The sequence below is a fragment of the Collinsella aerofaciens genome, from assembly GCF_039062315.1.
Lineage (GTDB): Bacteria > Actinomycetota > Coriobacteriia > Coriobacteriales > Coriobacteriaceae > Collinsella > Collinsella aerofaciens_BG.
The window spans coordinates 1-57,518 of sequence record NZ_JBCJBG010000005.1 but is presented as its reverse complement, the minus strand read 5'-3'; the positions used below and the strand labels follow the sequence as shown (position 1 = coordinate 57,518).

The 57,518-nt window shown below is 60.4% G+C and carries 53 protein-coding genes, 4 tRNA genes and 1 pseudogene (1 of these 58 running past the window's edge); 5 read left to right on the top strand and 53 right to left on the bottom strand.

Annotated features, from left to right (window positions below):
• From ABCP74_RS03905 to ABCP74_RS03890, 4 genes are all read right to left on the bottom strand, one after another.
• On the bottom strand, window positions 1–442 hold the 5' portion of the coding sequence (locus ABCP74_RS03905; RefSeq protein WP_006233969.1) for a 1-phosphofructokinase family hexose kinase. 491 nt of this gene lie to the left of the window's left edge; 442 of the gene's 933 nt are visible here — the first part of the coding sequence; its start codon is at window positions 440–442; the stop codon falls past the left edge of the window.
• 74 nt (window positions 443–516) lie between these two features.
• Window positions 517–2,220, bottom strand: a complete 1,704-nt coding sequence (gene ptsP / locus ABCP74_RS03900; RefSeq protein ID WP_035138206.1) for a phosphoenolpyruvate--protein phosphotransferase — start codon at window positions 2,218–2,220, stop codon at window positions 517–519.
• Window positions 2,221–2,353: 133 nt separating this feature from the next.
• A complete protein-coding gene (locus ABCP74_RS03895) occupies window positions 2,354–2,617 on the bottom strand; it encodes an HPr family phosphocarrier protein (RefSeq protein ID WP_022094575.1) in 264 nt (87 codons plus the stop codon).
• A gap of 443 nt (window positions 2,618–3,060) precedes the next feature.
• Complete coding sequence (locus tag ABCP74_RS03890) at window positions 3,061–5,004, bottom strand: fructose-specific PTS transporter subunit EIIC (protein WP_343102192.1); 1,944 nt, start codon at window positions 5,002–5,004, stop codon at window positions 3,061–3,063.
• A gap of 330 nt (window positions 5,005–5,334) precedes the next feature.
• Here ABCP74_RS03890 and ABCP74_RS03885 point away from each other — a divergent pair, with 330 nt between their 5' ends.
• Window positions 5,335–6,192, top strand: a complete 858-nt coding sequence (locus ABCP74_RS03885) for a MurR/RpiR family transcriptional regulator (RefSeq protein ID WP_226790721.1) — start codon at window positions 5,335–5,337, stop codon at window positions 6,190–6,192.
• 59 nt (window positions 6,193–6,251) lie between these two features.
• On the opposite strand, the gene recN is transcribed toward ABCP74_RS03885, so the two are convergent.
• The 14 genes from recN to alaS form a co-directional block, all read right to left on the bottom strand.
• Entirely contained in the window at window positions 6,252–7,880 is a 1,629-nt protein-coding gene (gene recN, locus ABCP74_RS03880) for a DNA repair protein RecN (protein ID WP_343000841.1), read from the bottom strand.
• Window positions 7,870–8,730 (bottom strand): NAD(+)/NADH kinase, encoded by an 861-nt coding sequence (locus tag ABCP74_RS03875; RefSeq protein ID WP_271748241.1) that lies wholly within the window; start codon window positions 8,728–8,730, stop codon window positions 7,870–7,872. Before ABCP74_RS03875 ends, recN begins: the two co-directional genes overlap by 11 nt.
• Window positions 8,727–9,530, bottom strand: coding sequence for a TlyA family RNA methyltransferase (locus ABCP74_RS03870; protein ID WP_343000873.1), 804 nt, complete (start codon window positions 9,528–9,530; stop codon window positions 8,727–8,729). Before ABCP74_RS03870 ends, ABCP74_RS03875 begins: the two co-directional genes overlap by 4 nt.
• A 35-nt stretch (window positions 9,531–9,565) precedes the next feature.
• The gene (locus tag ABCP74_RS03865) at window positions 9,566–9,805 is read right to left on the bottom strand and encodes an exodeoxyribonuclease VII small subunit (protein ID WP_343000842.1); all 240 of its coding nucleotides are present in this window, start codon (window positions 9,803–9,805) and stop codon (window positions 9,566–9,568) included.
• Between the two features lie 2 nt (window positions 9,806–9,807).
• The gene (gene nusB, locus ABCP74_RS03860; protein WP_117757239.1) at window positions 9,808–10,395 is read right to left on the bottom strand and encodes a transcription antitermination factor NusB; all 588 of its coding nucleotides are present in this window, start codon (window positions 10,393–10,395) and stop codon (window positions 9,808–9,810) included.
• Between the two features lie 3 nt (window positions 10,396–10,398).
• Window positions 10,399–10,761 (bottom strand): Asp23/Gls24 family envelope stress response protein, encoded by a 363-nt coding sequence (locus ABCP74_RS03855; protein WP_006233982.1) that lies wholly within the window; start codon window positions 10,759–10,761, stop codon window positions 10,399–10,401.
• A 24-nt stretch (window positions 10,762–10,785) separates the two neighbouring features.
• Window positions 10,786–11,349 carry an elongation factor P gene (gene efp / locus ABCP74_RS03850; protein WP_117799248.1) on the bottom strand — a complete coding sequence of 188 codons (564 nt, stop codon included), beginning with the start codon at window positions 11,347–11,349 and terminating at the stop codon, window positions 10,786–10,788.
• A 160-nt stretch (window positions 11,350–11,509) separates the two neighbouring features.
• Window positions 11,510–12,640 (bottom strand): M24 family metallopeptidase, encoded by a 1,131-nt coding sequence (locus ABCP74_RS03845; RefSeq protein WP_343000843.1) that lies wholly within the window; start codon window positions 12,638–12,640, stop codon window positions 11,510–11,512.
• 132 nt (window positions 12,641–12,772) lie between these two features.
• The gene (locus ABCP74_RS03840) at window positions 12,773–13,882 is read right to left on the bottom strand and encodes a hypothetical protein (RefSeq protein WP_343000844.1); all 1,110 of its coding nucleotides are present in this window, start codon (window positions 13,880–13,882) and stop codon (window positions 12,773–12,775) included.
• A complete protein-coding gene (locus ABCP74_RS03835) occupies window positions 13,879–14,412 on the bottom strand; it encodes a shikimate kinase (protein WP_035138190.1) in 534 nt (177 codons plus the stop codon). The genes ABCP74_RS03840 and ABCP74_RS03835 overlap by 4 nt, the downstream gene beginning before the upstream one ends.
• 8 nt (window positions 14,413–14,420) lie before the next feature.
• Window positions 14,421–14,918 carry a YqeG family HAD IIIA-type phosphatase gene (locus tag ABCP74_RS03830; protein WP_117646451.1) on the bottom strand — a complete coding sequence of 166 codons (498 nt, stop codon included), beginning with the start codon at window positions 14,916–14,918 and terminating at the stop codon, window positions 14,421–14,423.
• A gap of 1 nt (window position 14,919) precedes the next feature.
• Window positions 14,920–16,353: an endolytic transglycosylase MltG gene (mltG, locus tag ABCP74_RS03825; RefSeq protein WP_343000845.1), complete on the bottom strand. Its 1,434-nt coding sequence runs from the start codon at window positions 16,351–16,353 to the stop codon at window positions 14,920–14,922.
• The gene (gene ruvX / locus ABCP74_RS03820; RefSeq protein ID WP_343000846.1) at window positions 16,346–16,774 is read right to left on the bottom strand and encodes a Holliday junction resolvase RuvX; all 429 of its coding nucleotides are present in this window, start codon (window positions 16,772–16,774) and stop codon (window positions 16,346–16,348) included. The genes mltG and ruvX overlap by 8 nt, the downstream gene beginning before the upstream one ends.
• Window positions 16,775–16,791: 17 nt before the next feature.
• Window positions 16,792–19,449, bottom strand: coding sequence for an alanine--tRNA ligase (gene alaS / locus ABCP74_RS03815; RefSeq protein WP_343000847.1), 2,658 nt, complete (start codon window positions 19,447–19,449; stop codon window positions 16,792–16,794).
• Between the two features lie 194 nt (window positions 19,450–19,643).
• Between alaS and ABCP74_RS03810 the strand changes: the two genes are divergently transcribed.
• Window positions 19,644–19,883, top strand: coding sequence for a hypothetical protein (locus ABCP74_RS03810; RefSeq protein WP_343000848.1), 240 nt, complete (start codon window positions 19,644–19,646; stop codon window positions 19,881–19,883).
• Window positions 19,884–19,889: 6 nt separating this feature from the next.
• Here ABCP74_RS03810 and ABCP74_RS03805 read toward each other — a convergent pair.
• From ABCP74_RS03805 to ileS, 11 genes and pseudogenes are all read right to left on the bottom strand, one after another.
• A pseudogene (locus ABCP74_RS03805) lies at window positions 19,890–21,302 on the bottom strand (AI-2E family transporter).
• Entirely contained in the window at window positions 21,299–22,090 is a 792-nt protein-coding gene (locus ABCP74_RS03800; RefSeq protein ID WP_117564127.1) for an RNA polymerase sigma factor SigF, read from the bottom strand. Before ABCP74_RS03800 ends, ABCP74_RS03805 begins: the two are co-directional and overlap by 4 nt.
• Before the next feature lies 1 nt (window position 22,091).
• On the bottom strand, window positions 22,092–22,469 hold the full coding sequence (locus tag ABCP74_RS03795) for an ATP-binding protein (RefSeq protein WP_271737801.1): 378 nt from the start codon (window positions 22,467–22,469) through the stop codon (window positions 22,092–22,094).
• Entirely contained in the window at window positions 22,462–23,049 is a 588-nt protein-coding gene (locus ABCP74_RS03790; RefSeq protein WP_343000850.1) for a hypothetical protein, read from the bottom strand. The genes ABCP74_RS03795 and ABCP74_RS03790 overlap by 8 nt, the downstream gene beginning before the upstream one ends.
• A gap of 100 nt (window positions 23,050–23,149) precedes the next feature.
• A complete protein-coding gene (locus tag ABCP74_RS03785) occupies window positions 23,150–24,499 on the bottom strand; it encodes a replication-associated recombination protein A (protein ID WP_271737803.1) in 1,350 nt (449 codons plus the stop codon).
• Between the two features lie 61 nt (window positions 24,500–24,560).
• Window positions 24,561–25,808, bottom strand: coding sequence for a deoxyguanosinetriphosphate triphosphohydrolase family protein (locus ABCP74_RS03780; RefSeq protein ID WP_271737804.1), 1,248 nt, complete (start codon window positions 25,806–25,808; stop codon window positions 24,561–24,563).
• 31 nt (window positions 25,809–25,839) lie between these two features.
• Window positions 25,840–26,262, bottom strand: coding sequence for a prepilin peptidase (locus tag ABCP74_RS03775; RefSeq protein ID WP_138341178.1), 423 nt, complete (start codon window positions 26,260–26,262; stop codon window positions 25,840–25,842).
• Between the two features lie 81 nt (window positions 26,263–26,343).
• Window positions 26,344–27,639, bottom strand: a complete 1,296-nt coding sequence (locus ABCP74_RS03770; RefSeq protein WP_195234985.1) for a glycosyltransferase family 2 protein — start codon at window positions 27,637–27,639, stop codon at window positions 26,344–26,346.
• Between the two features lie 82 nt (window positions 27,640–27,721).
• On the bottom strand, window positions 27,722–28,735 hold the full coding sequence (locus tag ABCP74_RS03765) for an RluA family pseudouridine synthase (RefSeq protein WP_271737805.1): 1,014 nt from the start codon (window positions 28,733–28,735) through the stop codon (window positions 27,722–27,724).
• Window positions 28,735–29,274: a signal peptidase II gene (lspA, locus tag ABCP74_RS03760; RefSeq protein ID WP_343000851.1), complete on the bottom strand. Its 540-nt coding sequence runs from the start codon at window positions 29,272–29,274 to the stop codon at window positions 28,735–28,737. The genes ABCP74_RS03765 and lspA overlap by 1 nt, the downstream gene beginning before the upstream one ends.
• A gap of 324 nt (window positions 29,275–29,598) precedes the next feature.
• Window positions 29,599–32,376: an isoleucine--tRNA ligase gene (gene ileS, locus ABCP74_RS03755; protein ID WP_425458538.1), complete on the bottom strand. Its 2,778-nt coding sequence runs from the start codon at window positions 32,374–32,376 to the stop codon at window positions 29,599–29,601.
• A 510-nt stretch (window positions 32,377–32,886) separates the two neighbouring features.
• On the opposite strand from ileS, the gene ABCP74_RS03750 reads away from it, so the two are divergent.
• Entirely contained in the window at window positions 32,887–33,969 is a 1,083-nt protein-coding gene (locus tag ABCP74_RS03750) for an iron-containing alcohol dehydrogenase family protein (protein WP_343000853.1), read from the top strand.
• A 50-nt stretch (window positions 33,970–34,019) separates the two neighbouring features.
• Here the strand turns inward: ABCP74_RS03750 and ABCP74_RS03745 are convergent, their stop codons facing one another.
• Together ABCP74_RS03745 and ftsH are read right to left on the bottom strand one after the other, a co-directional pair.
• On the bottom strand, window positions 34,020–34,475 hold the full coding sequence (locus ABCP74_RS03745) for a 2-thiouracil desulfurase family protein (protein ID WP_343000854.1): 456 nt from the start codon (window positions 34,473–34,475) through the stop codon (window positions 34,020–34,022).
• Window positions 34,476–34,551: 76 nt separating this feature from the next.
• Window positions 34,552–36,444 (bottom strand): ATP-dependent zinc metalloprotease FtsH, encoded by a 1,893-nt coding sequence (ftsH, locus tag ABCP74_RS03740; RefSeq protein WP_195520463.1) that lies wholly within the window; start codon window positions 36,442–36,444, stop codon window positions 34,552–34,554.
• Window positions 36,445–36,536: 92 nt separating this feature from the next.
• Here ftsH and ABCP74_RS03735 point away from each other — a divergent pair, with 92 nt between their 5' ends.
• Window positions 36,537–37,022 (top strand): cob(I)yrinic acid a,c-diamide adenosyltransferase, encoded by a 486-nt coding sequence (locus ABCP74_RS03735; protein ID WP_343000855.1) that lies wholly within the window; start codon window positions 36,537–36,539, stop codon window positions 37,020–37,022.
• 81 nt (window positions 37,023–37,103) lie between these two features.
• Here ABCP74_RS03735 and ABCP74_RS03730 read toward each other — a convergent pair whose 3' ends face one another.
• From ABCP74_RS03730 to thyA, 4 genes are all read right to left on the bottom strand, one after another.
• Window positions 37,104–38,456, bottom strand: coding sequence for an MATE family efflux transporter (locus ABCP74_RS03730; RefSeq protein ID WP_343000856.1), 1,353 nt, complete (start codon window positions 38,454–38,456; stop codon window positions 37,104–37,106).
• Window positions 38,457–38,581: 125 nt separating this feature from the next.
• Window positions 38,582–39,496: a TrmH family RNA methyltransferase gene (locus ABCP74_RS03725; RefSeq protein WP_343000857.1), complete on the bottom strand. Its 915-nt coding sequence runs from the start codon at window positions 39,494–39,496 to the stop codon at window positions 38,582–38,584.
• A gap of 109 nt (window positions 39,497–39,605) precedes the next feature.
• A complete protein-coding gene (locus ABCP74_RS03720) occupies window positions 39,606–40,124 on the bottom strand; it encodes a dihydrofolate reductase (protein WP_343000858.1) in 519 nt (172 codons plus the stop codon).
• A gap of 9 nt (window positions 40,125–40,133) precedes the next feature.
• Window positions 40,134–40,982, bottom strand: coding sequence for a thymidylate synthase (gene thyA, locus ABCP74_RS03715; RefSeq protein WP_343000859.1), 849 nt, complete (start codon window positions 40,980–40,982; stop codon window positions 40,134–40,136).
• A gap of 166 nt (window positions 40,983–41,148) precedes the next feature.
• Between thyA and ABCP74_RS03710 the strand changes: the two genes are divergently transcribed.
• Window positions 41,149–41,913 (top strand): DUF134 domain-containing protein, encoded by a 765-nt coding sequence (locus ABCP74_RS03710; RefSeq protein WP_343000860.1) that lies wholly within the window; start codon window positions 41,149–41,151, stop codon window positions 41,911–41,913.
• 112 nt (window positions 41,914–42,025) lie between these two features.
• Here ABCP74_RS03710 and ffh read toward each other — a convergent pair whose 3' ends face one another.
• The 18 genes from ffh to ABCP74_RS03620 form a co-directional block, all read right to left on the bottom strand.
• A complete protein-coding gene (gene ffh / locus ABCP74_RS03705; RefSeq protein WP_343000861.1) occupies window positions 42,026–43,510 on the bottom strand; it encodes a signal recognition particle protein in 1,485 nt (494 codons plus the stop codon).
• 10 nt (window positions 43,511–43,520) lie between these two features.
• Complete coding sequence (ftsY, locus tag ABCP74_RS03700) at window positions 43,521–44,438, bottom strand: signal recognition particle-docking protein FtsY (protein WP_343000862.1); 918 nt, start codon at window positions 44,436–44,438, stop codon at window positions 43,521–43,523.
• Window positions 44,438–47,974: a chromosome segregation protein SMC gene (gene smc / locus ABCP74_RS03695; protein ID WP_343000863.1), complete on the bottom strand. Its 3,537-nt coding sequence runs from the start codon at window positions 47,972–47,974 to the stop codon at window positions 44,438–44,440. Before smc ends, ftsY begins: the two co-directional genes overlap by 1 nt.
• 10 nt (window positions 47,975–47,984) lie before the next feature.
• Window positions 47,985–48,710: a ribonuclease III gene (gene rnc / locus ABCP74_RS03690; RefSeq protein WP_343000864.1), complete on the bottom strand. Its 726-nt coding sequence runs from the start codon at window positions 48,708–48,710 to the stop codon at window positions 47,985–47,987.
• Window positions 48,711–48,713: 3 nt separating this feature from the next.
• Window positions 48,714–48,956: an acyl carrier protein gene (locus ABCP74_RS03685; RefSeq protein WP_055309519.1), complete on the bottom strand. Its 243-nt coding sequence runs from the start codon at window positions 48,954–48,956 to the stop codon at window positions 48,714–48,716.
• A 114-nt stretch (window positions 48,957–49,070) separates the two neighbouring features.
• Complete coding sequence (gene plsX / locus ABCP74_RS03680) at window positions 49,071–50,090, bottom strand: phosphate acyltransferase PlsX (protein WP_118205593.1); 1,020 nt, start codon at window positions 50,088–50,090, stop codon at window positions 49,071–49,073.
• Window positions 50,091–50,177: 87 nt separating this feature from the next.
• A complete protein-coding gene (gene rpmF, locus ABCP74_RS03675) occupies window positions 50,178–50,357 on the bottom strand; it encodes a 50S ribosomal protein L32 (RefSeq protein ID WP_022094017.1) in 180 nt (59 codons plus the stop codon).
• A gap of 64 nt (window positions 50,358–50,421) precedes the next feature.
• Window positions 50,422–50,976 carry a YceD family protein gene (locus ABCP74_RS03670; RefSeq protein ID WP_343000865.1) on the bottom strand — a complete coding sequence of 185 codons (555 nt, stop codon included), beginning with the start codon at window positions 50,974–50,976 and terminating at the stop codon, window positions 50,422–50,424.
• Window positions 50,976–51,473 carry an ATP synthase subunit B family protein gene (locus ABCP74_RS03665; protein WP_040358176.1) on the bottom strand — a complete coding sequence of 166 codons (498 nt, stop codon included), beginning with the start codon at window positions 51,471–51,473 and terminating at the stop codon, window positions 50,976–50,978. Before ABCP74_RS03665 ends, ABCP74_RS03670 begins: the two co-directional genes overlap by 1 nt.
• A 68-nt stretch (window positions 51,474–51,541) precedes the next feature.
• Window positions 51,542–52,039 (bottom strand): pantetheine-phosphate adenylyltransferase, encoded by a 498-nt coding sequence (gene coaD / locus ABCP74_RS03660; RefSeq protein ID WP_343000866.1) that lies wholly within the window; start codon window positions 52,037–52,039, stop codon window positions 51,542–51,544.
• Window positions 52,032–52,688, bottom strand: a complete 657-nt coding sequence (rsmD, locus tag ABCP74_RS03655) for a 16S rRNA (guanine(966)-N(2))-methyltransferase RsmD (RefSeq protein WP_343000867.1) — start codon at window positions 52,686–52,688, stop codon at window positions 52,032–52,034. Before rsmD ends, coaD begins: the two co-directional genes overlap by 8 nt.
• Entirely contained in the window at window positions 52,685–54,862 is a 2,178-nt protein-coding gene (recG, locus tag ABCP74_RS03650) for an ATP-dependent DNA helicase RecG (protein ID WP_343000868.1), read from the bottom strand. Before recG ends, rsmD begins: the two co-directional genes overlap by 4 nt.
• Before the next feature lie 10 nt (window positions 54,863–54,872).
• Window positions 54,873–56,534, bottom strand: a complete 1,662-nt coding sequence (locus tag ABCP74_RS03645) for a DAK2 domain-containing protein (protein ID WP_343000869.1) — start codon at window positions 56,532–56,534, stop codon at window positions 54,873–54,875.
• A 27-nt stretch (window positions 56,535–56,561) separates the two neighbouring features.
• Window positions 56,562–56,951: an Asp23/Gls24 family envelope stress response protein gene (locus tag ABCP74_RS03640; protein WP_187361832.1), complete on the bottom strand. Its 390-nt coding sequence runs from the start codon at window positions 56,949–56,951 to the stop codon at window positions 56,562–56,564.
• A gap of 161 nt (window positions 56,952–57,112) precedes the next feature.
• Window positions 57,113–57,187: transfer RNA gene (locus tag ABCP74_RS03635), tRNA-Asn, on the bottom strand.
• Between the two features lie 35 nt (window positions 57,188–57,222).
• Window positions 57,223–57,297, bottom strand: a tRNA-Asn gene (locus tag ABCP74_RS03630).
• A gap of 35 nt (window positions 57,298–57,332) precedes the next feature.
• Window positions 57,333–57,407 (bottom strand) — tRNA-Asn (locus ABCP74_RS03625).
• Window positions 57,408–57,442: 35 nt separating this feature from the next.
• Window positions 57,443–57,517 (bottom strand) — tRNA-Asn (locus ABCP74_RS03620).
• Window position 57,518: the final 1 nt, after the last annotated feature.

Below are 57,518 nucleotides of genomic sequence, written 5' to 3'. Positions count from 1 at the left end.
CCTGAGCCAGGAAGTCGGGCGTAGCTTTGGGAGGCACGGAGCCGGAGACGATCAGGCACTCGAGATCGCCCGCGGTGTCCAGGATGTTGTAGAGCTCCTCCTGGTGCTGCGGCGTGATCGGAGCACCCGGGTTCAGGATGCCGTACTCGTGCTGGCCATCGTTGACGTAGGTGTTAATGCGCGTGATACCGTCGGTCCAGACCGGGCGGCAGAGGCAACCCAGGTTCATGACCTCCTCGACGATGAACTTGCCCGTGAAGCCGGCGAAGAAGCCGAGCGCGACGGTGTCGACGCCCATCTTCTTAAAGGCGAAGGACACGTCGAGGCCCTTGCCGTTAGCCGTGTAGCTGGCCGAGCCGGTGCGGACGTTCTCGTCGGGCTCGAGCGGAGAGCTCGAAACCGTCATGTCGACAGCCGGGTTAGCGGTTAGCGTGTAGAACATTTACAGTACCCCCTGTATATGTGAGGGCCGCGTGGCCGGCCCATTCCAACCACGCGGTTACCTCTGATACCAAATTAGCGAGCTGCGGACTCGAGCAGTGCCTTGACCTCGGCGGCGGTGTTGCAGGCGAGTGCCTTCTCGGCGAGCTCGTCGCACTCGGCCTTGGTCCACTGGCTGATGGTCTTGCGGGCGCGCAGGATCGACGGAGCGCTCATCGAGAACTCCTCCAGGCCCCAGCTGATCAGCAGCGGCTCGAGTAGCGGATCGGCAGCGGCCTCGCCGCACATACCGACCATGATGCCGGCCTTCACGCCGCTCTCGATGATGTTCTTGAGCGAGCGGAGCACGGCGGGATAGTAAACCTGGTACAGGTTGGAGATGGTGTCGTTACCACGGTCGGCGCACATGGTGTAGCCGATCAGGTCGTTGGTGCCGATGGAGAAGAAGTCGGCGACCTCGGCCAGACGGTCTGCGAGCAGCGAAGCGGCGGGCGTCTCGACCATGATGCCGACCTCGATGTTCTCGTTGAACTTGCGGCCCTCTTCGGTCAGCTCGGCCTTGCACTGCTCGACGAGCTCCTTGACAGCCAAGACCTCCTCGACGCAGGTGACGAGCGGGATCATGATCTTGACGTCACCGAAGGCGCTAGCGCGCAGCAGAGCGCGGAGCTGGACCTTGTACTGGTCGGGATTGGCCAGGCAGTAACGCACGGCGCGGAAGCCCATGAAGGGGTTGTCTTCCTTGACCATATGCAGATACGGAATCTCCTTGTCGCCACCCACATCGAGCGTGCGGATGATGACCGGAGCACCCTTGAGCGCGCTGGCGACCTTACGGTAGGCGTTGAACTGCTCCTCCTCGGAAGGAAGCTCAGCAGAGTCCATGAACAGGAACTCGGAGCGGAACAGACCGATGGCCTCGGCGTCGTGATCGAGCGCGTTGGGCACGTCATCGGGGTTACCGATGTTGCAGGCGATGATCTTCTTGATGCCATCGGCAGTCACGGACGGCTTGCCACGGAAGGCCTCGAGGGCTGCCTTCTCGGCAGCGAAGGCCTCGGCCTTGGCGGTGTAGGCAGCGAGCGTCTCCTCGTCGGGATCGGCCTCAACGATACCCTTGCCGCCGTCGACGACAACGGTCATACCGTTGCGCAGCGCGGTGCAGCTGTTGGAAACCGAAAGGACAGCCGGGATCTCGAGGGCGCGCGCAATGATCGCGGAGTGCGACGTGCGGCCGCCGGTCTCGGTGACGATACCGGCAACGTGGGCCTTATCGATCGTGGCGGTCATGGACGGCGTGAGGTCGTGCACGACAACGACAGTATTCTCGGGCAGGACGGAGAGGTCGACGACCTCCTTGCCCAGCAGCTCGGCCAGAATACCGGTGCGGATGTCGGCGATGTCGGCCGCGCGCAGACGGAACATCTCGTCGTCCATGGACAGGAACATGTTCTCGAACATGGTCGAGGTGTCCATGAGCGCCTGCTCGGCGCAGGTGCCGCCGTCAATGGCGGCGTTGATGGCGTCGGTCATGCCCGGGTCCTGAGCTAGGACAATGTGTCCGCTCATGATCTCGGCCTCGGCCTCGCCCACCGTCTCCTTCATGTGGTCGGCCTGAGCCTGGGTCTTCTCGCAGAAGACCGAAAGAGCGGACTGATAGCGCTCCTTCTCTGCTGCCGAATCAGCAACCTCGTGCGGCTCAAACGTCAAGTCGGGATCGACGGCGACCATGACGGTGCCGATACCGATGCCCTCGGAAGCGTTGACTCCCTGATACATTCCCATTCCTCTCTCCGTGTCATGTGATAAAGCGTTTTGCCATATCCATGACAAAAGAGCGCAGCTACCTTACAACAGGTCACTGCGCCCCCAAATATGAACTTAGTTGTTCAACATGCGACCCGTTTGAGTTCTACTCGCCAAGACCGCTCTTGATGAGCTCGATGGCAGCAGCCAGAGCCTCGGCCTCGTCAGCGCCGTCGCACTTGACCTCGACCTCGGTGCCGCAGGGGATACCAGCAGCCATGAGGGCCATCGGGGACTTGCCGTTGACCTCCTTCTCGGGGGTAACGACCGTCACGTCACAGGCGTACTTGCCCATGGTGGAGGCGAACAGACCAGCCGGACGCATGTGCAGACCCTGAGGATTAACGAGGGTAGCCTTCTCAGAAACCATAATTGACTCCTTTTTGTGTTTAACCCCTGTCATGCATGTGGCAGGAGTCAGATTCACGACGTTGTTTATATTAACTCACATCAAACGGTTTTTCATTGTGTTTCAGACGAATTATTGGACAGATGTGTTTATCGTCCGCTTGCTCGCCCACAGGGGCCCGTGCGCGGCCTGTGAGATTTCCTGCTCTACAGTCCTGCTCGCACGAAGAGCACATTAAGTGCTCTTCGGCTCGTGCGGAACTCGCGATAAATCTCACAGGCCGCGCACGGGCCCCTGTGGGCGAGCAAGCTGCGGAAACTCGGTCGGTCCAGAGTAATGTCGGCTGAAAGGAATTCTGGCTGATGGGACCAACCGGTGCGTTCTCTGTTTTCGAAAAAGGCAGAGGCCCTGGTGAGGGTCTCCGCCTTTGTTACAGGGGGCGATGTTATTCGCGTGCCGTGGAATTAGACCAGGCGGGCGTTGATCGTCTTGGCGATCTCGGCGGCGTCGGTGGAACCCTTGACGGTGGCACGGAAGTCCTCGTCCATGAGCGCCTCGGCGACCTTGGACAGGATCTTGAGGTGCGTGGTGCCGGCCTGGGCACCGGGGATGAGCAGGGCGATAGCCACGTTGACGGGAGCGCCGTCCATGGTGTCCCAACCGGTCACGCCGGACTCGTCCTTGACGACGATGACGGCAGCCTCGGTAATGGCGTCGGACTTGGCATGCGGGATGGCGAAGCCCTCCATCATGCCCGTGGTGCCCTCTGCCTCGCGGGCCAGGAAGGCGTTCATCACGGCGTCGGCGTCGCTGGCGATACCGGCCTTGACGGCCTGGTTGGAAACGAAGCTCAGAGCCTCGTCACGAGAAGCGAAGTCCTCGGCGACAAAGACATTCTCGACCTTCACGAAGTCGGCAGCCTCGGCCTTGGGGGCCTCGACGGCAGCGGCCTTGGGGGCCTCAACCGGATTGGCTGCAGGAGCGGCCTTCTGGTTCTTCTCGAAGTCGTACTTCTTGAAGGCCACGAACAGGATGCCACCGACCACGGCGCCGATGAGGATCGCGAGGACCCAAAGCGGACCGTTCTCGACAACGGGCAGGACCAGGAAGCCACCGTGAGGCGCCGGATCGTGGACGTTGAACATAATGGTCAGGATCGAAGCGATAGAGGAACCGAGCATCATGATGGGCATGACGGGCCAGATGTTCTTGGTCATGAACGGAATGGCGCCCTCGGTGATGTGGGTGCAACCAAGGATGAGGTTGACGACACCGGCGTCGTGATCCTCCTGGCTGAAGTACTTCTTGCCGACGACGACGGCAAAGGTGGTGATCAGCGGCGGAACGATGCAGGCGGCGGAGACGGCAGCCATGAAGTTGGTGCCGAAGTTGTAGGTATCGGTGCCAACGCCAGCAGCCAGTGCCTCGGTGAGCATAGCGGTACCGGTGACGTAAGCAGCCTTGTTGACCGGGCCGCCCATGTCAAAGGCGCACATGCAGCCGATGGCAAGACCCAGGACAACGGCGCCAGAGGCGGACAGGCCCTTGAGGAAGTCCATCATGGCGGTGTTGATGGCAGCCATGGGGCCGGAGATGCCGAGCATGACCAGACCGACGATGGCGGTCGAGAACAGCGGGTACAGGAAGATAGCCTTGAGGCCGTCCAGGTTCTTGGGCAGACCGGCAAAGACCTTCTCGAGCAGCAGGATGACATAACCGGCGAGGAAGCCGCCGACGATGCCGCCCAGGAAGCCGAAGCCCACGCCGGCGCCACCGGCGTCGATCATGCCGGTCTCGGCGTTAACAGGCAGGCCCTGGATGGCGATCATACCGGCAACAAAGCCGGGGACGAGCGCCGGGCGCTTGCCGATGGATTCGGCGATGTAGGCGGAAAGCACCGGAACCATGAGGTTCATGGCGATGCCGCCGATGATCTTGAGCATCGCAGCAAAGCTGTTGTAGTCAGACGCCGTCGAATCGAAGGACGTAATGCCCCACAGGAACGAGACGGCGGTCAGGACACCACCGGCAACGACGAAGACCAGCATATGGCTGACGCCGTTCATGAGGTGCTTGTAGATGACGTGGCCGATGGACTCCTTCTCCTCGACCTCGTCCTCGATATCGGCAGCAGCCGCAACCGTGTCGTCACCCTTGGCGGCGAGTGCGCGGTCGATCAGCTTGCCGGCGGCCTCAACGGACAGGGCCTTGGAAACACCAACGGAAACCATGGGCTTGCCGGCGAAACGCTCAGCCTGGACATCCTTATCGGCTGCGACGACGACGGCCTTGGCGCCAGCGATCTCGCTCTTGGTGAGCTCGTTCTCGACACCGACCTGGCCATGAGTCTCGACCTTAATGGTCAGACCGCGCTCGGCAGCTGCCTTCTCCAGCGCTTCCTTCGCCATGAAGGTGTGCGATGCCGGTCGGGCAACCGGTGGCGGCGATGATGTCAAACTTAGCCATGTGTCCCTCCTTCTTGAGTACAGCGCCCGCGGGCGCTCCCCTACACGCGCTTCGATGCGCGTTTTTCCACAACTGAAAGATACCAACCTACCGTCCGCGTGAGAAGAGACAAGGTGCAATTCTCCGGTGAAAGGTTCTTTCATAACCGTAAACGGTAGGTGAAAGTTTACCATCAACACTTGAAACGGCAAGGTGTATCTTGTAATTGGAAATGCCCGTATACTATGGCATTGCAAATCAAATTAGATTTTCATGCCAACCAGGAGCCATCCATGACCGATAGTAGCAAGAGCGCACTTTCCCTCATAAGCACCCATCAGGGATACAGCGAGTCCGAGCAGCGCATTGTCGACTATATATTGGAGCACCAGTCCGAGGCGCCGCGCCTCACGGCCGCTCAGCTCTCACGCGCCGCCGCCACGTCCGAGGCGACCGTTTCGCGCTTCTGCCGCAAGCTTGGCTTTGGCAGCTTCCGCAGTTTTCAGTTTTCGTTGGCGAGGGATTTAGAAAGCCAGCGCAACGAGGGCCTGACTGACGAGGTCTCGCTCGACAATATGGAGCAGAGCCTCAAGAACATCCTGGCTGCCAAGGTGAGCGAGCTTAATGCGACCATCGACGGGATCGACCACGATACGCTGGCGGCTGTTGTGCATGCCCTTAAGCATGCAGGGGTTATTGAGTTTGCAGCTGTGGGCAATACGAACGCGGTCGCGCTCGATGCGACGTTTAAGTTTTCGCAGCTGGGCCTGCGCTGCATGGCGAGCACCATTAGCGAGACATCAATCGGCTTTGCGCTCACGTTGCGCCCGGGTGACGTTATCGTGCTCATCTCAAACTCCGGCAAATCGCGCCGACTGAATCGCATGGCAAAAGCGGCTCGCAACTGCGGCGCAACCGTAGTCGTCATCAGCAGCGACAGCAAATCCCCGCTCGCGCGTCTGGCAGACTACACTTTTAATACCGTCAACCACGAAGCGCTGCTGACGACAGGCGACTTTGCGTTCTCTAAGATCAGCGCCACGATGATCATCGAAGTCATCTACAACTTCCTGCTGCCCGAGATTGAAGACGCTCGCGAACATATCAGCTACTACGAGGAGCTCATCCAGCCGGACAAGGTCGTTGAGTAAAACACGTAGTGGGACAAAAATTTCAGTCTATTTTGTCCCACCAACGCCGCTGATACGACCTAGCCTCGAGCTTCTTCGAGCATCTGCTTGGCGTGGGCCAAGCTTGCCTCGGACTGATCGCCGCTCAACATGCGGGCGATCTCGGCGGTACGCGCTTCGCCGGTTACCTCGTCCAAATGCGTCTGGGGAACATCGCCCGGTTCCTTGCTGACGACATAATGCTTGTCAGCCATGACGGCGACCTGCGCCAAGTGGGTTACGACAATCACCTGATGCGTAGCGGCGAGATCTGCCAGCACGCCCGCGAGCGCACGCGCCGTGGAGCCACCGACACCAGCATCGACCTCGTCAAACACGAGCGTATCGACACCGTCCGCGTTACCGAGGACAACCTTGCTTGCCAGCATGACACGGCTGAGCTCGCCGCCCGACGCAATGCGGCGCAGGGGACGCGGCGTCAAGCCGGCACCGCTGCGGTATAGCAGCTCGTAGCTCGAAGGACCAACGGGCGTCCACTCAGCACGGGGAAGATCGCGCGACTCCCAGACGAGCTCGGCACTACCCATCTCCAAGCGCGCCATCTGGCGGCCGACCTCGTGGCAGAAGCGCGGGGCTGCCGTATTGCGAGCGCGCTTAAGTGCCTTGGCAGCGGCAAACAACTCGCGCTCGGCGCTCCCGAGTGCCTCACGCGCCTTTTTGATCTGCTCATCGCCATCATCAACCAGGGACAGCAGTTCTTGCGAGCGATCGCGCATGGCGAAAACATCGTCCATAGTGGGACCCCACTGACGCAACAGGCCCTTGAGGTCAGAATACCGCTCACGCATGCGAGCGAGCTCGCGCGGGTCGAAGGCGACGCCATCGCGATAGGAACGAAGCTCGTTCGCGCAATCCTCAAGGGAGATACAGGCATCCGAAAGCGCATCGGCAATGTCGCCCAGTTTGCGATCGACGGTAGCCATTCGGGAAAGCTCTGCCACAGCACTGTTCACGGCATCGAGCGCTCCCCCTTCAGAGGCAAGCGATGCATGGGCATCGTTAGCGGTGGCAACCAGTACCTCGGCATGTTCGGAGCGCGGCAGCAGTTCCTCGAGTTCCTCATACTCGCCCGGCTTAGGGTCGACCTCGCCGATGCGCTCGAGGGCAAAGCGCGCCTTCTCGACGCGGCTCCCCTGCGCACGCGAGGCCTCTTCGACGCGACGGACCTCCTTAGCGGCCTCGCGCGAGGCTTTAAAGCAAGCACGGTAGTGCTCGAGCGCCTCGAGTGCAGGGCGCCCTGCCCAGGCATCGACCATGGCAACATGATGCGCCGGATCGAGCAGGCGCTGGTGCTCGTGCTGGCCGCAAAGATCCATCATCACGCCAACGCGCTCCGAAAGCTCGCGCACACTGGCGATGCGGCCGTCAATCTTCACGCGGCTGCGGCCCTCGGCAGAAAGGCTGCGCTGGACCGTGAAGCCCTCCGTGTCGTGCGGGCCGTCAAACAGGCGTGCCTCGACACTCGCCAGCGCCTCGCCCTCGCGCACCGTCGACGAATCCGCGCGCTCGCCCAAAATAAGCTTGAGGGCCGAGAGCAGCGCGGTCTTGCCGGCGCCGGTCTCGCCAGTCAGGACAGTCAGGCCGGCACTCGGCACCAGCGTCGCCTCGCGAATGAGTGCAATGTTAGAAACCTGCAGCTCATCGATCATGACGGACTCCATAGAATACGCGGCTCACCGAGTTATAGAAGCTCTCGGGGCCGTAATCGAGCAGCAGCACATCTCCGGGCCCGCGGCGCACCGCCACGCTCTCAACGGTGCCATCGCAGGTAATAAACTGTCCATCGATAGCGATCGCCGGAACGCTCGGGCGATCATCGGACATAAAGATTTCGACGACATCACTCGGCGAAGTCAAGAAGGCACGGGCCTGAATGGTGTGCGGCGCAATGGGTACGCAGACCATGCCCGTATAGTCGGGGCTCACGATGGGGCCACCGGCACTGAGTGCGTAACCCGTAGAACCGGTCGCCGTGGACACGACCACGCCGTCGCCACGCAGTCGATCGATATGGTGGCCCGACACCGTGATGTCGAACTCGACCATATCGGACAGCGGACCGCGGGTAAGCGCCATGTCGTTGAGGGCGAAGGTGCGCACGACATCCTTCGTACCGTCTTCGCGCACGGACACGATATCCGCAGCGATGGTGGCGCGACGGCTCACGTGCAGCTCGCCGGAAAGGGCGTCGCTCACGACCTTAAGAATGTCGCGCTCCTCGGGGCTCGCAGCAGTTAAAAAGCCCAGGTGACCATAGGAAAGACCGAGGATAGGAATCTCGCGATGGTTGAGGATGCGGGCAGCGCGCAGCAGCGTGCCGTCGCCGCCGAGCGTAATGACCAGATCGGAGCCGTCAATATCAGGCGTACTTTGAATCTTCGATCGCTGGTCGGCAGCCCATGCGACCTCATAGCCCTGGCGCGTCAGCCAAAGCTCGAGCATCAGGCCGCTCTCGACCGCCTCTTGCTTATAGTAATTGGGAACCAGAAAGACCTTCATAGCGTTGCAGCTTTCTCGCTCAAAACCGATACCTGGGATTGCAGCTCATCGTCGGCACGTTCACCGGGGGCAAATCTCGTGCCGTACAGGAAAAACTCAACGTTGCCCTTGGCACCATGAATGGGCGACACGCACACATCGACCGGGAACAGCCCCTTGGAGGCAAAGAGTTCAACTGCCGAAACGAGTGTATCGCGGCGCACGGCGGGATCGGTCACAATGCCGCCCTCGCCCACGAGCGCCGCCGGAGCCTCAAACTGCGGCTTTACGAGCGTGCAAAACGAACCCGAAGGCTTCAGGCACGCCAGCACGGCGTAGATGATATTCGCGATACTCGTAAACGACACATCGCACACGGCCAAATCGATAGCACCGCCGTAGCCGAGCTCGGGCAACTGCGTCACATTTGTGCGCTCGTGAAGCGTCACACGATCGTCTTGGCGCAGCGACCAGTCGAACTGGGCACGGCCCACGTCGACCGAGATAACGGTCGCAGCTCCGCGCTTGAGCAGGCAATCGGTGAAGCCGCCCGTGGAGCAGCCCACATCGAGGCAAGCAAGGTCCGTCGGATCAATCCCAAACGCGTCGAGTGCACCCTCAAGCTTAAGGCCGCCGCGCCCAACGTACGGAATGCGCCCCTTCACGTGCAACGGCAGGCCCGGGGTCACCTTAAGGCCCGGCGAAGTCAAGCGCTCGCCGCCACTCGAGACCAAGCCAGCCATAAGAGTGCGAAGGGCATCCGCGCGATCGGCGCAGATGCCCTGTGAAATCAGTTCGTCATCAAGACGCACGCGTTTCATGAATGCCATCAACCATTCGTATCCGGAGATGCGGCCTAGCTATCTTGGGATTCGTTTGCCGCATCCTCATCGTATTCCTGCTCGAGCTTGTCGGCCTCACGCGGCGTCAGCTCAAACTTATCGACCATGTCGACCGCACGGGAGCCCAGCTCAATCGCCTCGTCAAACAGATCGAGCGAACGCTCCAAGGACGTATCCTTAGAGCGAACGGTAGCTATGATCTGGTCTAAGCGGTCCGATACCTCGTCGAAGTTGCGGACGGAACCCTCTGGCATGACTACTCCTCGACGGAGTCGGCCTCGACGGCCTCAGCAGCGTCCGCGTCCTCGGCCAGCACGCCAGCCTCGGCCTGGGCAGCCGCAACCTTTGCGGCAGCCTCGGCAGCCTGTGCCTCCTCGCGAGCGCGATCTTCGGCCAGCAGCTCCTGGTACAGGTCCTCGCCCGGCAGCTCCTCGCTGCGAGCGATCTTACCCAGCACGCCGTTGACGAACGACGCGGACTGGTCGGTGCCATAGGCCTTGGCAAGCTCGACGGCCTCGTTGATAACGATGGCGTCCGAGACCTCCTCGTCGGTGAGGAAACGCATCTCGTAAACGGCGATACGCAGCAGGTTGCGGTCGGCGCCGGGCATGCGCATAAGATCCCAGTTCTTGGCAACGGAACGCAGGGCGCAGTCGATGCGGTCGATATGCTCGTAGGCACCGCGGCACAGCTCCAGCGCATAGGGATCGAGGGGACCCTTCGAGATCAGGAAATCACCCTCGAGGACGCGCTCGAGCGGGCTGTCCGTGGCCTCGGCCTGGAACAGCAGCTGCAGCGCCTGACTGCGGGCAAGCGTACGCCCGCGATAAACCTTAAGGCTCAAAGGTTACTCCTTGGGGAAAACGAGGCCGTCGATGCAAACGTCAACGCGCTCGACCTCAACGCCAACCTGGGCATCAATGGCGGCAACCACTGCGGCGCGAACGGCCTCGGCGAGTTTCTTGAACGGATAGCCAAAGAACACCACGACACGCACGGTGAGTGCGAGCTTGTCGCCGACGACCTCGGCCTCGACCGCCGGCTCGGAAGCCGGGGCCTTGGACGAGAGCATCATGGAGACAAGGTTGGTGGCAAGGTCCTTGACGCCAACGGAGGCGATGCCCTCGACATCGGACACGGCGCGCGAGACGATGGCGGTCAGAACATCGGGCGAAATGCCGATGCCGTCAATCTTGATTTCCTGGGGCATGAGTCCTCCTAGAAGAGTTGGTTGCTAGACGCGGGAGACGAACTTGCCGTCGCGGGTGTCAACTTTGATGACCTCGCCCTCGTTGAGGTACATGGGGACCTGGATGACAGCGCCGGTATCGATCGTGGCCGGCTTGGTGGAACCCTGGACGGTGTCGCCCTTAAAGCCCGGGTCGGTCTGGACGATGGTGGTCTCGATGAACATCGGCGGGGTCACGCCCATGAGCTCATCGTCGGCGAAGAGCAGCTGGCAGACGTCGTTCTCGCGCAGCCACTTGGAGTTCTCGCCCACCATGTCCTCGGGAACGGGAACCTGCTCATAGGACTCGTTGTCCATGAAGATGTAGTCGGTGCCATCGTTGTAGAGGTACTGGAACTCACGGGTGGTGAGCATGACGCTCTCGAACTTGGTGCCGGCGTTGCAGGTGTTCTCGACGACGCGGCCGCTCTTGATGTCGCGGGTCTTGTAGCGCACAAACGCGCCGCCCTTGCCCGGCTTGACATGCTGGAACTCGACAATGGTGTAGACCTTGTCCTTGATGCGGAGACCGAGGCCGTTCTTGAAGTCGGCGGTAGAAATGGTAGGCATAGCGACCTTTCTTGTTACGGGCAGAACGCACAAGCGTCCAAATTACATACGATGGAAATTATACACTTGCAGACGGCGCCTGCAGCGAGCGCATAAAAAGAGAACGCGGGACGTCCGAATCGATCCGAACGCCCCGCCCCAAACTATCTACCGAAGTAGACTAGCAATCGATAACGTGCAGGTCATGCGGGGTCTTAGTGAAGGGCTCGTAGCCGTTCTCGGTGACCACGCCGTAGTCCTCCAGGCGCACGCCGCCCACGCCGGGCAGGTAGACGCCGGGCTCCATGGTGATAACCGAGCCGACCTCGATGGTGTTCTTGCTGCGGTTGAAGTTGGGCAGCTCGTGGATGTCGATACCGACGCCGTGGCCCAAGCCATGGTTATAGTAATCGCCATAGCCGGCATCGCCGATGATCTTCTTGGAGAGCTTAAAGATGTCGTTGCCCTCGACGCCCGGATGGATGGCGGCGACGCATTCCTCGTGCGTGCGGCGCACGAGTGCGTACAGGTCGACTTGCTCCTGCGTGGGCTCGCCCATCACGACGGTGCGTGTCATGTCGGAGCGGTAATCACAGTAGCCCGCGCCGTAATCCATAAGAACGAAATCGCCCTTCTCGATCACGCGGTCGCTCGGCACGGCATGCGGGTTGGCGGTGTTGGGACCGCTCGCCACGATGGAGCCGAAGGCAAGGCTATCGGCGCCGTTGGCGAACATAAAGTTCTCGAGCTCGTTGCGAACCTGCTTCTCGGTCATACCAGGCTTAATAAAGCCGAGCATGTGCTGGAAGGCGGCGTCGGTGATCGACTGCGCATGGCGCATGAGCTCGATCTCCTCAGCGTCCTTAATGGCGCGCATCTTGCGAATGTCGGCATGCATCAGCGGCAGCATGCAGGCGACGGAACGATCCTCCAGACCACGCTGAATACCCTGATAGAAGTTGATCTGCATGTCGTCCTCGACAGCGCAGACGCGGCACTTGTTGGCCGCGATTTTGCCGGCGACCCAACCGGGGATGGTGCCCTCGTCCATGTCGTAGACCCAAGGGCTGCCGGCGGGCGTGTTCTCCTCAAAGCTGTTGAGGTAGCGCGAGTCGGTGTGGAACAGGCACTGGTCGGCCGTAATAAACGCAGCGTGCGGAAACTCGAAGGTGTAGTCGAAGACGCCTTTCACGCCCGTAAGCCAACGAAGGTTGGCCTCGTCGCGTACCACGATGGCGTCGTAGCCACGCTCGGCCATAAGGGCACGGACACGCTCGATACGACCGGCGGGACCGGCAGCAAACTCAGACATGCAGATTCCTTTCTTGTTGTCTCTAAAAAGACGGGACGGGTCTCAACCGAACGACGGAATCGCATGCGATCCGCAACCGATTGGAAACCCGCCCCTCAACATGATACGAAAGACGATGGATGTCAATAAAACTTAGAGAAGTTCTTTGCGAGAAGCCAAGTAGGCGTGAGCATGGCGCTCAAGAACCTCGTCCTCAACGTTCGTTAGGCGAATGGCGCCGAGTGCCGCGGGCAGCGGCAGCATGCTGCGGTTTGAGCGCGCGAACTGCTGCCTGCGGAACTCCTCGATATATGCGGCAGGCTCCAGATCGAAGGCAAGTTCCTCGATACCAAAGTCCTCCAGGCAGTCATCGACCTCAAAGACGTAATCGATATCGAAATCGCAGGCATCATGTGCTAGGCGCGCCTCAAAGCGCATGCCCTCGGATAACAGCTGATAGGCAGGGACCTGCGAAGCGGCATCGCCCAAGCAAGCGCGCAGGGTGCGCTCCCCCGTCTTGCCAAAATCGAGCGCATGGCGAGCGCTCGGGTTCGTGGCCGTCAGCACGTCCTTGCGGGCAGTCTGAGACCATTGGACGGCATTGACGAGTGCGACCTCCTCGCCCGCGAGAATCTCGGGGACGGTCTCAATAAACTGATTCCAGCGGGACTTGCTGCTCGAAAGCATGGTGCCAACAAGTACCACAAAGCCGAGCTTGAGGTCCTCGGGGTCCGTCTCGCGAACAAGGTCGAGGTCACACACGACCAAGCCCGGTTCGGGACGAAACGCGATAGCGGGAAGCGCATTGGCCGACGAGGCGACGAGCGGCTTCATGGTCGTCGCGACCGTGAGCATGGCGTCGAACGTCGTCGGCAGCAGCGCGCACTCGGTGCGACCGCACCACTGGTTGGCGCACCAGCTAACAACCGAGCAGGTTGAGGCATCGCCAACGGCGACAACCAAATCGTCGCAGGTAATGCCGTTAGCCGACAGGGCGCCAAAGACGGTATCGGCATCGGCCAGCGTAGCGCCGGCAGGCGAAACCTCGAAGACGAGCAGCGACACGGCAAAGCCGGCGTCGGCCAGCGCATGCTCGACGACCTCGCCAAAACGCTCGGATGTGGCGTCGTTCCAAACCACCATCGCGCGCTTAGGCTTGCCCACGGCCGAGGCAAACATGCGCGAAAGCTCATCGAACGCACCCAATCCGACACGGACATCGACGCTGCGGTTTTGGAAATTGATCAGTTGACGGCGAATCATAGCAGTCCACGCTCCAAAAGCATCTCGGCACAAAGGTAGGAAACGTCCTCGAAGGACTTGTTGCGAATATCAAGGGTAAGGTCGGCGGCCTGTCGATACAGCGGACGGCGATGCTCAAACAGGCGCGCGGCATGCTCGGGCGAGCGGAAATCGGGGCGCGTGTCGGACCGACGAATCTGGCGAATCGAATCCTCGAAGTCGCCCTCGAGGTACACACACGTACCCATTTCGTGCATCAACTCAATATTCACCGGCGTCTCGACGATACCGCCCCCGCACGAAACCAACAGGCTGCGCTCGCTTTGGAGCGAACGGAGCGCCGAGGTCTCGAGCTCGCGAAAACGATCCTCGCCCTCGGTCTCAAAAATCTCGGTTACCGACTTGCCGCAACGGCGCACGACCAGGCGGTCGGTATCGATAAAACGCCGCTTGAACATAGTGCCGACGTTGCGCGCGAGTGTCGATTTGCCCGCGCCCAAAAAGCCGATAAAGAAGATATGGTCGCAGCCGTGTTTGATGTGCTGAGACATGGCGAAACCTATTCCTCGCAGGGAAGGTCGCGCAGGGCCCGGCGCTCAAAGATACGGAAGATCTGCGTGTACCACAGGTCCTGGGTTGCCTGCGGCTTAACCAGGATAGTATCGACGCCGGCAAAATTGCCGCTCCACACATCAGTGTAGAGCTGATCACCGATCAGCACCGCCTCGTCGGCTGTGGCGCCGAGGCGCTTAAGACCCGCCTTGAGGGCAAACGGCGCCGGCTTCATGGCGTGGCTGATGGCCTCGAGTCCCAGCTCGCGTGCAGAGCTCATGACCTGGTCGCGATGCCAGTTGTTGGACACCATGCACAGCTTAAAGCCTTTGGCGCGGGCGGCATCGAGCCAAGCGGAAACCGCGGCGGGAACCTGCTCGGTGTCGCGCGGCACCAGGGTGTTATCGCGATCGAGCAGAATGGCGCGTTTGCCGTCGGCCCACAGGGTATCAAGGTCGATGCGATCGACCGAGGCAACGTATCGTTTGGGGCTAAAAATCCTCATGCTAATTCCAAGACTGTTGATGCTCTTCGTAGGTTTGCGAGAAGTACTCCTCGTCCTGCGTAATGTAGAAATACAGGTCATCGGAGTCGGTCGGCTCAAGCGTGGCCTTAAGCGCCTCGAGCGACGGAGAGCAGATGGGCGTGGGCGGCAGGCCCTCGTGCTTATAGGTGTTATACGGACTATCGCTCTGCAGGTCGTCGGCGGTAACCTCGCCACCGGTGACATACATCATGGTCGCATCGCTGTTGAGATAGCGCAGACCGTCGAGCTTGCCGGCAAGGCGGTTGTAGAAGACCGAGGCCACGTGCGCACGTTGATCGGCGTTGAGGCCCTCGCGCTCAACGATAGAGGCCAAGTTGACGATGTCGTAGTCGGACATCTCCACACCATAGCGCTCCTTGATCTTGGCTTCGCAGCTCGCAAAGTCAAGCGACTTGTACTCGGTCTTAAACTGATCGAGCATAGCACGAATCACGTCATCGGCCGTCGGCGAATCGCCCAACGAATAAGTCTTGGGGAACAAGAAACCCTCAAGCGAGTCGTTGGCGGCGCCCTTAAGAAAGCTATAGTCGTCCACGTAGTTGGAGGCCTTGGCCTGGTTGAGGAAGTCTTCCTTAGAGATGCCGTCGTAGGCCTGGGCCACACGGTCGGCGACTTGATCGACCGTTAGGCCCTCAGGGATAGTCAGCGCATTGGAGCCCGCGTTGGGACCTTCCATGAGCTGCTGAACAACCTTGGTCGCATCCATGAGCGTGGTAAACGAATAGGTGCCAGGCTTGAGCGACATATCGGCGTTGAGCTTTTTCACCGCCGCATAGTAATCCTTGGGATTTTCGACGATATGGTTCTCGGAGAGAATCGAGGCGATAGTATCGCCCGAAGCACCGTCGGGAATGGTCACCGTAACCTGCTGACCAGCCGTGACCTTGGTATCCCCACCGGCGAAGAAGCCCTTGACGGCCGGCACGACAAAGAAAGCGATCGCAGCAAGCGCAAGCACCGCCACCACAACGCCGATGATCATGGGAACCGGAGCACTCTTCTTTTGAGCACCGCGACGAGCATGCGTGTTGTAGCTCGAGCGGGTCGCCGGAGCAACGCCATGCGAACCGCGAGTGTGATGCGAATGCGATTGAGGGGCCTGAGTTCGCTGGGTAGGTGCCTGCTGCTTAAAGCGGGTACCGCCTGCAGGCTGGGCCGTACGAGCAGTGGGCTGCTGAGCCGCGTGAGAAGCCGAATGCTGAACAGAACGAGCAGAAGGCTGCTGACCCGTCCGTTGAACAGGTTGGGCCGAATGAGAGAAGGACTGCACCGAGCGCGCGGCAGGCTGAGCTGCGCGCTGCGTCGGCTGTGCCGGACGCTGGCCAGGCTGAGCAGGGCGCGACGCCGGCTGCCGTGTACGATTCTGCTGGCGCGGATCGGAAGCGCTAGGCATGCGAAACCTCCTCGTTTTTACGATCGAGCCACGTCTGCAAAAACAGGCTGGCGGCAATCATGTCGATCTTGCCCCTCATCTGCTTTTCGTTGAGGCCCTGCTCGCGCAGGATACGCTTGGCCTCTTGCGAAGACAGACGTTCGTCCTCAAACTCCAGTGGAAGATCGAGCTTGTCGGCAATCTTTTGCGCCACGGCGGCAACGCGCTCGGCCTGGGGGCCGGGCTCACCGGCCATGGTCAAGGGACGTCCGCTAACCAGGATGTCGGGCTCATAGTCCTCGACCAGGTAGCGGAACGTCTTGGCCATACCGGTGACCTCGGCGGCCGGGAGCACCTTGACGGGCATCGCCATCATGCCATCACGGCTCGAGACGGCGATGCCGATCCTGGTCTCCCCTATGTCCAGCGCAAGCGCGACCACAGCGACTACCTAGATTCTTAGGCGCCGAGCGCGGTCTTGGCGGCCGCGAGGGCATCGGCGATGCCGGCGGCATTCTTGCCACCGGCCTGGGCCATGTTGGGACGGCCACCACCGCGACCGTCGACCAGACCCGCGATCTGCTTGATCACGTTACCGGCGTGGAACCCGGCCTTCACGGCGTCATCGGAGCCGGCAGCGAGCAGGGCCGGAGTGCCCTTCTCAGTCACGCTTGCGACGACACAAGCGACAGGGCCGGCGACCTTCTGGTGCACGGTATCCCATACGTTGCGCAGGTCGGCAGCTTCAAGGCCCTGGAGCTCAGCAACGACGAGCTTGTAGCCACCGAGCTCGACAGCACCCTCGATGGCGCTGGAGATCGCATCGGAAGAGCCACCGGTGAGCGCCTTCTTGAGTTTATTGGACGTCTCGCGCAGCTCGACCTGCAGGTTCTCCACACGGGCGGGAACCTCGTCGACGCGGCACTTGAGCGCAGCGGCGGCGGCGTCAACGAGTGCCAGGCGGTCGGCCATATAGTCGAGAGCACCCTTGGAGGTCACGGCTTCGATACGGCGGACATTGGAGCCCGTGGAGGACTCGGAAATGATCTTGAACAGGCCAATCTCGGCGGTATTGGCGGCATGGGTGCCACCACAGAGCTCGCGGGAGAACGGCTGGTCCTCGGCGCCCACGGAGACGACGCGGACGACATCGCCGTACTTCTCTCCAAACAGAGCGACAGCGCCGGCAGCCTTAGCCTCGTCGATGCCCATAACACGGGTCACAACCGGCTTGGAGGCGAAGATCTGCTGGTTGACCAGGTCCTCTACAGCCTTGAGCTGCTCGGAGGAAAGGGCCTCGAAGTGCGTGAAGTCAAAGCGAAGGTGCTCGGGCGTCACCAGCGAGCCGGCCTGGGAGACGTGCTCGCCCAGGACCTGCTTAAGGGCAGCGTCGAGCAGGTGCGTGGCGGTGTGGTTGCGGCGCAGGAAGCCACGGCGCTCGGCGTCGAGCGCGGCGGTAACAGCGGCACCGACAGTCAGCGTGCCATCGGCAACGTGCGCGACGTGGGCATACAGGCCGTTGTGGTTCTTGGTGTCGGCAACGGTCAGAACAACGCCCTCAGCGGAAAGCTTGCCGGCGTCGCCCTGCTGGCCGCCCATCTCGGCATAGAACGGGGTGCGGTCGAGCACGACCTCGACGTCCTCGCCGGCGGCAGCGGAATCGACGGACTCGCCGTTGCGCACGATGGCGACAACCTTGGCGCCCTCGATCACATCGTTGTCATAGCCGTCGAACTCGGTCGCAGCGACCTTGTCGGAAAGCTCGACCCACACATCGTTGAAGCTGCCCCAGGCATCGCCCTTGGCGTTAGCGCGGGCGCGGGCCTTCTGGTCCTCCATGCAGGCAGTAAAGCCGTCCATGTCGACGTCGTGACCGGCGGTGCCGGCGATCTCGACGGTCAGGTCGATGGGGAAACCAAAGGTATCGTGCAGCTTAAAGGCGACATCGCCCGGAAGCACAGCGCCCTCGGCAAGCGCTGCCAGAGCCTCGTCCAGGTAAACGCGGCCGTTGTCGAGCGTCGTGGAGAAGCGCTCCTCCTCGGAGGCAACGATACCCTTGACGAGCGCGACGTTCTTGAGCAATTCGGGATAGGCCTCGCCCATCTGAGCGTTGACCTCGTCGATAAACTTGGTCAGGAAGGCACCCTCGATGCCCAACAGGCGACCGTGGAACACGGCGCGGCGGAGCAGGCGGCGAAGGACGTACTCACGACCCTCGTTACCGGGAAGGATGCCGTCCGAGATCATAAAGTCGACAGCACGGGAGTGGTCGGCGATGATGCGCAGGGAGCGGCTGGCACCGGAGTAATCGTCGGCGTCATAGGTCTTGCCGCTGATCTCCTCGCCCAGCTTGATGAGATGCTGCATCAAATCGCCGTCGTAATTGGCGGTCTTGTGCTGCATGATGGCGGCCATGCGCTCCAGGCCCATGCCCGTATCGAGGTTGCGGTGCGGCAGCTCCGGCATGGAGCCGTCCTCCTGACGGTCGTACTGGGTAAACACGAGGTTCCAGAACTCAAGGAAGCGGTCGCAGTCGCAGCCAGGCTTGCAGTCGGGGCTGCCGCAGCCGACCTCCTCGCCCATGTCAAAGTAGATCTCGGAGCACGGACCGCAGGGGCCGGTGGGGCCAGCGGCCCAGAAGTTGTCGTCCTCGCCCAAGCGGGAGATGTGGTCCTCGGCAACGCCCAGAGAACGCCACACGTCGTGGGTCTCGTCGTCCTCGGTAAAGACGGTGAAGTACAGGCGGTCGAGCGGCAGCTTGAACTCCTTGGTGATGAGCTCAAAGGCCCAGGCGCAAGCCTGCTCCTTGGAGACGCCGCCAAAAGAGAAATCGCCGAGCATCTCGAAGAACGACAAGTGACGGCCGTCCTCGCCGATGCAATCGATGTCATTGGTGCGGACGCACTTCTGGCAGGAGATCGCGCCGATCTCCTTCATGGTCTTCTTGCCCTGGTAGTACTCCTTAAACTGGTTCATGCCGGCATTGGCAAGCAGCAGCGAAGGATCGTCGGGGACGAGGGACGAAGAAGGATAGAGCTTAAGACCGCGCTCCTCAAAGAAGTTGAGGAACTTGGAGCGAATCTCGGCCGTAGTCATTGACGGGTAGTCAGCACTCATAGAGGGAATCTCCTCGGTTTCACATCGAAACAGTTCAAACGTAACGATATTACCATCCCGCCGCGCAAGTGCAAAAAAGAGGGCCGCCAAACAGCGACCCTCCAGCGAAAGTGCATGTAATTTAGGACTAAGCAATCCTTTAAAAAATAGTTTTAGTAAAATACCATATAAGAATCATCCGGAAGGAGCGAACGATGAATACCAAACGATTTGTCCTGAATGCACTTCTGGTAGTAGCACTTTTAGCGCTCTTGGCCTTCTCCTGCTGGTACGCAAACCAACCAGCATTTGGCTACGTATTGTATGCAGTAATGTCAGGCGATAAGGCTTATTACACTCTACGCACAATTGACGTTCTCTTTTTCTACGTAGCCGGCCCCTTATCAATCGCTTTGCTCGCGTTTCTTGTCATTTGCAACTTCAAGAAACGCTAACGGGGCTTATTTAGAATCCGAATCGTCCATGGAGCCGTCGATGCCGGTTTTGGTATCGTCGTCCGAGTTGGAGTCATCGTCCTTGGCGAAGGGATTCTTGAAGAAGCCCGTGGCATCGGGTTGCAAACCCGAGAGCTTGATCCAGGGATTATCGAACTCGGGCTTAGGCATCGCCTTGGCCTCGGGCGCAGTCTCGTTGCCGATGAGCTCGGACTCGTAGATGAAGGTGTCGTCGCCGAGCGCGTCGTAGGCGGCGACCGGGTTGCCATCGGCATCGCGGTACGGCGTGCCCTTAAACACGGCGCCGTCATAGGCCACAAGCTGACGGCCGGTCTCATTCTCGAAGTAGTACACGAAGATACCCTTAAGGGCCGCACAAAGCGGGATGGCAATAATCATGCCGATGGGGCCCATGAGTGCCGAGCCGATAACGAGCGCCGTGAGGCTCATGATGGGATGCACCTGCACCGAGCTCTGCATAACCTTAGGGGAAATCACGTTATCGGTGACGTTTTGCGCGACCATCGTCACGATGAGCGTCCATAACGCCAGCATGGGGCTGAACATGAAACCGAGCACTGTGGCGATTGCTGCGCTCACCCAAGGACCGACGACCGGAACCAAATGCATGATGCCGGTAAAGATAGCCATGAGCGCCGCATACGGATGGCCGATGATCATAAAACCGATAAAGGCGAGGAAACCACCGCAGATGGACGTCACGACCATACCGCGCATATAGCCGCCGACAGAGCGAGAAAGGATGGCGACCATAAAGCGGTACGAGGTCTCCTTCTCCTGACCGATGATGGTGCAAATCTCGTGGTGCATGCGAGGTTAGTCGCAGGCCATCCAGTATGCAAGCACCAGACCAAGGAAGATCACGAACAACTGCGAGGCCGTATTGGTGATGAGCGGGAACACGCCGCGGCCAAGCTCGGCAGCGATCTGAGACACATACTTCGATGCCACGGCAACCAGGGACGAAAGATTATCGTCCAAATACTCCTTGAGCGGCGTGTTGTTGAGCGTCTTGGCATGCGAGATCATCTCATTGAGATCGCCACCCGCAACACGAAGCTGCTCGGGCAGGCGGCTCAGGACTTCCATGATCTGACCAAAGAGAATCGGCGACAAGATGCAAACGACACCGACGAGCACGGCAACAACAACAATAAGCGCGATAAGCGAACCGATGCCGCGATTCACGCCATGGTGCTCGAGCCAGTTGGTGATCGGGGACATCACAAAAGCAATGATGGAGCCGACGGCAAGAAACTCAATAACCGGTGCCAGGATGCCCATAAGGTTAAAGATGACAGCAGCAATAACAATGCAGCCGACAACAGCCCAAATGCGCAGCGTCAGAATGCGGGTGTCGCGCAGCACGCGATCGGTTTGTTGAGGGTGCTCACTCATGAACGAACCATCACTCCGTCGGGGTCGATCTTGTCCTGAATCTTCTTAAGCGTGCGGCGCAGCAGACGCGAAACCTGCACCTGAGAAATACCCAGCTTCTTGGCGATCTCGATCTGGGTCATGCCCTTCACGAAGCGCAGCTCGATAACCTCGCGCTCGCGCGGCGAAAAATCGCGGATGGCTTCCTCGATCACCAGGCGGTCATCGGTAAAGTCGAGCTCGTTGTCATCGTCGGCGTAACGGTCGAGAATCGAGGGCGCATCGTCGGAATCGGACGCACCAGGAGCCTCGATGGGCACCGAGGTATAGGCCGAAGACGATTCCATAGCCTCGAGGACCTCATCGACAGTCACATCTAGATACTCAGCGATCTCCTCAACCTTGGGCGAACGCTGTAGCTCGTTGGTAAGTTTGTCAGTAGCCTGGTTGACCTTGGCCGAGAGCTCCTGCAGACGACGCGGTACGCGCACACTCCAGCCCTTATCGCGGAAATGGCGTTTGATCTCGCCCAGGATAGTGGGTGTCGCAAACGTCGTGAACTCGAGTCCGCGCTCGGGGTCAAAACGGTCGATAGCCTTGAGCAGACCCAGATAGCCAACCTGCATCAGGTCGTCGAGCGGCTCGCCGCGATTCTTAAATTTATTGGCAAGAAACCTTACCAGGTTCATATGGGACATGACGAGCTGCTCGCGGGCGTCCGGATCACCAGTCTCCTTGTAGCGACGAAACAGCTCGCGGGTTTTCTCCTTGTCCCAAGCGGTCTTGCCGCTCCGGGAACGTTCGGTCATATTAGATATCCGCCTTGAGGTCGAGGGAAAGCGTCAGGGGCGCCGCAGTCTTTTCGTAGGAGTCGCACACGCTCGCCAAAATAAGCTCGGCATAAACAGTAGCCTGGTCATCCTCGTCGACGGTGGCCTGATCGCCAAAGGTAAAGGTCATGCCAACGTGAGATTCATCGACATCGAATTTGATTGAGATGTCGTCGGAATCAACAGCCGTGCAGCCAAAGATAAAGGCTTCCTCGGCAGCCATGCGGATGTCCTCGATGCGATCGACAGACATGGAACACAGGGCACCAACGTTGGCTGCCGTCATGCGCACAAGGCGAGCGAGACGCGGGTCGCCGGCAACGGTCAGCGTGATGGGGCAGGTTGCTTCGCTACTCATCGCAGGACTCCTCAGAGGTCTCGGAGGGCATGTAGGTGTAATACTGGGCCGCTTTAACAGCTGGATTCTGGCCATCATCGTCACCAGCAGCGTCATCGTCCTCGTCAATTAGGACGCGCTCGGTAGGCCGCTCTGCCTCCGCAGCAGCAGCGGCGAGCTTGCGCTCGGTGTCAGCTGCAGGAGCCTTCACCTTGTTAAAGAGTTTCTGCACGGCACCTGCCGCAGAATCAGTCACGCTCGACACAGCATTGCTGGCCTCGGCCATACTGCCCGTAACCTCGGAGATGTCGCGAACGACGGCCTCAACCTCAACGAGGTTGGACGTCAGAGCGTCAACGGCGGTCTTGCTCGACTTGAGCAGCGGCTCCACCTGGGCAAGTGCCGGCGTGAGTTCGTCAACAGCACCATCGAGCTTTGCCACCACGGGCTGTGCCTCAGCAATCGTATTGTTGAGGTCGGTCACCGTCTTGTCGAGCGAATCGACAACGGTGCGGGTTTTGCGCAGGGTGAGCGCGAGCTCAACGATGGCCCACACGCCGGCAACGGCGAGTAGCAGCAGGGCGATTTGAATGGGACTCATACAAGCCTCCCGGAAGAATCGAAATACAGACGTTTTCCATGGTACCCCAAAGGGGACCGAACATGCTAAGAGCAGCAACGTGGGACAAAATTATCAGCAGCTACTTCGGTGCATTCCCGCTGCGGTCGCGTTCGCTTTGCTCTACGCGCCATTCTTCCCAACCACGGCCGGCAGGCTGCCAAAATGCACCGCGTTCTAAGCCTTCGGGTAAATAGCGCTGGTCGACCCAGCCTTCGGGATAATCGTGCGGATACTTATACACACCGTATTCATCGCTGCCCGGGCGATGGCGATCGCGCAGATAACTCGGCACCTCGCGAAGCCCACTAGAGTGGATATCGGCCAGTGCCGCATCGATCGAAGCCTCACACGCGTTGGATTTAGGCGCCAAGCACACATAGAGTGCAGCCTGAGCCAGGTTAATGCGGCACTCGGGATAGCCAATGACCTCGGCAGACTTAAACGCGGCATGTGCCACCAAAAGCGCCTGCGGGTCGGCGTTGCCGACGTCCTCAGAAGCATGAATCATAATGCGACGGGCGATAAACTTAGGATCCTCCCCTGCATCGATCATGCGCGCAAGCCAGTAGACCGTGGCATCGGGGTCGCTACCGCGCATGGACTTAATGAACGCACTGATGATGTCGTAGTGCATGTCGCCGTTTTTGTCATACGTAAAACCGCGACGCGGGTTGGCAATCTTTACGTCATCCACGGTGATGGGATAACGCTCCCCCGCCGCCGGCGCTGGCGTCCCTTCGGTATCGGGACGCGTGACGGCAATCTCGCTCGCCAGCTCAAGTGTCGTCAGGGCCGAGCGTGCATCACCCGCTGCCAGCGTGCAAATGGTCTTGACCGTATCATCATCGGCCGAGAATTTGCCGTTCAGGCCCTGAGGTGCCTCGAGCGCACGCTCGATAAGCATGGCGATATCCTCGTCCTTTAAATGCTCAAGCTCCACGACTCGACCACGTGAGAGCAGCGCCGAGTTGACCTCGAAGTACGGATTCTCCGTCGTAGCGCCAATCATAATGACGGTACGGTTCTCAACTGCATGTAGCAGGGCATCCTGCTGCGACTTAGAAAAGCGGTGAATCTCATCGATGAATAGAATGGTACGGCGGTCGTACGTATTCAGGCGCGTCTTGGCCTCGTCAATCACGCGACGCAAGTCCTTTACGGTGCCCGTCACGGCGCTGACCTCGACAAACTCGCTCTTTGTATGGTTGGCGATAATGTGGGCCAGCGTCGTCTTACCCGTACCGGCTGGCCCGTACAGAATCACGCTCGAAAGCACGTCGTGCTCGATCGCGGCACGCAACCATGAGCCCTTACCGACGGCCTTTTGCTGGCCCACGTACTCGTCGAGCGAATTGGGTCGCATGCGCACCGCGAGCGGCGCATTTTTAAAGGAACGCTCGCGCGTCGAGGCAGAAAAAAGGTCGTCCATAGCCATCCCGTGCATCAATCAAAAACGTTTTCAACTAACCAGTATACCGAAAGGATACGAACTACCGTTCGTTAATATAGGTACGATGCGGAAACTTTAGACCCGGGAACAGCTTGCTCGTCAGTTCGCAGAAATAACCGTCCGTCATGCTCGCAATGTAATCCACGACCGCCTGGTCCTTATCGTTCTGCCAGGCATAGGCGCGATCGTAGTAGGAAAGCTGCTGCTCGATGCGAGAAATGTGGTGTTTAAAGATATACGAGGACTCGTCACCTTCGTTTATATCCTGCAGGCAACGGTCGTAAAGCTTTTCGAAGGCTTCGCGCAGCTCCGCCTCGGAGTCGCCTTCGATACCGCCCTTGCTATAGATCTTCTCGTAGTTCTCGCGCTTGGCACGGCGGATCTCCTCAAACAGGTCCTCGCTCATCTCGATGCGCGGCTTACCATAGCTATGCTCAACGATATCGATGGAGGCATGCGTGAGGATCCAACTATTGTAGGCACCGCCCCGGCCATCATCAAAAGCGTCGGGCGAAAGCAGGCCCGCCGCGATCGCATCCTGACGGTCACGACCGACGTAGGCAAGGATATCCGAGATGCGGACCACACAGCCTTCGAGCGTCATGGGACGCAGGTGCTCAATAGCGCCATAGCCCGTGGCGATACAGTCCTCAACCGTCTGATCGAACTGGTCAAAGGAGCCCATGTCCGAGAGCTCAAACACACGCTGCTCGTACTCGCCGTTATGGCATAGCACGCCGTCGAGCGTCTGGAGCGACACGTTGCGGCCGTACAGCGCGTCGAGCACGCGGACCGACTGCACGTTATGGAAAAAATAACGCCCCGTACGCTCATGATAGATATCGTTGAGGAAGCGCTCGCCCGCATGGCCAAAAGGCGTGTGTCCCAAGTCGTGGCCCAGGCCAATCGCCTCGATCAAATCGCAGTTGAGCCCCAGGGCGCGACCGATATCGCGTGCAATGCGCGAGACAAGCTGCACATGCAGACCGCGGCGCGACAGGTCATCGTTACTGCGAAAGCTAAAGACCTGCGTTTTGCCTGCATAACGCGTGTACGCCGGAAGATGAAGAATCTTTTCGGTGTCGCGCATAAACGCCGGACGCATAAGCGTGCCTTTGTCGGCGGCGCGATCAATACGACGAATGACCTGGTAGCCGTTACAACGATACGGGTTGACATAGCCCGAAGCGCGATCGGCGGCAATGCGCTCGACAAGTTCGGGCGACAACGCCGAGGGAATACGGTCCATGCGCGCCTTAATGACGGCCGTTTCTTGATTAGTTGCCATGGCATGCTCCTTAAGAAGGATGCGCAATCGGTTACAAAGTGCAGCCCACAACCTCGATTATGGCAAAAATCGGCACCAAAAACGGGAGCAATGGCAGGGAGCGCGATTTTGTGATGACGCAGGAGAGGGCAAGGACCAGGAGCGCGACGGCAAATGCCACGATGCCACCCATAGGGTCGAGCGTGCAAAGCGCGAAGAGTGCTTTGGCGTCCCCCATGCCAATGCCCGAGGTTTGGCGAAAACGACGCCAGAGGGACTCAGTCAGAACAAGGGCAAGGTAGACGATGACCGCAAGACCGGCATGGTCAAGCGCCGTGTTAACGCCTTTGTCGAGCCAAACGCCCACTAACGCCGTCACCGCACACGCACCGGCAAGCTCATTGGGAAAACGTCGCTGACGGGCATCAATCGCCGCGCCGGCAAAGATGCAAATCCAAAACGGGATATAAAACATCGAGTACCTCCTCGAGCTGCATAGCAAAAGCAAAAACCACCACAAAGGTGCCTGTCCCCTTTGCGGTGGTTTTGGTGGTGGTTATTTGGCGCCTTGCATGACCTCGTCGAGGGTGACGTTTACGGCATGCTGGGTAGGAACCCAGTCGACCTTCAGGAACAGCGCGGCCACCGTGATGGGGATATAGCTGAACATAAAGATCGGGAAAGTAAACAGGTTAGTCACCAGACGCCACTTTTGCGCGCAGTGAATGTGCTTGTACTCAAAGATAGTCGTGAGCAGCGCCAGGATAAAGAAGGTCTGATACATCATGGCGAAGGTCATAATGAGCGAAGCGGCGCACGCCTGCATCTCGACTTCGGTAGCCAAGAAACCATGCGAAAGGCCACCCACAATCAAGAACGTCGCATTAGCGAGCATCGAGATCAGCGATAGCAGCATACCCGGGGCGATCGTCATGAACATGTCGTAGGCGGCAAAGCGATGATAGCGGAACGTCGACTTGACCAGATGCTTGCCGTAGGTAAAGAACACCTGGTAAAAGCCCTTGGTCCAGCGCATACGCTGCTTCCAGGATGCCTTGAACGTCACGGGTTGCTCGTCAAAGAACTCCGCCGGCGCATAGCCAATGCGAATACCGTGAATAGCGCAGAACGTAGTGAACTGAATGTCCTCGGTCAGCGTGTGGAACTGCCAGCCGTGCATGCCCTCAATAACACTGGCGGAGATGAGGTAGCCCGAACCCGAGACGGCGCAAGACGTCTTACAGATATTACGCGCGTTGTTGAGAAAGCGCGCCTCGCGCAGGTACCAAGTAGCATTAGCTGCCGAGATCCACGAGCTGCCAAAATTCTTGGAGTTGCGATAGCTCGTGACCACATGGAATCCCTGGTCAAAGGCATCGTTCATCTTGGACACGTAATCGCGGGAGATAACGTTATCGGCATCGAAGATAAAGTAGCCTTCAAACGTGTCGGGATACTCGTTAAGGATGCGGTCGAAGCCAAAGTCCATGACCCAGCTCTTACCCTTACGGGCAAGATCATTGCGCTCGTAAACAATGGCACCTGCCTCGCGCGCGAGCTGTGCGGTGTTGTCGGTGCAGGCGTCGGCAACCACGAAGACCTCGATAAGCTCGGACGGATAATCCTGGTCCTTGATGGAGCGAACAAGGTTGGCGATCACGGCCTCCTCGTTATGCGCCGCGATAAAGAAAGCATAACGATGGAGTTTTTTGGCCTTGGGAGGCGCGACCTCGCCACGAAGAGCGCCAATGACAAAGAAGACCACCTGGTACAGAAAGCAGACCGTGAGCAGCGTGACGACAATCTGGTTGAAGACCACGATGGGTGTGTTGGTTTGTAAAAAGGCGAGCATGCAGGCTCCCGAGAACGCGTTACGTAAACAACCGTATATCTTACCGCAGGCTTACCGAGTTCAAGAAACCACCTAATACTGGCTAGGCTTCGAGCAGACCGAGCTGAGAGACGATTTCGTCACCGGCGGCAGTGCGACCGAGCGAGCGCGGAGCCAGATCGTCAAGAACCGCAGCGAGATCCCAGGGCAACTCGTCGCGGCACTCAATGCGCTCCCCCGTCACGGGATGGTCGAACGCCACGCGCCAGGAATGAAGGAACTGCCTGGTCAGACCCTGATCGGCACGCGCATCGCACTTGCCGTAGAGCGGATCGCCCACGCAGGCGTGGTTGATATGGCGCATGTGCACACGAATCTGGTGCGTTCTGCCGGTAAACAGGTGGCACTCGACAAGCGTGTAGCCGTCGTCGAAACGCGTGGAATCAAAGCGCTCGAGCACCTTGAAGGTCGTAATGGCCTGACGGGCAAAGGGGTCGTCCGAAACCGCCATCTTGACGCGGTCGCGCGTGGAACGGGCAATACCGGTATTGATGGTGCCCTCGTCCATGGCGATGTGCCCGTGGACAAGCGTGATATAGCGACGATCGAGCGTGCGCGTGCGGATAAGATTTTGAAGCGCGCGCTGGGTGTCGTCGTCTTTTGCCGCGAGCATAAGGCCCGAGGTATCGCGATCCAGGCGATGCACGATGCCGGGTCGGTCCTCACCCTGCACGGTGCCCAGATGGTCGATACCGCAGTGATAGACCAGGGCATTCGCGAGCGTACCGCTCTCATGACCATGCGCAGGATGGCACACCAGGCCGCGCTGCTTGGAGAGCACAATGAGATAATCGTCCTCATAGCGAATGTCGAGCGGGATGGCCTCGGGAATCACATCGGTGGGATCGTGCGGCTCGGGCAAATCGACCGAAATACGGTCGCCGGCTCGCACGGCGTACTTTTTGGACAGGCAGGTCTCGCCATTGACAGCGACGGCGCCGCCCTCGATCAGATGCGCGCAGGCAGAGCGCGTGGGGCAGCCGTCGTTGGCACCCAGAAAGGCGTCAAGACGCTGACCAGTGCAATCGTCGGCAACGAGAATATGGATGTCGGCCATTAGCGCTCATTCCTTTCGCGAATCTTGCGGGCACGTTCCCCACGCTGCTTGGCTTTGCGTTTTGCGCGGGCCTCGTCACGAGCGTTGAGCTCGGCGGTCGCATCGACCTCGCGAGCGGCGGGGCTCAAGAACATATAACCGATGAGCGCCAGCACGACACCTACGGTGATGCCGATATCGGCCACGTTAAAGACGGGGAAGTCGATGAAGGTGGTGGCAATAAAATCGGTCACGAAGCCAAAGACAAGGCGATCGATCGCGTTGCCGATAGCGCCGCCCGCGACCATAGCCATGCCCACAACCTCAAGATGGGCGAGCTGGGATGCACGAACGAGGTACACGGCGATAGCGATAATAACCGCCAACGCCAGCACGGCAAACGCGATGCCATGCCCCTCGCCCATGCTAAAGGCAGCACCGATATTGCGGACAAAAATAAAGTCGATGACACCGGGGATGACGGTCACATGTAAAGCGTCGCCCACGGCACGAACCGCAAGCTTGGTCAGCTGGTCAACGAGCAGCACAACCAGTGCCACACCACCAGCAACACCCAACCGCCAACGCAAAGGCGGCGTCATACCCCCAGCACGACCCAAATCAATCCCCTACCCTCAGATAATCAAATGCCGTTTAACGCAGTAGATAATCATACATTGCCGCAAGCAAGAAGCGACAAATCTCCCAAGAACGGAAACACCGCAGGTAGAGCATAAATGAGCGAGCGGGTCGCATTTGAGACAAGGTGACGTGAAATGAAAGGGCGCTGACCTTTCGGTCGCGCCCTTGAAATTGAACGTCAGATTGTCCAAATGCGGCCCGCGCAGCGTCGGCAGGTCCGCCGTTCGGAAGAACGGCGGAACCTACAGGGCATTCGCGCAGCGCTTGCAGATATGCGCGTGGCCGTTGTACTCGCCGACGGTGGTGCGGTAGTTCCAGCAACGGTCGCAGCACTCGCCCTCGGCTGCCTCGATGGCAACGGAGAGTTCCTCGCCCGGGGTCAGCTCAACATCGGAGACGATGTAGAACTCAGCCAGGTCGACGGCCTTGTCGCCGGTCAGCAGCGCGTACATCTCGGCAGGAACGACCGCCTTGACGCGGACCTGCTGGCTCTTAGTGAAGGTGCCGGCAGAACGGGCATCCTCAAGGGCCTTGGTCACGGCGCTACGGAGCTCGAGCGAAGCCTCGAGCACGCCCCCGAACTCATTGGCCTCGTCGACCGTGATGGGCGACTTGTACCAATCGAGTAGCGCGGCGTACTTCTGGTGATCGACGCAGCCGGCGGGCGCATAGGCCATGGCCTCGTCGACCGTGTAGGACAGGATCGGCTGCAGGTCGCGCACGAGCATCGAGAAGAGCTCGGCCAGCACGGTCTGGGCGCTGCGGCGCTCGAGCGAGCCGGGCTTGTCGCAGTACAGACGGTCCTTCAGGGCGTCGAGGTACACGTTGGAGAGCTCAGTAACCACGAAGTCGTAGAGCGCACGGTAGGCGCGCGGGAACTCGTAGCTGGCGTAAGCATCGTCGACCTCGGCCTGGACCTGAGTCAGGCGGGCAACCATGAGCTTGTCGAGCGGCAGCAAGTCGGCAAAGGCGACGCCGTCGGTCTCGGGCTCAAACTGACCCTCGAGCTCAGAGAGCAGGAAGCGCAGCGTGTTGCGGAAACGACGGTAGGCATCGGACGTACGAGCGAGAATCTCATGGTCGATGGAGACGTCGGAGCTGGTGTCGACGGAGGCAACCCACAGACGGATGATGTCAGCGCCCATCTCGTCGCAGACCTTGTTGGGGTCGATGACGTTGCCGAGCGACTTGGACATCTTGCGGCCCTGGCCATCGAGCGTGAAGCCCTGCGAGACGACCGCCTTGTACGGAGCATGGCCGTTGGCACCCACCGAGGTGAGCAGCGAGCTCTGGAACCAACCGCGATGCTGGTCGGAGCCCTCGAGATACACGTCAGCCGGGTACTCAAGCTCGGGTCGATACTCGCAGACGGCCTTCCAGGACACGCCGGAGTCCCACCACACGTCGAGAATGTCCTTATCAGCCTTGAGGTGATGGCCGCCACACTTGGGGCAAACGCAAGCCTCGCCCAGGTAACTCTCGGGAGCGTCGGTGAACCAGGCGTCGGAGCCCTTCTCGTGGAAGAGCTTGATGACGGCGTCGAGCGTGGCGTCGTTCATGACCTTCTCGCCGCAGTCGGCGCAAGTGTAGCTGGGGATAGGCACGCCCCAGTTGCGCTGACGGCTGATGCACCAGTCGGGACGCTGCTCGACCATGGCGCCGATGCGGTTGGCGGCGTGAGCCGGATACCACTTGACGTTCTCGCGGACCTCTTTGCCAGCCTGCTCGCGCAGACCGGTCTTGTCCATCGAGACGAACCACTGGTCGGTAGCACGGAAGAGCACCGGGTGCTTGCAGCGCCAGCAGTGCGGATAGCTGTGCGTGATCTTCTTCTCGAGAACCAGGGTGCCGCGCTCGCGCAGGAACTCGATAATGTGCGGGTTAGCCTCATCGGTATCCATACCGCTGAAAGGACCACCGGTGCCAAACTCCTCGCCGGTGTAGAACTTGCCGTCGTCATCGACCGGCATGCAGATGTCGGTGATGCCCTCCTTGAGGCAGGCAAAGTAGTCGTCGACGCCGTGGCCGGGCGAGTTGTGGACGATACCGGTACCGTCGTCGACACCGACGTAATCGGCCAGCAGCGCCACGCCCTCGACACCGTCAAAGATCGGCTGCTTGTAGTGGATGTGATGGAAGGTCTCGGCGGGAACCACATAGGGCTTGCCGTCGACCATAACCGGGGTGTACTCCCAGCCAAACTCCTCGCAGCACTTGGGAGCCAGGTCCTCGAGCATGACCTCGGCACGGCCATCGTGCTCAACGGCAACATAGGCGGCGCCGGGCTTAAGGGAAACGGCCTGGTCAGAGGGGATGGTCCACGGCGTGGTCGTCCAGATGATAAAATCGACCGGGCCGTCGAAGTTCTCGAGGCCGGCGGGCTTGGAGGTCATCTCAAAGCGCACGAAGATGGAGGGGCTCGTCTCGTCGGAGTACTCAATCTCGGCCTCGGCCAGCGCGGTGTGGCAGTGCTTGCACCAGTGAACCGGCTTGTGGCCGCGATAGATCATGCCCTTATCGAACATGGCCTTGAAGACCTCGATGTCGGCGGCATCATGCTGGTGATAGAGCGTCAGATAGGGGTTGTCCCAGTCGCCGAGCACGCCCAGACGACGGAAGCCGGCCTTCTGCAGCTCGATGTTCTCGACAGCGAACTCGTTGCAGAGCTCACGAATCTTGGCCGTGGGGGTCTGGTTGAACTTCTCAGTGCCGAGCTTCTCCTCGACCTTGTGCTCGATCGGCTGACCATGGCAGTCCCAACCGGGGACATAGGGAACCTCATAGCCCTGCATCATCCAGTAGCGGTTGATCATGTCCTTGGAGATCTTGTTCATGGCGTGGCCGATGTGGATCGGGCCGTTGGCGTACGGAGGACCGTCGTGCAGCACGAACTTCTTGTGACCCTCGTTCTTCTTCAGAATCTGCTCGTAGACCTTGTTGTCCTGCCAGTCCTTGAGTCGCTTGGGCTCGGACTTGGAAAGACCGGCACGCATGGGAAAACCGGTCTTGGGCAGATTCATCGTCTGCTTGTACTCGTTTGCCACGGTACCCCTTTCATGTCGTGGGCGCGCACGCCCGTTGGGCACCAAAAAAGCGCCCGTCCCTACAAGCTGGGACGAAGCGCCACGAAACGGGCTATGCGCCCGCAAAAGCTCTTCGCTTAACCACCCAGCTTAGATGCCCTCGCCCGCGTAATCGCGCGCTCGCATCCGTTACTCGGCTGGCCTGTATCGACGACCATCTCGGCGATGTCTACTAAGACGTGCCTATGCGGCTCGTCCGTTGGGACCGCAGCTCCGGGGTGATTTTCATCGGTCGCATGCACGGGCTCTCAGCGCTCCCCGCTCTCTGTAGCATGCGGACGGCCGACTACTCGTCCCCATCAACGCTTATGCGGTGTATGCTAGCACGTTCCGCGCCGGCGAAAAACCCTCAACACTGGTTTTATACGTTCGAAATTTCTCGCTATTACAGCCCTGCTCTAGGAGCAAAATACCTGAAAGCACTCTATCGAACGAAAGAAGGTTGCTATGCGCACGATTGGAATGAGCGACTACACCGTTGGCGAGGATTGCTTTGACGAGCTGCCCGCCGCACTGGCGGAGTACGGCGCGACAAAGGTCGCGATCATCGGTGGCAAGCGGGCACTGGCCGCAGCACTTCCCGGTATCGAAGCTGCGCTGGCAGGTACCGACGTCGAGATTCTGGAGACGCGCGTCTACGGTACCAACAGTACGCGTGCCAATATCGCCAAGGTCGTGAACTCCCCTGCCTGCCAGGAAGCCGACGTGCTCATTGCCTGTGGCGGCGGCAAGGCGCTCGATACCGTGAAGACGGCGGCCATCGAGCTCAAGAAGATCGTCTTCACGGTCCCGACGATCTGTTCCAACTGCTCGGCCGCAACCGCCATTGCCGTCGTATACAACGACGACGGCTCGCTCGAGGGCTATTCGTACCCCAACCGACCGGCGCACATCTTCATCAACCCCAAGATCATCGCCGAAGCTCCGGCAGAGTACTTCTGGGCCGGCGTGGGCGATGCCCTGTCTAAGCAGCCCGAGGTCGAGTACGCCACGAGCGCCGGCAATTTGGAACACACGGCAGGCCTTGGCTTGGCACTCGCCCACACCTGTTCCGAGCCGCTGTTTACCTATGGCGTCCAGGGTCTTGAGGACGTGCGCCAGGACCTGTCGAGCGAGGCTGTCAAGCAGATCGCGCTCGACATCGTGGTCAACACGGGCTATGTCTCGAACCTGACCAACCAGAACGATTACTACTACAACTCGAGCGTGGCGCACGCGTTCTACAACGCCACTTGCAGCATTCCGCGTGAGGGCACCTACCTGCACGGCGAGGTCGTGAGCCTGGGCGTGCTCGTGTTGTTCGCCTACACGGGCGACACCGAGAGCCTTAAGCGCTACGCTGCCTTTAACAAGCAGATGGGGCTGCCCGTGACGCTTGAGCAGGTCGGGCTTTCCGATTCCGATATCCCGGCCCTGTGCGAGTACGCGCACGCCACCAACGAGTGGAAGCAGGGAAACCCCGAGCCCTTCACGGACGAAAATTTCGCCGCCGCCATCAAAGCCGCCAACGCGTACGGCCAGACCCTCTAGGACTGGCCCAAAACCACCACAAAGGGGACAGTCACCTTTGTGGTGGTTTTTTATTGCTCAAGTATTTTTGGATCGAACTCGCTAGCCGGAATCACGCGGTAACCGTGGCGGAGTAGAAGGTCGACGAAAACACCGTTGCCCGCAGTGAGCGTGCCACTAAAGGTGCCGTCGTAGATACGGCCCGCCCCGCACGAGGGGCTGCGGTCCTGCAGGATGCACGCGGCGATCTCTTCCGGGCCGCCCGCCTGCTCGCACATATCAAGCGCGCGCTGAGCACCCTGGCGAAACTCGCGATCGACTGAGGTACCCTCGCAGGTACGGACCTCGCCGTTCACAATCTCGGACGGGTCGCGCGGCGTGGGCAGGCCGCCAAAGACCTCAGGGCACACCAAGAGGACCTCGGTCCCCGTACGCTCGCAAGCCTCGGCCAACGCGCGGTGGTAATTATCGAGGCCGTTATACTTGCAGCTCTCGCCCATCAAACAGGCACTCACCACGATCTTCATATACAACTCTCCCTACGCAAAACGCCCCATTTGAGATGGACACTCAAATGGGGCGATTGAGACTGCGCAACTAGTATTACTGCTGCTTAGGCATCAGCGGATTCTCGCGCGTGAGGAGATTCATAAACTCCTCGCCCGTGATCGTCTCCTTCTTGTACAGATAACGAGCCAGCTCATGGAGCTTAAACTTGTTCTCCTTCAGGATCTGCAGGGCGCGGTCGTGCGCATCCTCGATCAGCTTGGCGACAATTGCGTCCACGCGCTCGGCCGTACCGGGGGCGCAGGTGAGCGACGTATCCTGGTTGAGGTAGGCGTTTTGGACAGTACCGAGTGCCATCATGCCAAACTCATCGGACATACCAAAGCGCGTCACCATGTTGCGGGCGAGCTTGGTTGCTTGCTCGATATCGTTGGCTGCGCCGGTCGTCATCTCGCCAAAGATGAGCTCCTCGGCGGCACGTCCGCCGCAGTAGACAGCGAGCTTGTCCAGCACCTCCTGGCGCGTGGTCAGGAAGCGCTCATCCTCCTCGACCTGCATGGTGTAGCCCAGAGCACCGCTCGTGCGCGGCACGATGGTGATCTTGGTGACCGGCGCAGAGCCCTTCTGGCGGGCTGCGACGATAGCATGGCCGATCTCGTGGTAGGAAACGACCTGCTTCTCGTGGTCGGACAGCACCGTGGACTTACGCTGCTGACCAGCAATGACGACCTCCACCGACTCCTCAAAGTCGTCCTGGGTCGCTCGCTTGCGACCTTCGCGGACCGCGCGCAGGGCGCCCTCATTGATGATGTTGGCCAGGTCGGCACCCGAGGCGCCGGGCGTGGCGCGGGCAATCGCGGTCAGGTCAATCGGCGGCTCCGTCTTCACGCTCTTGGCATGCAGCTCAAGGATGTTCTTGCGGCCGGTCAGGTCGGGCAGCTCAACGGGGATGCGACGGTCAAAACGACCGGGGCGCAGCAGGGCCGGGTCAAGGCTGTCGGGACGGTTGGTAGCAGCGAGGACGACGATACCCTTGTGGTTATCGAAGCCGTCCATCTCGGTCAGCAGCTGGTTGAGCGTCTGCTCGCGCTCGTCGTTGCCGCTAAAGCCGCCGCCATCGCGCTTTTTGCCGATGGTATCGATCTCGTCGATAAAGACGATGCACGGGGCCTTTTCCTTGGCCTGCTTAAACAGATCGCGAACCTTGGCGGCGCCACGGCCGACGAACATCTCGACGAACTCAGAACCCGAAATGCTAAAGAACGGCACGCCCGCCTCGCCGGCAACAGCCTTGGCGAGCAGGGTTTTACCGGTACCCGGAGGGCCAACAAGGAGAGCACCGCGCGGCAGCTTGGCGCCAATTTCCTCGTAGCGCTGCGGCTTCTCCAGAAAGTCGACGACCTCCTTGAGGGATTCCTTGGCCTCTTCCTGGCCAGCGACATCCTTAAAGGTCACGCCCACATCCTTGGAGGCGATAACGCGAGCGCCGGACTTACCCAGTCCACCGCCGCCAAAGCCACCGCCGCCAAAGTTCATCGACGGGCCGTCATCGCCCATAGCCTTCTTCATACGGCGGTTGAGCCACCAGCCAATCAGGAAGAAGATGGCCATGGGAAGAATAAGCGTAAGCAGGTAGTAGGTCATCAGACCCGAGTTTTTATCGGGAACGACCGACTCCAGGGACGCACCGGATTCAAGCACACGATCGGTAAAGCCCGCGTCATTCGGCACACCGGTCGTCTTGTAGGCGATGTTCTCGTCCTCGCCCTTCTTGGTGTAATAAATGGTGTAATCGTCGGTATTGTACTCGACCTTGTCGACACTCTTCTTATCGAGCGCTTTGACAAACGTCGAGTAATCGGTCTTCGTAATCTGCTGCGTGTGACCGATGTTGGGGAACAGAACGGTCGAGAGCACGAGGTAGACGACGAAGGCGATGAGCACGTAGAGGATCATATTCCGTCTACGTTTGTTGTCATCCATCTCCATCTGCTTGAACTCCATCTACTGGGGTTGATAATGCTATCTAGAATACCCAACCCGGACGGCGATAAACCGACGCCGGGCACGAAAGGACAGAGATGGCATCACTGGAAGTCGGCAAGGTTCAGATCTACACGGGCGACGGCAAGGGCAAAACCACGGCTGCGCTGGGACTGGCGATGCGCGCCACGGGTTATGGACTCGACGTACTCATGCTGCAGTTTGCCAAGAAGCTGCACTGCGCCGAACACGATGCCGCGCCGCGCCTGGGACTGCGCATTATACAGGCCGATCGCAACACGCCCGAGGCTTGCGCCGAGCAGATCATGGAACTTGCACGCGAACAGATCTCGCAGGTCGACGTGCTCATTTTGGACGAACTCGGCGAAGCGATGCGTCGCGGCTTTGTGACACGCGAGGATATCGAAGCACTGATTGCGATAAAGCCCGCCACCACGGAGCTCGTACTCACCGGCCGTGGCTTGCTGCCCCTCGCCGACCTTGCCGACCTAGTAACCGAAATGCGCCCCGTCAAACACTACTTCGACGAAGGCCTCCTAGCCCGCCAAGGCATCGAATACTAATTGATCCGAAGGGGACGGAGGAAAACAGATCATCAACATCACGACGGAGAGAAATGATCCGTTTCCCTCGTCCCCTACGGATCATTTGGCGGTGGCGCGGCCGAGCCAGTTGCCACTGTGGTGGTAGATGGTAAACATCGTGGCCGTGATGAGCCAGGTTACAGGGTAAACCAGCAGCAGGTGCTCAAGCGACGGATCGAACGGCATAATCGCAAACACCCAGATCACCCTGAGCACAACGGTGCCAAAAATCGTGAGCAACATGGGCTGCAAGCTCACGCCGGCACCGCGAATGGAGCCCGACGCGTTTTCGATAATCGAGAAGATGGCGTAGAACGGCGCGATGAAATGAAGAATCGTCGTGGTGTACGCCGCAATCGAAGCATCGTCGACAAACAGACGCGACAGAGGACCCGAGAACACCAGCAGCACGGCAGACAGGCCACCAATGAGCATAAACGACAGCACGAGCGACGTATGGTAGCCCTTGCGCATGCGCTCGTAGTTGCGCGCGCCAAAGTTCTGTGCCGAGAACGTGGTGATCGACACGCCAAGCGCCTCGGTAACCATCCAGACAATGCCATCCAAACGGCCCGAAAGACCCCACGCCGTGGTGACATCGGCGCCAAACGAGTTGACCGACACCTGAATCAAAACGTTGGAAATCGAATACGCAGCAGACTGAAAGCCAAGCGGCAGACCACACGAGATCATGCTCTTACAAATGCCAGGATCAACGCCGAGTTTGGACAGCGAAAGCCGCCACGCACCCGGTGCGTGCATCATGCGAATCACGATCATCGTGGCGTTGGAGCAAATGGTCAGCGCCACCGCGATGCCGCAGCCCAGAGCCTCCATATGAAGCACGGCAACGAAGATAACATCCAGCACCGCATTAACAAGGCAGCCGGAAGCGATGATCACAGCAGGCCCGCGCGTGTCGCCCACGGCGCGCAGCAGTGCGGTTCCCATATTAAGCAGCAGCGCCGCAACCATGGCGGCAAAATAGCAACGAGCATAGGCCACGCCCTCAGCCAATAGCTCATGCGGCGTGTTCATAAGCACCAGCATGGGCTCAACGAACACTATGCCAAGAATCGAGAAAACGATACCGCCCACCAGCGCGAGCGTCATGGCCGTATGGACCGAACGGCTCAGTCGCTCATCATCGTGCTGGCCAAAATACTGACCGGTAATGACCGCGCAGCCGGCGCCGACGCCAACGCAAAAGCCAATGCAGAGCTCGGTGAGCACCATCGTGGCCTGAATGCCGCCCAGTGCGAGCTTGCCGCCAAACTGACCGACGATATAGGTACCGATAAGCGTGTAGGCCTGCTGAAAAAACGAACTAAAAAAGATGGGAACGCACAGCGAAAGCAGCTGCTGCCAAATAACGCCCTGCGTTACATCGATAGCCGTAGATTTCTTAGCCACACGCCCTCCCCACCAGCATACGTCAAACAACAAAACGGCAATTTAAGGCCAAAACCAATAGCAGCTTAGCACCGACCGGCGTCGACCGAAACACCCCGAGTCAGAGCCCGGTGCGAACTATCTGCCTAGTGATACAAACCCGGCTGGTAGTGATACTCATTGCTCACATGCGGGCACAGCTGCCAAAAGGCGACGGCACTCGCCGCGGCCACGTTGAGCGAATCGACCCCGTGCGCCATCGGAATGCGCACGGCCCGGTCGCAGCCGGCAATAGTTTTAACGCCCAAGCCGGCACCCTCGGTGCCCATAAAAATCGCCAAGCGATCAATCTTCTGCAGCACAGGATCATCAAGCGAAACAGAGTCGTCCGTCAACGCCATAGCGGCACACGAAAAGCCGGCATCATGAAGCGCGGCCAGGCCATCATGCGGCCACACGCGCGCCTCACTGCCAATACGCGTCCACGGCACCTGAAACACGGTGCCCATGCTCACGCGAGCCGAGCGACGGTACAGCGGATCGCAGCACGTAGGGCTCACCAGAATGCCGTCGACATTGAGCGCGGCGGCCGAGCGGAAAATCGCGCCGACGTTGGTGTGGTCGACAATGCCCTCAAGCACGCACACGCGCACCGGACGATCTCCCGCCGCCTCGACGACGCCGCCCAAGAACTCATCAACCGGAATCTGACGCGGGCGACGGAACGCCGCCAGCGCGCCGCGCGTCACGTTAAAGCCCGTCAACTGCTCCATGAGCTCCATGGAGGCCACGAACACAGGAACCGGACCCGCGCCCTCGCGCACAACCAGGCGCTCGAACAGCGGCATCATCTGATCGAGCCAGCGTTCGCCCAACAGAAAGCTCACCGGCTCGTATCCGGCACGCACGGCACGCTCGATGACCTTGGCGCTCTCCGCAATAAAGATGCCCTTTTGCGGCTCCAGCACGCAGCGCAGCTCGCGCTCGGTCAGTCGCACGTAGGCATCGAGCCGCTCGTCCTCGAGCGAATCGATTCGCAGCACCTCAACGGCATCAGTCATAGTAGCCAGCCCGCACCCTTCTTTACAGCATATCTATACCAAACGAGGCGACGCCAAGCGCCGCCCCATGCATTCAATCAAACCGATGATAGCGTTCACGCCAGACGATTTACACCTCGATGCGACGATACGTCACGAACTCATAATCGAGACCCTCGTCACCCTCGCCCGCGGCAATCGTGGCAACACCGCCACGCCGTGCAATCTCCCACGCAGGATCGGCTTCCAAATCGGGAAAGTACGTATCCACGACATGGACGCAGTGGTTATGCGTGACCTCGGCCTCGGCGCAATACGGCAGAAACTGACGATACACCTCACCGCCACCGATCACCCAGGCAACGGGCTCATCGGCAACCGCAGCGAGCGCCTCGTCGATGCTATGCACCACGTCGACGCCCTCGGCAGCAAAACCCTTGTCGCGCGTGAGCACGATATTGCGGCGGTTCTTGAGAGGACGCCCGCCGGGGAAACTCAGCAGCGTCTTGCGCCCCATGATGACCGGGCAGCCCTTGGTGCAGGCCACAAAATGGCGCATGTCGGCGCGATTGGACACCACCATGTCGCCCTCGCACCCAATGCCCCAATCGTTACACACGGCGACGATAGCAGAAAGCTTACACGTCATGCCCACCACCTACACCGCAATGGGAATGTTCTTGACCTGCGGGCCGTGCTCGTAGCCCTCGACGATCAGGTCGTCGGTCGTAAACGCATAGAAATCATGCACGTCAGGGTTCAGCGTTACCTTAGGCGCCGCAAACTGCGGGCGCTCGATAAGCTCACGGACGATATTGACATGACGGTCGTAAATGTGGGCATCGGCAATCACATGCAGCAGCTCACCGGGAATCATATCGACCGACTGTGCGACCATCATCAGCAAGATGGCGTACTGGCACACATTCCAGTTATTCGCGGCCAAAATGTCCTGACTGCGCTGGTTGAGAATCATGTTGAGCGTGGGCTTATCGTCCTGCGGGCGCTGCGTGACGTTATACGTCACGCTGTACGCGCACGGATACAGGTGCATCTCGGAAAGGTCGCTAAACACGTACGTGTTGGTCATGATGCGGCGGCTGTACGGCGTATGCTTAAGGTCGTACAGTACGCGGTCCATCTGGTCGAAATCGCCCTCGGCATAATGGCTTTTCTGCCCAATTTGGTACCCGTAGGCCTTGCCAATGGAGCCGGTCTCGTCGGCCCACTCGTCCCAAATATGGCTGTTGAGGTCATGGACGTTATTAGACTTCTTTTGATAGATCCACAGGATCTCGTCCATCGCAGACTTAAGAGCCGTGCGACGCAGCGTAAGCGCAGGGAACTCCTCGCGCAGGTCGTAGCGCGCCGTGACGCCAAAGTTTTTAATGGTATAGGCAGGGGTGCCGTCCTCCCACACCGGGCGGACCTTTTGGCCCTCGGTGGTGGTGCCATGGTCCAAGATATCGCGGCACATGGCTACAAACTGTTGATCAGCTTTGCTCATTGACCCTCCTGTCAGTCGCCTACAAGCGAGATTCATTGTAGCCCAGGCGCACGCGGCCCCACAGCCCAAACATAAGCCCTCATTTTCTGACATATGCCAGAAATTCATTGCGCAAATCTGCACGTTCGCTATTCTATTGTTGACATATGTCAGATAAGGAGTGCGCATGGCAGGAAGACGCGAGAAACTGCGCCACGTCGGGATCATCCCCGAATATCGCGGTTTTACCCCCGATGGCCTGGCGAGCGGCGATGCCATCGATATGACAGTCGACGAGCTCGAGGTGCTGCGCCTGTGCGACTTGGAAGGCCTTAACCAAGAGGCAGTCGCCCAACACATGGGCATTGCCCGCACCACGGTGGCGGCAATCTGCAGCCGCGCGCATCGCAAGGTGGCAAACGCGTTGGTCAATGGACGGGCGATTGTCATCGAGGGCGGCAATATCGCATACTCCCCCATCACCACGACAACGGCCGCATGGCCAGCAAAGGAGGTCGACACCATGAGGGTGGCAACCACGTACGACAACGGCAACATCTTTATGCACTTTGGCCGCAGCGAACAGTTCAAGATCTACGACATCCAGGACGGCAAGGTGCTCAACGAGCAGGTCGTAGGCACCGGCGGCACCGGTCACGGCGCCCTGGCGGGCCTGCTCGCCAACGGCGGCGTGGACACGCTCATCTGCGGCGGCATCGGCGGCGGCGCCATCAACGCGCTTACCCAGGCCGGCATTAAGGTCTATGCAGGCGCCCAGGGTAACTGCGACGCATGCGTCAAGGCGCTCATTGCCGGCGCGCTCGCACAGACCGGCGAGGCCACCTGCGACTGCCACGGTCACGACCACGAGCACATCCATGAGCACGGCGGATCCTGCGGTTGCCACGGCCATCACGAGAACGAGGGAAACAAGGGCTGCGGCTGCCACTAGCGGCAAATGCCCTGGCGCCAAGACGTGCCATTCGCGCAACAAGCCACACAACGACGAAGGCCGCCTGGAATACCATCCAGGCGGCCTTCGTCATACACGACTCTGCCAGTCGCTACTTTTTATTGCGCATCTGCGCTTCCATCTGACGCAGCAGGTCCATATCGGACTTAGGACCACCCGTTCCCAGGCCGCCCAGGCCGCCCATGCCGCCCAGACCCATAGCGTCCAAGCCAGGGATATTGGGCATGCGCATCTTCTTGCCCTTCTTGCCCTTTTTGCCCTTCTTGCCGCCGGCCTGTGCCTGATTGGCCATCGTGCGCATGCGGCCCATCATCTTATTCATCTCGCCCCACTGCTTCATAAGGCTATTGACCTCGGTGGGGGTCACGCCGGCGCCCTTGGCAATGCGGGCACGGCGCTGGCCGTTGATGATGGAGGGGCGAAGGCGCTCCTCCTTGGTCATCGACATGATGATGGCCTCGTTCTTATCGAAGATACCTTCGTCCAGGTTGCCACCCATCTGGTTAAGCGCACGCTGGCCACCGGGGAGCATGCCCAGAATGCCCTTCATGCCGCCCATCTTCTTGACGGCCTTCATCTGGTCGAGCATGTCGTTCATGGTGAAGCCCTCGCGAAGCATGCGCTCGGCGGCCTCGAGCTGCTCTGCGTCAGCCGCCTCTTGGGCCTTCTCGATGATGCCGACAACATCGCCCATGCCCAAGATACGCTTGGCCATACGATCGGGATAGAACGGCTCCAGCGAATCGGGTTTCTCGCCCATGCTCACGAACTTGATAGGCTTGCCGGTCACCTGGCGCACGGAAAGCGCGCCGCCGCCACGGGCGTCGCCGTCGAGCTTGGAGATGATCACGCCGTCAAAGTCGGTGCGCTCAGCGAAGGTCGAGACGACGTTGACGATATCCTGGCCGGTCATGGCATCGACGACCATCAGCACCTGATCGGGCTTGACGGCCTTCTTGATGTCCACGGCCTCCTGCATCATCTGCTCGTCGATCTGCAAACGACCGGCGGTATCGACGATGACCACGTCGCGCAGGTGGTCAACGGCCTCCTGGATGGCGCCCTTGGCGATGTCAACCGGGTGCTCGCCATCGCCACGGAAGACCGGCACGCCGATCTCTCCGCCAAGCGTGGCCAGCTGGTCGGCAGCGGCGGGACGGTAGACGTCGCACGCGGCGAGCAGCGGCGAGCGGCCCTGCTTCTTGAGCAGGTAGGCCAGCTTTACGGCCGCCGTGGTCTTACCGGAGCCCTGCAGGCCCACGAGCATGATGACATTGGGAATGCGGTTACTAAAGACGAGCTTGCTCTCTGTGGAGCCGAGCATCTCGGTGAGCTCGTCGAGCACGATCTTGACGACGTTTTGCGCTGGCGACAGCGACTCCATGACCTCGGCGGTCATGCAGCGCTCCTTGGTCTTGGCGACGAACTCCTTGACGACCTTGAAGTTGACGTCGGCCTCGAGCAGCGCCATGCGAATGTCGCGCATGGCCGAGGTGATATCGGCCTCGGTCAGCTTGCCCTTGCCGCGCAGGCGGTCAAATGTGTCGTTGAGGCGATCGCTCAGGGAATCAAACACTAGTCACTCCTTAATTGGACTCGCCCACCAGGGCGCGGCAGAAATCTTTGGCATTGAACTCCTGCAGGTCATCGACCTGCTCGCCCACGCCCACGCGCAGGATCGGGAGCTTGAGCTTCTCGGCCACGGCCATGGCGATACCGCCCTTAGCCGTGCCGTCGAGCTTCGTCATGATAATACCGTCCAGGCCCAGTGCCTCGTTAAACTCGAGCGCCTGGTTCAGACCGTTCTGGCCGGTGGCGGCATCGATCACGAGCACGACTGAGACGGGCATGGGGCCGGCGGCCATATTGGCGGCGCGCTTACGCGTCACGTTAACCACCTTGGCAAGCTCGCGCATGAGCTCGGGGCTCGTGTGCAGACGACCGGCAGTGTCGATAAGCACCAGGTCGCTGCCGCGCTTGTCGGCCTCGTCGAGCACGTCGTAGCAAACACTTGCCGGGTCGGAGCCGCGGTCGCGCTTGATGACGGGGACGCCAGCGCGCTGGCCCCACACATCGAGCTGCTCGATGGCGGCGGCGCGGAACGTATCGGCAGAGCCGATCACGACATTCTTGCCGCGGGCGGCCATGGCGCTCGCGATCTTACCGACCGTCGTGGTCTTGCCGGCACCGTTAATGCCCACAAACAGCACGCAGCTCGGCGTATCGGAGAACGGATCGCGCTCGGTGGGCACAAAGTGCTGCTCAAGCTGCTCGGCCAGGGCGCGACGGAGTTGCGGGGCGGTCTTGAGGTTCTTCTTTGCCGCGGCATCGCGCAGGTCATCGGAGACCTTGATGGCGACCTCGGCGCCCATATCACCCATGACGAGGGTGTCCTCCAGGTCCTCCCAAAAATCCTCGTCGACCTCGCCGCCAAAGTAAAAGACCTCGTTGAGGGCCTCGCGACTGCGCTCAAGTCCGCGCGAGAGAGCATCGAAGAATCCCATTATGCATTCACGACCTTTCCGGTTTCGCGATCGAGTTTTTGCGAGACGACGCGACTGACGCCGTCGGCTTGCATCGAGACGCCATAGAGGACGTCAGCGTCCTCCATAGTACGGCGCTGATGCGAAATGACCAAGAGCTGCGTATCGGAACGCAACACATCGAGCGCGCCGATGAGCTTGGACAGGTTGGCGTCATCGAGTGCCGCCTCGACCTCGTCCAGCACATAGAACGGCACCGTGCGCGTGCGGTACACGGCAAAGAGCAGGGCGAGCGCCGTCAGGCTCTTCTCGCCGCCCGACATGAGCATCATCTTGGTGATGCGCTTGCCGCGCGGCTGCGCCACGACCTCGATACCCGTCTCGGCAGGATGCTCGGGATCGGTCATCTCCAGATGAGCCTGACCGCCCGGGAAGAGCATAGCGAAGATCTCGCGGAAGTTTGCGTCGACCTTCTCAAACGTCACCAGGAAGGCCTTCCGCATCTTGCGATCAATGGCCACCGTGATCTTGGTGAGCGCCTTGCGCGCGCTCTCCAGATCGGCCAGCTGCTCCTCGATGTAATCGGCGCGGCGCTTGAGCTGCTCGTACTCCTCCATGGCAACCTGGTTCACAGGGCCCAGGTTGTTGATCTGACGCACGAGCTGGTTGAGTTCGCGATCGGCGGCATCGCGGTCCGTGGGCGCCGGAAGCATGAGCGCTTCCTCGAGTACCGTCGTGCCATCGGCGGTAATGGCCTTGATGGCAGCCTCGACCTGCACCTCGAGCTTGCCACGCGCGACCTTGAACTCGTTTTGCGTGGCAGAGGCGGTATCGACTCGCTCCTTAGCGCGGGCAACCTCTGCCTTGGCATCCTCGATGGTCTTCTTGAGCGAAGCGGAGTCCGCCTCCTCCAGAGAGGCCTGGTCACGCAGGCGCGCGGCCCAATCCGACGCGCGCTCCAGCAGGGCCGAATAGCGCTCGTGCATGGGGTCGACGCGCAGACGCAGCAGCTCGAGCGACCGCGAAGCCTGGCGTGTTCCGCGGATACGACGGTCGATGCCCTCAAGACGATGCTCCAGGTCGGGCACGCGGCCCTTCAGCGAACGCAGGCGTTCGCTCGTCTGGGCTAGGCGAACCTTGGCGTCAGCGAGCTTGCCGGCAGCCTCGGAATCGTCACGGCGAACGCGGTCGAGTTCGTCGTTGGCCTCGGCAATCTGCAAGCCCAGATCGCTTGCCTGCGCGCGGGCCTCGTCACGCGAACGGGTGAGCTCGTCAACGCGCGGGCGCGCAGCGCGAACGGCTTCGGAAGCCTGCTCGCGGCGCTTGGAGATGCGCACGCGCTCGACCTCGGCATTGTTGGCGCTTTGCTCCAAGCGGCCGATCTCGGAGAGCAGCGAGCGGCGCTCGCCCTCAAGACGGGCGATCTCGCCGGCGGCATCGCCCTCAGCGGCACGCGCTTCCTCAACGGCCGCATTGGCCTCGACGACCTGATCCGACACATGCTCAAACACGGCAGCCAGATCGGGCTCCAGGCCCTCCAGCTCGCGAATGCGACGCTTGCGCTCCAGAGCGCCCGACGCCTCGCCGGCATCGAGGCCCACACGCACCAGGCCGCCACAGCTTACGCGGGCGCCATCGGGAGTCACGTAGGTCACACCGTCAACGACAGGCGCGGCCAGCGCGGCAGCCAAGTCATCGACCATGTAATAGCCGCCAAGCAGCGCCTCGACGACGGGTCCGTAGCCTGCGCGCACGGACAGACGATCAACCAGACGGGTACCGGCAGCGCCCTCGGCGGCAGCAGAGCCACTCACGCCGCGCGCCATCAGCAGCGCCTCACCCGAGGCCTTCTTCTGGTCCAGAGCGGCACGACCGGCACGCTCAAGCGCAGACGTATCGTCGAACAGCAGTGCATCGATATCGCCGGCGAGCAATTGCTCAACCAAGCCCTCAAGCTCGCGCGGGGCCTCGAGCACGTCGCCCAGACGACCCGAGACATCATCGCCCAGCGCACCCACCAGACGGCTCACCAGCGGCGAGCTGTCAGCAATGCGGGCATCGAGTTTCTTTTGGCTGGCAAGCTCCGAGCGCACCTCGGATAACTTGTTGCGCGCCTCACTCTCGCGGGCACGCAGGTCCTTCAGGGCCGCGCGTGCCGCCTCGGTGGCCTCACGCGCATCGACCTGAGCCTGGCGCACTTCCTCAAGAGCGCCCTCAAGCTCCTCGGCGCGGTCGCGACGGCTCTCGAGCGAGGCCGTGACCTCCTCGAGCTGCTCGTCAATCTGCTCCAGGCGCGAGGCATACATGTTGTCCTCGACCTCGGCATTGCTCAAGGAATCCTTCACCTTGGCGAGCTCAAGCGCGGCATTATCGGCCACGCGCTGCACATCGCGTTGCTCGCGCGTGAGCTGCGAAATCTGATTGTCGAGCGCCACGCGACGCTCGTGGAGCTCAGCAGCGGCAGGACCGGCGGCGTCAACGTCCTCCTGGGCCTGCATGTGCGCGCCGGTCACTTCCTCAAGCTGGGCGCGCGCGTCCTCGAGCTCCTCGACCACGCGACGACGCTGATGCTCGGAGCTCGAGATCTGGCCGCGCATGTCGGACAGGCGCGACACCATGTTGTGGCCCTTTTCCTCGAGCAGGCGCATGTCGGAGTTAATGCGGCCGACCACATCTTGCATATGACGGCGCTGCTCGCCCAGGTCGCCCACAAACAGGCCCTTTTCCTCGAGCATGACCTGGAGCTTCTCGAGCTCGCGCTCCTTTTCGCCCAAGCGGTACTGCGCAAGCTCAAGCTCGGCGGCACCTTCCTTGGAGCGGCTCTCCAGGTCGTTCCACTGCGACTGCAGCGAACGCAGCTCGTCGACGGCCAGCATCTGCGTAAGCTCGTTCGCGCGCGAGGACAGCTCTTTGTACTTGCGCGCGCGATCGACCTGACGCTCCAGCGGTCGCAGCTGACGGGCGATTTCCTTATTGATGTCGCGAGCACGCGTCAGATGCTCGTCCATCGACTTAATCTTTTTGAGCGCACGCTCCTTGCGGCGCTTGTGCTTGGAGATGCCGGCGGCCTCCTCGATGAGAGCGCGGCGCTCCTCGGGGCGGCTCTGCAAAATGGCGTCGAGCTTGCCCTGGCTGATGATGGAATGCGTATCCTTGCCCAGGCCCGAATCGTGCAGGATGTCCTGAATGTCCATCAGGCGGCACGGACTCGAGTTGATGAGGTACTCGCTTTCGCCCGAGCGATACATGCGACGGGTGATGGCGACCTCGTCAAAATCGACGGGCAGCATATGGTCCGAGTTATCGAGCACCAGCGTGACCTCGGCGACACCCACCGGCTTGCGCGCTGACGAGCCCGAGAAGATGACATCCTCCATGGCCTGGCCGCGCAGCTGCTTGGCGCTCTGCTCGCCCAGGACCCACAGAATCGAGTCGGAGATGTTCGATTTTCCCGAGCCGTTGGGACCGACGATGACGGTCAGGCCCGGCTCAAACGTCATATGGGCGCGGTCGGCAAACGACTTGAACCCTTTGAGCGTGAGGGACTTGAGATACACGGTTCCTCGCTTACACGTGCTTCTTGTTCAGAATCACGCCGTTGGTGGTGTAACCCATGCGGTCGAGCGCTTCGAGCGCGGCGGCTCCCTCGGCTTCTTTCTTTGAGGAGCCGGAACCGCGACCCTGGCGAATACCATCGATCAAAACCACGGCGGTAAAGGTGGGCGCATGCGCTGGGCCCTCGGAGCCAACGAGCTTATACGCCGGGGGTTCGTGACCGTCGGCTTGCACGCACTCCTGCAAAAACGACTTGGGGTTTGCAGGATGCTCGGCACGCTCGGAAGCCAAATGCGGTTTAAGCGTACGATGGATAAACTCCGCTGCGGCATCCCAGCCGGCATCCAGGTACAGTGCGCCCACGAGCGACTCGTAGACGTTCTCGAGCGCCGAATGCAGGCCGCGCGCACCGGTACCGGTCTCGGAGGCACCAAAGATGATGATGTCGTCGATGCCCAGCTCGTGAGAAACCTCGGACAGCGTAGCGCCCGAGACAAGCGATACCTTCAGGCGTGTGAGCTTGCCCTCGTCAAACTCCGGATAGGACTCAAACAGGGAGCGTGCGACCACGGCGCCCAAAATGGAATCGCCCAAGAACTCAAGGCGCTCATAGCTGGCAGAAACCGGCTGGCCCTCGACTGCCGAGGGATGCGTAAGGGCCGCGCGCAGCAGCACCTTATTATTGAACTCGTGGCCCAGAATTACCTGGGCGCGCGTAAGTCGTTCAGACAAAGCCAAGACCTAGGCCTCCCTGGCGTTTTCGATAGCGTCGACGGCGTCGGCGACAGAGTTGAGCGAGAGCAGGGTCTCGTCATCGATCTCGAGGTTGAACTCGTCCTCGATAGCCGTAACCAGCTGCAGGCGCTCGAGCGAGTTGGCATCGAGGTCGTCAAAGGTGGTCTCATCGCTAATTTCGGCAACATCGACGCCCAGAACGTCAGCAGCGACCTCGGCGATCTTGTCGAAGATTTCGGAGCGATCCATAGCGCTTCCTCTCATAGTGCATGAATACCAAAAGAATGGTACCGCCCGGGCGGTACCAAGACACGGTTCTGATTCTACCCCACGACGCACGCCCCGAGACGCATAACGCCGCTGTTATAAAACGATGCCATCCATGGAGTTGGCGACGTTCTCGACCAGCCCGGCGCGCACGGCTTCGGCCGCCGCGAGCGTACCGTTTTTAACAGCCTCGACCGAGGTGGCGCCATGGCCGATCAGGACCACGCCACGCAGGCCCAAAAGAATCGCGCCGCCCTTGGCGTCGCCCGAAAGCTTGGCCTTTATCTCGCGCATTTGCTTTTTAATGAGCAGCGCGGCGATCTTGGTGCCGAGCGAAGACATAAAGGCACCCTTGAGTTCCTGCAGCAAAAACTTGGCAGCGCCCTCGGTGGCTTTGAGCGCAATATTGCCCGACATGCCATCGGCAACGACGACATCGAAGTTACCGGAGGTGATGTCCGTTCCCTCGCAGTTACCAACAAAGCCGGGAACGGCGGCTTTCATGGCCGGGAAGCAGGCCTTGGTAAAGTTGGAGCCCTTCTCGTCCTCGGTGCCGTTACCAAGCAGGCCCACGCGGGGATGCTCGATGCCCAGGACGACGCGGGCATAGGCGCTACCCATCTGGGCAAAACGCACCATGTCGTCGACCTCGACATCGGGGTTGGCGCCCATATCGCACAGTACCGTCAGACCGCCGGCACGATTGGGCAGCGCATTGGTCAGACAGGGACGCACCGGCTGCTTCTTACCTTCGGCCATATATCTAAACGGCGTCACGTAGGCAGTAGCCGCGGCGGTCATGGCGCCGGTGGAGCCGGCGGAGAAGAACGCGTCCGCATTTCCCTTCTTGATGGCGCGGCACGACAGCACGATCGAAGACTTGCGTTTGGTCATCACGGCGCGAATGGGATCGTCATCCATGGCGATAACGTCGGGTGCCTCAAGGGCCTCAACACGTGCGTGGGAAGCAGCAAAGGGATTGACGATTTCGGCGGGGCCAGCTGCCAAGACCTCGATATCGGGATCGGCAGCAAGTGCAGCCTCGATACCATCGAGAACAACCTGAGGTTTCTCGTCTCCACCCACAACGTCTACACAAACGCGAACGTTACTCATATACATGCTCCTTATACAAAAATGGCCGACTCATTGAGCCGGCCATTGTGGTTCCATTTGGAACGGCATCGCATCCAGAGTATACCGTTACTCGGTAACGATAACCTCGCGGTCCTTGTAGAAACCGCAGCTGGGGCACACGTGGTGCGGAAGCTTGACAGCGCCGCAACGGGGGCACGTGGACTGAGCCGCAGCCGAGATCTTCATGTTGGCGGAACGACGGGTGTGAGTGCGGATACGACCCTGCTTTTGTTTAGGTACGGGCATAGTGACCTTCCTTATGAACTATCCAGTGTGGCGATTACGCGCAAGTAGCGATACTACCACAGTTTTACTCATCGAGCTTGAGATTCTTCAATGCTGCAAATGGATTTTCCGTGGCCTCGGCCCATTCGGCCTCGGCTTGGGCAGCACAATCGCATTGCTCGACGTTGAGATTGCAACCGCAAGTGGGGCACAGACCGCGGCAATCGGGCTTGCAGAGCACCACGAACGGCGTGTCCATAACGACCGCGTCATTGATGGGCTCGCCCAGATCGACGAGACGGTCCTCACCCAGGAGCTCGTAGCCGTCCTCGTAGGCCTCGGGATCCTCGGGCTCCTCAAAGAGGTAGAACTCCTCGATCTCGCCGGCGATATCAAACGAGGCGGGTTCCAGGCAACGGTCGCACTCGCCGGTGGCGTGCGCGCGGACCATGCCCGTGAGCAAGACACCGGTACCGGCATTGGTAAAGACAACGTCGTAGTCGATGCCGTCCTGTAGCTGGTACTCTTTCTCGCCCACCGTGTAGGTGGCGACATCGACCTTACCGGTCAGCGGATACGAATCTCCAGGAAACTCGAGCTGCTCGGAAAGATCGACGATAACGCTCGGGAACTCAGCCATTACCACTGACCATTCTGTTGGGCGGCACCCTCGTTGAGCTGCTGACGGCAACGGGTAACGGTGCCGGTCAGGCTCTTGAGGTTCTCCTCCAGGTGCGTAAAGACCTGCTCTGCGTAGTCCTCGGCAGCATAACGCGTCTCGCGCTCGTACTGCTGGGCACGATCGCGGATGTCGTCGGCCTGCTGCTGCGCAAGGCGGACGATCTCCTGCTCACCGGCAATGGTGAGGGCCTGCTGCTGAGCGTCGGCGATGATGGAATCGGCCTGGGCGGCGGCGGAAGCCATAAGCTCCTCGCGCTCCTTAAGGATACGGCGGGACTTCTGCCACTCCTCGGGATAGCTCATGCGGATCTCGTCGAGGATGTTGAAGAACACGTCGGCGTCGATGACCTTGAACTGAGCGTTCTTGCCGAAAGGCGGCTTGGCTTCCTCGATCAGCCCTTCGAGCTCATCGACCAAGCTGACGATCCTATCGCCAGGAAAATTCTCGCCCGGCATCCGGTCTCCTTTCATAGGTAACATATCATCGTGCTAGTTTACCACATGCCACCAGGCAATAAGAAACGTCACGAAAAGCGATGTTTGAGCGCTTCGACCACGTTGGACGGGACAAACGTCGATACATCGCTGCCGAGCGAGGCAATCTGGCGAACGACCGAGCTCGAGATATAGCCATACTGCGGCGCACTCATGACAAAAATGGACTCCAGCTCGTTATCCAAGCGATAGTTGAGGTCAGCCTGCTGCAGCTCGTACTCAAAGTCGGTCATGGCGCGCAGACCCTTGACCACCGCCCCCGCCCCCTGCTCACGAGCGAAGTCGACCAGCAGGCCAGTGAAGGGCAGGACCTCGACGCCGTCGATATCGCCGAGCGCCTCGCGGGCCAGCGCCACGCGCTCATCGAGCATAAACGTGGTGCCTACACCGTTTTTACCTTGCGACTCGGCAACAGCGACGATCACGCTGGGAAAGATGCGGCGAGCACGGCGGATCACATCGATATGGCCAAACGTGATGGGATCGAAGGTGCCCGGGACGATCACGCGGTTGATGGTGTCATTCATGGGCGTCCTCCTGAAGCGTCGCGGCATCGTTGTTGTCAGCATCGGTGCCGGCGCTATCGCCCTCACCATCGTCATTGCCGACCCAACGAAGCAGGTCGACCGAGGTAATGCCGTAGCGCTTCTCACGTACAATCTCAAAGTCTGCCGGATGCGCGCCCGCATCGGCGGCGGCATGCTCAAACAGGGCATAAGCGCCAGGTGCAAGTAAACCCTGCTGAGCCAGGTTCTGCAGCAGTTCCTCGACCGGCTCGGCACCAAAAGCATAGGGCGGGTCGAGCAGGACCAGATCAAAGGGGCCGCCCGGCACGCGGCCGCGCGAGGCGCTCGCCAGCACGTCACCCGTCACCACGCGCCAGCGCGCACGGTCACGGCAGAGCGACTCGATATTCTTGGTAATGAGCCGCGCGGCGTTGCGATCGATCTCAAACGTCGTGAGCGAGCGGGGCCCACGAGAGAGCATCTCTAACCCTAAGGCACCGGAGCCGCCAAAGGCGTCCAGCACACGAACCTCGTCCAAATCGAAATCGAATGCCGACATGACCATAGATGCGCACGCCTCGCGCACGCGATCAGTCGTGGGGCGGGTGACATCGCGACCACGGGGCTCCTCGATCTTACGACCGCGCCATTCGCCGCCGATGATTCTCATCCTCCGCTGACCTCCTTAAAGATATGTCGATAACGCATGGCGACCGCGTCGCGCAAGGGACGCGTCGCCACAGAGTCAAGGGTGCAAGCATACCGCAAGAGCTCGATCGCGTCCAAATGGGCCCACTCGATCAGCTCCTCGTCGGCATCCAGGTCGACAAAGCGCAGGGTCACACCGCCGTGCTGGCGGTACCCCAGGATTTCGCCCTCGTGGCGCAGGCGCAGGTCCATCTGGGCGAGCGTAAAGCCATCCGAGGTTTTTTCGAGCGATTGCAGGCGATCTTGGGCTGCCGAAGCGCCACCGTTGCCCTTGGAGTGCGTCATGACCAGGCACGTGCCCGACACACTGCCGCGGCCCACGCGACCGCGTAGCTGGTGCAGGGCAGCCAACCCAAAGCGCTCGCCGTTCTCGATGACCATGACGGTGGCGTTAGGCACGTCGACGCCCACCTCGACCACCGTAGTCGAGACGAGCACGTCGATCTCGCCACGCTTAAAGGCATCGATAACCTGGTCCTTCTCCCCCGCTGGCATACGGCCGTGAAGGCGCTCGATGGCAAGACCCGGCAACGCCAGACGCAGGCGATCGAGCTCGGTTGCCGTATCGTGCAGCGGCACGGGGACCGTCACGCGGCCCTCGTCGTCGCGGGCGATACCAGGTACGTCTTCCAGCTCATCGGCCGAATCACTCGGCTCCACAAGTGGGCAAATCACGTAGGCCTGCTGGCCCTTTGCATGCGCCTCGCGGATGGCGCCATAGGCGAGGTCACGGCTCGACTCGGTGAGCACGCGTGTCGACACGCCAGCGCCGGGGACGGGCCGATGACGGATGATGCTCGTATCCAGATCGCCGTAGACCGAAAGCGCCAGCGTACGCGGGATGGGCGTTGCCGTCATAACGAGCAGATCGGCACCGGGTCCCTTCGCGCGTAGGGCGTTGCGTTGGCCGACGCCAAAGCGGTGCTGTTCATCGATGACCACGAGCGACAGATGCTTGAACGCAACGTCATCCGAAAGGACCGCGTGGGTGCCAAAGAGCACGTCAAGCTCGCCCGATTCCAGCTGGGCATGGATCCGCTCGCGCTCTGCGGCCGGCGTGGCGCCCGTCAGAAGCGCCCAGGACATGCCGGCCTGCGAGAGCAGAGGGCCAGTCTTATCGGCATATTGGCGCGCCAGAACGCCCGTGGGCGCCATAACGCAGGCCTGCGTACCGCTATCGGCAGCCACAGCCAGCGCGCAGGCGGCAACGGCGGTCTTACCGGTACCGACATCGCCCAGCAGCAGGCGGTTCATAACGCGCCCGCCATCGCACATATCGCGCAGGATATCTTGGAACGCGGCCTCCTGCTCGTCGCTCAGCGAAAACGGCAGGGCTTGCTTGAGCACGGCCAGGTGCTCGCCCGCGGTGTGGGCGTAGGGCACCACATCAACCAGGCCGCCGTCGTTGCGCAGACGCAGTGCCAGCTGCAGGTAGAGGCACTCCTCATAAGCAAGGCGACGTCGCGCGATATCCCGCTCAGCCATACTCGATGGAAAGTGGATCGATCGAAGCGCGCGGGCATTGCTCATCAGGCGGCGCTTGACGCGCAAGCGTGCGGGAATCGGGTCGAAGGGATTGCCGACGACCTCGAGCGCGCCGCTTACGATGCGGCGCATCCACGCCTGGCTCACGCCGTCACTCACATAATGGACCGGCAGGATGGTGCCTGCGGCACGCCCATCCTCGAGCTTTTCAAAGTGCGGCGAGGCCATCTGCTTAAAACCGTAGGCAAATTCAACCTTGCCCATCACGGCCAGGCGGTCTCCCTGCTTAAGCTGCTGGGCAATCCAGGGCTGGCGGAAAAAGGCGACCTGCAGCACGCCCGTCTCGTCAACGAGTGAGACCTCGGTCACCTGCATGCGCGGACGCGGCTGCTTTTGGACGATACGGTCGACCGTGGCGATGATGGTGCACACGGTACCGATGGGCGCCATCTCGATGGACCACGAACGGGTAAAGTCGAGGTATCGATGAGGAATATGGAGAAGGAGGTCCCCCACCGTCCGAATTCCCAGACGGCGAAGGGCCTCCTCACGTTTACCCGAAACATATTTGAGTCGCGCGATATCCTCGTCGAGCGCATTGCTCTGGGCAAAGCGCTCCGAGACGCGCGGCACAGAGCACAGCTCGGACATGGGCAGTTGCCTACTCGATCGAGAAGATCACGGGATAGAGCGGCTGCTCGCCACGATGGGCGTCGATCTCCAGATCGGGCTGAGCCTCCTCGATGGCGTCGACGATCTCTTGGAAGGCCTCATCGGACAGCTCCTCGCCGGCCAGAATCGTCAGCGCGTCACCCTCCTCTTCTTCCTGCATGCGGTTGATGCAATCGAGCGTGACCTGCTTCACGTCGGAGCCGACCACATCGATGGAGCCGGCAATGATGCCCATAACATCACCGGAATGAATCGGAGAGCCGTCCGAGGCGCTGGAGTCGCGCACGGCGCGGGTGACCTCGCCATCGCGGACCTCGCTGATGGCGTCGACCATAGCGGCAACGGCGTTCTCGAGCTCAGAATCAGGCAGGACGGCGAACAGCGCGGAGAACGCCTGGGGAACGGTCTTGGTAGGAACGACGGCGACCTTCTTATCGGCGCAGGCAGAGGCAGCGGCCTCGGCAGCCATGCGGATGTTACCGTTGTTGGGCAGAATGATGACCGAGGTTGCGTTAACCTGGTCAACGGCGCCCAGCAGGTCTGCAGTCGAGGGGTTCATGGTCTGACCACCCGACACGATCACGTCGACGCCGAGGGACTTGAGGATGTCTGCCTCGCCGGAACCGGCGGCAACGGCGACAAAACCCAGCGCCTTGGCGGGCTCGGCGGCCTTTTCCTGATCCTCGTGGATCTTGGCGGTACGGTCATGGGCCTCCATCTCCATGTTGTGGATAAAGACCTCATAGATCTGACCGAGCTGCAGCATGTGCTCGAGCACCAGGTTGGGGGTGTTGGAGTGCACGTGGATCTTGTAGTCGGGGTAGGCACCCACGAGCAGCTCGCAGTCGCCCATGGAACCCAGGAACTTAAGGCACTCGTCCTCGTCAAACGGGGCGTCGGCCTTAAAGAGGAACTCGTTGCAGTAGCGGAACTCCGAGCCCTCCCAGTCATCGTTGGCCTCGATCTCAACGCGACCTAGGGCCGCATCGCGGGCAGAGCCGGCAGAATCAAACGTGGCGGAGAAATTCTCGACAACGGTGCTGCGGCCGAGCGCAGCGGCAACAAAGTTCTCCAGGAAGATGGCAAAGCCAAAGGCGCCGGAGTCGACCACGCCGTTCTCCTTCAGAACGGGCAGCAGGTCGGGCGTGCGGGCGACGGACTGGTAGGCCTCGACAACGATGGCGTCAAGCGCGTCCTCGGCAGAGAACTTCTTCTTCTCGCACTCGTCTGCCTTGGTCGAGACATCGCGCAGGACCGTGAGGATCGTGCCCTCGATGGGCTTACGAACAGCCTGGAAGGCAACCTTGACGGCGCGACGGAAGGCGAAGGCGATGTTGGCAGACGTAATGGGCTCATCGGCAGAGACGAGACCCTCGGCCACACCGCGCAGGATCTGCGAGGTAATAACACCGGAGTTGCCGCGGGCACCCATCAGGGAGCCGTGGGTGATGGCGCCGGCGATGGCCTCCATATCGGCATCGGCGGGAAGAGCAGAAAGCTCCTTGGTCACCGAGGCGAGCGTGAGCGACATGTTGGTACCGGTGTCGCCGTCGGGTACGGGGAAGACGTTGAGCTTGTTGATCTCCTCGGCCTTGTCGGAAACAGCAGCCGCAGCGATCGGAAAACAGGTGCGAATGGTCTTTGCAATCATGGGTATTTGAATCTCCGTTTTCGGATGCTAGTTCAGACGGCTCTTGAGCGCGTCGATATGGATGCCGATCTTAAGGCTGGCGGGATCGATCTGGGCGATTTCCTGCAGGGTAAAGGCAACGGAGCTCGAAAGATTATGGCAGACGGACTTCATGTTGACGCCGTTCTCGAGCACGACGTGAAGATCGACCGTAAGGCCGTTCTCGTCGGCGGAGACAAGCACGCCCTTGCGGAGGCGCTGACCGGCAAGCAGGCGCACGCTCTCGGCGCCCTGGAGCTGCTCAGCCATACCGACGACGCCATAGCACGTCATCGCGGCATAACCGGCAATATCGGCAATAACGTCGTTCGAGACGCTCAGGCTGCCGTTAATGGTCTCAGACACAAGAATCTCCTTATCTGGTGCTCGCGGCACCATCTCGTGGGAGCAATCATTGCAATATTCTACAACGACCGCGCCATGTTGAGGTGGTGGGTCGCGGGATTACATCCTCGACACGAAATGTTGATATGGCAACGTTCGCGCCAGGCGATCGCGGCATGAAAAAACCCGCCGCGTAAGCGACGGGTTTTACAACCTGGCTCCCCGGGTAGGACTCGAACCTACAACAGCGCGGTTAACAGCCGCGTGCTCTACCATTGAGCTACCGAGGAATTTAAAAGCCCAACGGAAAGGGCTGAAAAAATTCTGGCTCCCCGGGTAGGACTCGAACCTACAACAGCGCGGTTAACAGCCGCGTGCTCTACCATTGAGCTACCGAGGAATTTAAAAGCCCAACGGAAAGGGCTGAAAAAATTCTGGCTCCCCGGGTAGGACTCGAACCTACAACAGCGCGGTTAACAGCCGCGTGCTCTACCATTGAGCTACCGAGGAATTTAAAAGCCCAACGGAAAGGGCTGAAAAAATTCTGGCTCCCCGGGTAGGACTCGAACCTACAACAGCGCGGTTAACAGCCGCGTGCTCTACCATTGAGCTACCGAGGAA

Coding starts and splice junctions, on each gene's coding strand:
- ABCP74_RS03665 (WP_040358176.1), bottom strand. CDS start 51,473: ATGCCGGGCGAGAATTTTCCTGGCGATAGGATCGTCAGCTTGGTCGAT.
- ABCP74_RS03885 (WP_226790721.1), top strand. CDS start 5,335: ATGACCGATAGTAGCAAGAGCGCACTTTCCCTCATAAGCACCCATCAG.
- ABCP74_RS03685 (WP_055309519.1), bottom strand. CDS start 48,956: ATGGATCGCTCCGAAATCTTCGACAAGATCGCCGAGGTCGCTGCTGAC.
- ABCP74_RS03640 (WP_187361832.1), bottom strand. CDS start 56,951: ATGGTGCCGCGAGCACCAGATAAGGAGATTCTTGTGTCTGAGACCATT.
- thyA (WP_343000859.1), bottom strand. CDS start 40,982: ATGAGCAAAGCTGATCAACAGTTTGTAGCCATGTGCCGCGATATCTTG.
- ABCP74_RS03765 (WP_271737805.1), bottom strand. CDS start 28,735: ATGGCCGACATCCATATTCTCGTTGCCGACGATTGCACTGGTCAGCGT.
- plsX (WP_118205593.1), bottom strand. CDS start 50,090: ATGAGTAACGTTCGCGTTTGTGTAGACGTTGTGGGTGGAGACGAGAAA.
- ptsP (WP_035138206.1), bottom strand. CDS start 2,220: ATGTATCAGGGAGTCAACGCTTCCGAGGGCATCGGTATCGGCACCGTC.
- ABCP74_RS03795 (WP_271737801.1), bottom strand. CDS start 22,469: ATGAGTAGCGAAGCAACCTGCCCCATCACGCTGACCGTTGCCGGCGAC.
- ABCP74_RS03835 (WP_035138190.1), bottom strand. CDS start 14,412: ATGTCTCAGCACATCAAACACGGCTGCGACCATATCTTCTTTATCGGC.
- ABCP74_RS03855 (WP_006233982.1), bottom strand. CDS start 10,761: ATGCCCCAGGAAATCAAGATTGACGGCATCGGCATTTCGCCCGATGTT.
- ABCP74_RS03720 (WP_343000858.1), bottom strand. CDS start 40,124: ATGACGTGTAAGCTTTCTGCTATCGTCGCCGTGTGTAACGATTGGGGC.
- efp (WP_117799248.1), bottom strand. CDS start 11,349: ATGCCTACCATTTCTACCGCCGACTTCAAGAACGGCCTCGGTCTCCGC.
- ABCP74_RS03710 (WP_343000860.1), top strand. CDS start 41,149: ATGGCAGGAAGACGCGAGAAACTGCGCCACGTCGGGATCATCCCCGAA.
- rpmF (WP_022094017.1), bottom strand. CDS start 50,357: ATGCCCGTACCTAAACAAAAGCAGGGTCGTATCCGCACTCACACCCGT.
- ABCP74_RS03770 (WP_195234985.1), bottom strand. CDS start 27,639: ATGCTCGCCTTTTTACAAACCAACACACCCATCGTGGTCTTCAACCAG.
- ABCP74_RS03645 (WP_343000869.1), bottom strand. CDS start 56,534: ATGATTGCAAAGACCATTCGCACCTGTTTTCCGATCGCTGCGGCTGCT.
- ftsY (WP_343000862.1), bottom strand. CDS start 44,438: ATGGGATTCTTCGATGCTCTCTCGCGCGGACTTGAGCGCAGTCGCGAG.
- ABCP74_RS03790 (WP_343000850.1), bottom strand. CDS start 23,049: ATGAGTCCCATTCAAATCGCCCTGCTGCTACTCGCCGTTGCCGGCGTG.
- ABCP74_RS03780 (WP_271737804.1), bottom strand. CDS start 25,808: ATGGCAACTAATCAAGAAACGGCCGTCATTAAGGCGCGCATGGACCGT.
- ABCP74_RS03725 (WP_343000857.1), bottom strand. CDS start 39,496: ATGACTGATGCCGTTGAGGTGCTGCGAATCGATTCGCTCGAGGACGAG.
- ftsH (WP_195520463.1), bottom strand. CDS start 36,444: ATGGAGATGGATGACAACAAACGTAGACGGAATATGATCCTCTACGTG.
- ABCP74_RS03810 (WP_343000848.1), top strand. CDS start 19,644: ATGAATACCAAACGATTTGTCCTGAATGCACTTCTGGTAGTAGCACTT.
- ABCP74_RS03865 (WP_343000842.1), bottom strand. CDS start 9,805: ATGCCAGAGGGTTCCGTCCGCAACTTCGACGAGGTATCGGACCGCTTA.
- ABCP74_RS03845 (WP_343000843.1), bottom strand. CDS start 12,640: ATGTCTGAGTTTGCTGCCGGTCCCGCCGGTCGTATCGAGCGTGTCCGT.
- ABCP74_RS03875 (WP_271748241.1), bottom strand. CDS start 8,730: ATGAAGGTCTTTCTGGTTCCCAATTACTATAAGCAAGAGGCGGTCGAG.
- ABCP74_RS03775 (WP_138341178.1), bottom strand. CDS start 26,262: ATGTTTTATATCCCGTTTTGGATTTGCATCTTTGCCGGCGCGGCGATT.
- ABCP74_RS03870 (WP_343000873.1), bottom strand. CDS start 9,530: ATGAAACGCGTGCGTCTTGATGACGAACTGATTTCACAGGGCATCTGC.
- ABCP74_RS03890 (WP_343102192.1), bottom strand. CDS start 5,004: ATGGCGAAGGAAGCGCTGGAGAAGGCAGCTGCCGAGCGCGGTCTGACC.
- ABCP74_RS03895 (WP_022094575.1), bottom strand. CDS start 2,617: ATGGTTTCTGAGAAGGCTACCCTCGTTAATCCTCAGGGTCTGCACATG.
- ABCP74_RS03750 (WP_343000853.1), top strand. CDS start 32,887: ATGCGCACGATTGGAATGAGCGACTACACCGTTGGCGAGGATTGCTTT.
- ileS (WP_425458538.1), bottom strand. CDS start 32,376: ATGAATCTGCCCAAGACCGGTTTTCCCATGCGTGCCGGTCTTTCCAAG.
- rsmD (WP_343000867.1), bottom strand. CDS start 52,688: ATGAGAATCATCGGCGGCGAATGGCGCGGTCGTAAGATCGAGGAGCCC.
- recG (WP_343000868.1), bottom strand. CDS start 54,862: ATGTCCGAGCTGTGCTCTGTGCCGCGCGTCTCGGAGCGCTTTGCCCAG.
- ABCP74_RS03670 (WP_343000865.1), bottom strand. CDS start 50,976: ATGGCTGAGTTCCCGAGCGTTATCGTCGATCTTTCCGAGCAGCTCGAG.
- mltG (WP_343000845.1), bottom strand. CDS start 16,353: ATGCCTAGCGCTTCCGATCCGCGCCAGCAGAATCGTACACGGCAGCCG.
- ABCP74_RS03800 (WP_117564127.1), bottom strand. CDS start 22,090: ATGACCGAACGTTCCCGGAGCGGCAAGACCGCTTGGGACAAGGAGAAA.
- recN (WP_343000841.1), bottom strand. CDS start 7,880: ATGATCGATGAGCTGCAGGTTTCTAACATTGCACTCATTCGCGAGGCG.
- ABCP74_RS03830 (WP_117646451.1), bottom strand. CDS start 14,918: ATGAGGATTTTTAGCCCCAAACGATACGTTGCCTCGGTCGATCGCATC.
- coaD (WP_343000866.1), bottom strand. CDS start 52,039: ATGAATGACACCATCAACCGCGTGATCGTCCCGGGCACCTTCGATCCC.
- ABCP74_RS03840 (WP_343000844.1), bottom strand. CDS start 13,882: ATGATTCGCCGTCAACTGATCAATTTCCAAAACCGCAGCGTCGATGTC.
- alaS (WP_343000847.1), bottom strand. CDS start 19,449: ATGAGTGCTGACTACCCGTCAATGACTACGGCCGAGATTCGCTCCAAG.
- ABCP74_RS03785 (WP_271737803.1), bottom strand. CDS start 24,499: ATGGACGACCTTTTTTCTGCCTCGACGCGCGAGCGTTCCTTTAAAAAT.
- ABCP74_RS03735 (WP_343000855.1), top strand. CDS start 36,537: ATGGCATCACTGGAAGTCGGCAAGGTTCAGATCTACACGGGCGACGGC.
- ABCP74_RS03745 (WP_343000854.1), bottom strand. CDS start 34,475: ATGAAGATCGTGGTGAGTGCCTGTTTGATGGGCGAGAGCTGCAAGTAT.